The following is a 56,547-nucleotide window of genomic DNA, read 5'->3' as shown; positions in this document are numbered from 1 at the left end:
TCATGAAGCCGTCGACATAGAAGCTCTGGTCGCTCGTGCCGTTGACCGTGAAGCCCGTACCACCCGGCGCATAGAAGCGACGATTGGCGTAGCCGGCGCCGACGCCGAAGCTCAGCGGGCCGCGATGCGCGGAGATCACCCCATCGACGCCGCGCGCGCGATAGGCCGCGGTCGAGATCGACTGGAACACGCCGTTGAGGCAACCGCCCGGCGCGCTGCTCGATGCGCCATAAGTGCAGCCGCTGAATTGCTGGCCGAACGCATCGCGCTGCTCGATAAAGCTGGTCGGCAGGTTGGCGATGCCGTTCTCGAGCTGGTGTCCGAAGGTCTCGACGCTGTCATAGACGCCAATCTGCATGCCGACCGAATGGCTCGGCGCATAGCTGAACGAGCCGGTATAGGTCATGCCGCCATAACGTCGGCCGACCCGCGCCTGTAATGTGGTGCGCGGGCTCGGTCGCCAGATGACGCCGGCATCATAGATCAGCCCGTCGGTCTGATAGGCGATGCGGCGCGGCGACGCGGCATCGGTAACGAAGCGACCGCGCGCGTCGGTTACCGGGTTACCGGCAATGTCGAGCTTGGCATCACGCTGGCTGACCTCGATCTTTTCGTAACCGACCCCGCCGGTCAGTGCGATCGTCGGCGCAACCGGCAAGACGACGTCGCCACGGGCATATTTGCCGTCATAGCGCTGGTCGAGCTGGCTGGCGTCGTCGCGCTCCCACGCCGCGCTGGCGGTAACACCGACCGGCAGGACGGTGCCGGCTTTGACGCCGACCGTCGCCTGGGCGACCTGGCTATGCGAATTGTCGAAGCGATCGAGCCTGGGCGCGCCGGGCGCGACCCCCGTCGCTTTCGGTGCCTCGACCTTGGTATAACCGAAGCGATAGCTCGCCCCGATGCTGGCCGGGCCGGCATGGGTCGAGAGCGTCGGGCCGACATAGGCCGAATAGATCTGGCTGATATTGTCGACATTGCCTGCGAGCACCCCCGGTGCCGCGCCGCGAATGTCCGAGCGCGCGCGCGTGGCGAGCGCCCCGCCCTCGACGCTCAGCCCGGGCACGACCTTGACCGCCGCGCGGGCGAGGCCGCTGTGGATATCGTCATCCCCGACCTTCTTGTCCCACGAGATGCGCCGTTCGTAGCGATAGCTGACCTGCACCTGCGCGCGGCGCGTCTGCACCGTCGCATCGACGCCGGCGGCAACGGTCGAATAGGTCAGCACGTCGCTGCCGTTAAAGTCGAAGGTCGCGACCTGCCCGATCTCGATATAGGGCGTGATCGCCTTGTGGCGGTCTCCGGCGAATGCCGGACCCGCGATGAGCGTGGCGGCGACGCCGCCGGCAATGATCAGCGTACGCGTCATCTCGCGTCCTCCTGGCCGTAATAGCTGCCGAAGCGGCGCCCCCCTGGCGCGTATGAGACAGCGTTCAGAACGAGTTGAATGTGGTCGCAGCCATCGAGCATCGCGACGGCTTCGCGCAGGTCGCTGTCGCTGGTACGGTCGGCGCGCACGACGAGCATCACCTGCCCGGCATGGTTGGCGAGCACCGACGCCGGCGACGCGGCCAGCGCGGGCGGCGAATCGAACAGCAACAGGCGGCGCGGCGCTGCAGCGAGCAACGCTTCGATCAGTTTGCCGGTCCGACGGCTGGCGAGCAGCTCGGTATCGCCGGTCATCTTGCTGCCGGCAGGAAGCAGGCTGAGCTGCGGGATATCGGTCGGAATCACATAACGTTCGATCTCGGCAGCCGGATCGGCGAGCGCGTCGAGCAGCCCCGGTGCTTCGGGCACGCCGAGCCGCGACAGGATGTCGGGCTTGGCGAAATCGGCGTCGATCAACAGCACCTCGGTGTCACGCTCGGCGGCGAGCGAAATGGCCAGGTTGATCGCGCAATAGGTCTTGCCGTCATTGGGCTGCGCCGAACACACCAGCATCGTCCGCGCCTTCGCCGGCGCTGCGCGCTCGATCGTGGCGGCGGTGCCGATCAGGTGACGCTTGATGAGGCGGAATTCCTCGGCGAGCGGGCCGATCGGCGCGCCGGGCACGAGCAAGCCATTCTGGGCGAGCAAAGCCCGATCGATCGAGACGGCGCCTTCACGCACCGGCGCAGGCGCCGGCATTGCCGCCGGAACCGGCGGGGTGGACGCGCGCGGTGTGGCGAACGGCAAGTCCTCCGTAAAGGCAGCTCTTGCCGGCGCGGGTGCCGGATGAACGGCCGGCGTGAGCGCCGGGCCGGGCACCGGCGGCCGGCTTGTTACGGCCGGTTCTTCCGGCAAGCGCAGAAAGTGGTCGAGATCATAGGCTGCGGCAGCGCGCTCGACGAGCGACCCCTTGAGCTTGCGCGGCGTCATATCGTTCATGCCGCGAGCCCCCGCTGAACCATTTCGACCCCGATCAGCGCGACCCACGCCACGACCAGGCCCGCCGCGCCACCGCCGAAGAAGATCAGCTTGCGCCGACGCAGCGCGATCTGTGCCTGGGTGACCGCTTCGCCGATCGAGCCGATCACCGGCATGCCGGTAGCGCGCTCGAGCCGGCCGGCGGTCGGGAAGGTCGTCCTGACCTGGCCCATGGCGAACGCTGCGCCGACCCCCACCGCGAGCGCGGCGATCAATACGCCGCTGAGCAGCAGCGGGCGGTTGGGCGCGGTCGGCACACGCGGCGCGGTCGGCGGGTCGATCACGCTGAACTTGATCGCGTCGGTCTGGCTCTCGGCCTGCCCGCGCAGCTTGATCGCTTCGCGGTCGCCGAGCAGCTTGGCATACGCGTCCTTGAGCACCTGATAGTCGTTCTCGATCTGCGACTGCTCGGCCGCCACGGCCGGGTTGCCGGCAAGCTTCGAGGTGAGTTGGTCGAGATCGGACTGGAGCTGGTTCTTGCGCATCGTCAGCGACGCGACCTGGGACTGCTTCTCAGCCTGCATCGACTTGAGCGAGAGATACAGCGGGTTGGCCGAACCGCCACCGCCCGCGCCGAGCGGTTCGTTGCGCGCAGCCGCCTGCGCCGCCGCGAGTTGGCCGCGCAGCGCAACGACGTCGGGATGCCGGTCCGTCCAGCCCTTGGCCTGTGCCTCGGCGAGCTGACCCTGGATCGCCGCCAGGCGCGCCCGCGCAGGTCCCGCCGCACCCGCGGTGCCGGCGACACTGGCCGAGGTCCCGGCCATCTGGCCATTGACCGCCGCGACGCCCGATTGCGCGGCGGCGAGATCGTTCTCGACCTGCGCCATCTGGGTGCGCGCCGCGCTCATCCGGTCGTTGAGCGATCCGGTTCCCGGCAAGCTGCCGAGGTAGCGGTTCTGGAAATCGGCGCGCTTTGCCTCGGCGTCTGCGAGCTGCTTCTGGCGTTCGGCCAATTGCGCATCGAGGAATTTCAGCGTCGAGTTCGTTTCATCGCGGTCGCCGGCGAGATTTTGTTCGACGAAGATGTCGATCAGCTTCTGCACCACGGCGCGTGCCGTTTTGGGGCTGGCGCCGGTAACCGAGATTTCGAACAGATTGTCCTGCTGCGCGGTGATCTTGATCGCCTTTTGCAGCCCGGCGACGCGGTCCGCGATATCGCGGTCGCTCGATACGGTCGCCGCAAGATCGGTGCCGCGCACGACCTTTTCGAGGTTGACCGACGAGGTCAGCGTCTGGCGAACCGTGTCGAGATCCTTGGCCTGGTCGGCCGGCGTTATGCCGACCCTGCCGGGCAGGATGGTCTGCATCTGGACGAAAACGCGCGCATGCGATTCATAGCTGTTGGGAATCTGCGACACCAGCAGCCAGCCGAGCACGGCAACGCCCCATGCCGCCGCCAGCGCGATCCAGCGCCGCGTCCAGATCGCGTGCAGCGCGATCCTGATTTCATCGTAAAGGCCGTTCATTCGCCGATCCCGATCAGAACATGCTCTCGGGGATGATGATCACATCACCCGGCTCGAGACGGACATTGGCGGTGGAGTCGCCATTTTTGAGCAGGCTCGACAGCTTGAGCTGATACTCGACCTGCCGCCCCGTGGCGCGATCGTAGCGCACCAGCTTGGCACGGTTGCCTGCGGCATATTCGCTGAGGCCGCCGACCGCGATCATTGCGTCGAGCAGCGTCATGTTGGCGCGATAGGGAATCGACGCCGGCTTCCCGGTCGCGCCGACGATGCGCACCTGCTGGCTGAACGTGCCCGAGAAATTCTCGACGATGACCGAGACGATCGGATCCTTGATATATTCGCCCAGCGCGAGCTTCATGTCGTCGGCGAGCATCGCCGGGGTCTTGCCGACCGCCGGCATGTCGCTGATCAGCGGCGTGGTAATCCGGCCATCGGGCCGCACCTGGACCTTCGCCGACAGCTCCGGGTTGCGCCAGACGAAGATGTTGAGCTGATCGAGCGGCCCGATGACATATTCCTCGCCGGGCTGTTCCTGCGTCGCGACATAGGCCGCGGGCGGCAGTTCGGGTCGCCCACCACCGGCACAGCCACCCAGCGTCGTCGCGACGACGCCAACAGCGGCCAGTCCCTTGGAACCCATCGAAAAACGCATGACTCACCTCCGCGCGGTGGCGTTCGCGCACGGGACGTCTCCCGCACACGGCGCACTGCTGGCGTCAGGCTATCGGCCGAAGAGGTGAAGATAGCGTTAGGATTATCCCGCGAGACCCACGAGCAGCTCGCGCGCGGGCGGGTGGGCGAGGAACGCCGCCGGGCTCGCCGACGCGCCATAGGCACCGGCAATGAAGATGGCGATGACGTCACCGGGCTGCGCCACTGGCAGTGCGACCTTGTCGGCGAGCAGGTCGAGCGGCGTGCACAGGCAGCCGACCACAGTGACCGTCTCGGTCGGCGCGCCAGCCGCAGCCGTGGCCACGGCGAGGGGATAGTTGCGCCGCACCACGGTGCCGAAATTCCCCGACGCAGCGAGTTGATGATGCAGCCCGCCATCGACGACGAGGAAAGTCTCGCCACGACTGACCTTCCGGTCGACAACCCGCGTCAGATAGACACCGCATTCGCCGACCAACCACCGGCCCAGTTCGATCGCGAAGCGCGAGGCGCGCAGGATCGCCGGTCGATCGGCCAGCGCCCGTGTCAGTGCCGCGCCGACCGCCGTCACATCGAGCGGCTTGTCCGCCGGAAAATAGGGAATGCCAAAGCCGCCGCCGAGATTGACCAGCGGCGGCGCGGCTCCGGCCTCTTCGGACAGCCGCGCGGCCAGCGCAAGCGTCGCCGCCTGGGTCTCGATGATTGCCTGCGCATCGAGCGCCTGCGAGCCGGCAAAGATATGAAAACCCTGCCAATCCGCCCCGGCTTCGATCAACCGTTTCACCAATGTTGACGCGCGCTCGGCATCGACCCCAAAAGGCGATGCCCGCCCCCCCATGCGCAAGCCGGAACCGCGCAGCTCGATATCGGGATTGACGCGCACGGCAAGGCGCGGCGTGACGCCGAGGCGCCCGGCGATCACCAGGGCGCGCTCGGCCTCGCCTTCGGACTCGAGATTGATCGTCGCCCCGGCGCGGATCGCCAGGTCGAGCTCGTCATCGCGTTTACCCGGGCCGGCGAAGCTGATCGCGCTGGCGGCCTTGCCGCTGATCGCCATCACCAGATCGAGTTCGCCCTTCGACGCGACGTCCAGCCCATCGACCCACAGCCCGATCGCCGCGACCAGCGGGGCGAACGGGTTCGCTTTCACCGCATAATGCAGGTCGATCCCGGCCGGCATTACCTGACGGAAGAGCGCGATCCGGCGTCGCACCACGCCGGCATCGTAGACGAAGAGCGGCGTGTCACCCGCTTGAGCGATCCAGTCCTCGGCAGTGCGCCCGGCGATCAGCAACGGCGCCGATCCGGCAAAATCGGCGGGAATCGCACCCATTGGCTTCATGATGTCACCTCCGCGCGCAGACCGGCGCGATCGAACTTGCCATTGGCATTGCGCGGCAGGCTGGCGCGCCATTCGTAGCGCATGGGCTGCATGAAGCCGGGCAACTCACGCCGCAAGCGCTCGCGCAGCGCCGCCTCGTTGGCCGGATCGCCCGCCACGACGACGACGATCGCCTGACCGAGCCGTGCATCGGGAACGCCCAGCGCGACCGCCTCGCTGGCTTCGCCCCCCGCCAACACCGCCTCCTCGACCTCGGTCGGACTGATCCGGTTGCCGGCCGACTTGATCATCTCGTCGGCGCGCGCGACGAAGCGCAACAATCCGTCCGCGCCCTCGACCGCAATATCGCCCGAATAGACCGCCGTGCCGCCATGAGCCGAATGCGCCGGTGCGGGTCGAAAGCGCTCGGGCATACGCGCCGGGTCGCGCCAATAACCCTGTGAAACCAGCGGCCCGGCATGGACAAGCTCGCCCGGTTCGTCAGCCGCCGCGCGCGAACCGTCCGGCCGCACCACCATCACTTCGGCAAAGGGAATTGCCCGGCCGATCGATTCGGGATGCGAGTCGATCAGCGCGGGATCGAGATAGGTCGAGCGAAACGCCTCGGTGATGCCGTACATCGCGTAGAGGTCGGCGTGGGGGAACAGCGTGCGCAGAGCCCGGACCATCGGCGGGGTCAATGCGCCGCCAGAATTGGTCAGGCGCCGCAGCCGCGCCGCCGTCTCAGCCGGCCACGCCGCCTCGAGCAGCTGGATCCACAGCGGCGGGACACCTGCCAGCGTCGTCGCAGCGAAACGCTCCACGCCCTTGATGACGTCGCGCGGTGTCAGATAATCGAGCGGCGCCACACTGGCCCCCGCCGCCCAGGTCGAGAGCAGCTGGCTCTGCCCATAGTCGAAGCTCAGCGGCAGTACGGCGAGCACGCGATCCGCCGGTTCCAGCTTGAGATAGTGCGCGACCGAGATCGCGCCGAGCCACAGATTGGCATGGCTGAGCATCACGCCCTTCGGCCGCCCGGTCGAGCCCGAGGTGTAGAGGATCGCGGCGAGATCGTCGGGCGATGCACTTGATGGCGGCATGACGTCACCCGTCACGGGAACCAGCTCTTCCGCCACGATCCGGCAATCCTGCGGCACGTCGTCGGGTAGCAAGGTCCCTGCCCGCCCGGCCTGTGTCACGAGCAGCTGTGCGCCGCTATCGGCCAGGATATGCGCGACCTGCGCGCGTTTGAGCAGCGGGTTGATCGGCACGTGCACCAACCCGGCCCGCGCCGCCGCCAGCGGCATCACACAGGCCAGCCGCGTCTTGGGCAGCCACGTCGCCACGCGCGCGCCGGGCGGCATACCATGGCTGTGCAACCAGGCCGCTACGGCGCCGACTATATCCTCCAGGCCGGCATAATCGAGCGCGCCGGCGCGATCGATCAGCGCGACGTCATGCGGCCTTCCCCGCCCGGTAAGGGTATCGATCGGCCAGGGTGTGGGATCGAGCGCGATCATGCCCCTTGATAGCTGCCCCATTCGCGCTGCCAAGGCCGCACTTGGCATCGCCCCGCGCAGCCTCTATCGCGCTGCAACATGAACCGCGCGCATTCGGGGATCGCAGTGCAAGCCGATGACAACGACAAGGTCGACGCCACCGTGCGCGCCGTATTGCGAGACGTGCTGGGAATCGACGCCGCCCGCGTCGCCGCTTTTCGCAGCGACACGCCGCTGTTCGGCGCGCTGCCCGAACTCGATTCGATGGCCGTTGCCGGCTTGCTGACCGAGCTGGAAGACCGGCTCGGCGTGCTGATCGAGGATGACGAGGTCGATGGCGAGATGCTGGAGTCCTTCGGGTCGCTGGTCCGTTTCATGGCGGCAAAGGCGCTGACATGACGGCGCCGCGATGAGAGCGGTCGGTTGATAGACCACTATGATTGGGCCGGCGGGCGCGAGGCGATGCTGCGCTTCGGCCCTGCCAGCGGCCCGGTCGTGGTCGCGGCGGTGCCGCTGTTCGAAGAGGCCAACCGCACGCGCGCCTTCGGCTTGACCATCCTGCGGCTGCTCGCAGCGCGCGGTATCGCCGGCGCCGTGCCCGACCTGCCCGGCACCGGCGAAAGCGAGATCGAAACTGAACAAGCGTCGCTATCGCATTGGATAGAGGGCTTTGCGGCAGCGGCAGCTTCGCTCCGCTCGCGATATGCCGCGGTTCATGTCATGGCCCTGCGCGGCGGCGCGCTGGTCGATCGCGATGCCGTGGCCGATAGCCGCTGGCATTTCGCGCCACTCCCCGGCGCCGCTGTTGTACGCGACCTCGGCCGCATCGCGCTTGCCGCGGCGAAGGAAGCCGGCACCGCCTTCGATCCGACGACGCTCACCGAGCCCGGGCCGCCGATCGAGATCGCCGGCAACCGGATGAGTCGCACCTTGCTTGCCGAATTCGCTGCCGCCGAGCCGACCACATCGGGGCGCCTGCGGACAGTGCGCCTCGACAGCGACGCTATGGTCGCAGACCGCCATGTCGATGGCGCGCCTTTATGGCGTCGCAGCGAACCGGACAATGACATCGCGCTCGCCACCCTGCTTGCCGACGATATCGCCGGCTGGATCGCGACATGCGGCGGCTGATCGAGTTTCCCTGCGCGGGCGACACGCTGGTCGGCTCGCTCGACGGGGCCAATGGCAAGACCGGGTTGCTGATCGTCTCGGGCGGCAACGAGATCCGTGCCGGCGCGCATCGTGGCATGGCGTCGCTCGCCGCCAGGCTGGCGGCGGCCGGCACCCCGGTATTCCGCTTCGATCGCCGCGGCGTGGGTGATTCGACCGGCGAGAATCGCGGCTACGCCAGTTCCGCCCCCGACATCGCGGCTGCGGCAGCGACCTTTTGCGCGGAGACGGGCGTGAAGCGGCTCGTCGGCTTCGGGAATTGCGATGCGGCGACCGCGCTGGCGATGTTCCATCAGGCTTCGGGTATCGACGCACTGATCCTCGCCAATCCTTGGGTGATCGAGCAAAAGGACGACCTTCCGCCGGCCAGCGCCATTCGGGCGCGGTACGCCGAGCGCTTGCGCGACCCGCGCGAATGGCTGCGGTTATTCCGTGGAGGCGTCAATATCGGCAATGTTGCCCGTGGCTTGAAGAAGATTTCTCACGCAAACAGCGAGCAAATCAACGCTCTGGCCGAGCGCTTCTTCGCCGCGCTGGCGATCGATCCTGTACCGGCCACCATCCTGCTGGCGACCCGCGACAGCACTGCGATCGCCTTTCGTTCGGCATGGGACGCGGCTGGTGGCGCGACCATCAACGATAACGTCCGTCTGGAAATGCGCGACAGCGCCAGCCACAGTTTCGCGAGTGCCGAGGACAAGGCCTGGCTTTTCGACCAGATCAGCACCGCCCTCGCGCGAGCGCCCCAATGACGACGACGCAGCAGCCTCGGCGTGAAAACTATTGAGATTAAGCGTTATTCAGCCGCGACAGCGGTGTGCGCGCTCTCGAAATCGACCTCCGCGAGGAAGCGCTCGGCATCGAGCGCCGCCATGCAACCCGTGCCTGCCGCAGTAACGGCCTGGCGATAGACCTTGTCCATCACGTCGCCGCAGGCAAACACGCCGGGGACGCTGGTGCGCGTCGTGCCCGTCTCCACCTTGATATAATGGTCGCTGTCGAGTTCCAGATGCCCGCGGAACAGCTCGGTCGCCGGATGGTGGCCGATCGCGACGAAGCCGCCGTCGACATCGAGCCGCGAATGCTCGCCGGTCACCGTGTCTTCGAGATCCAGCGCGACGAGGCCCGCCATGCCGCCGCCGTCGACGAAACCGCGCACTTCCTTGTTCCAGATCACGGTAATGCGCTCATTGGCGAACAGCCGCTCCTGCAGGATCTTCTCCGCGCGCAGCGTGTCGCGGCGATGGATCAAGGTCACGTCGGGCGAATGGTTGGTGAGGTACAGCGCCTCCTCGACCGCGGTGTTGCCGCCACCGATCACCGCGACCTTCTTGCCGCGATAGAAGAAGCCGTCGCAGGTCGCGCAGGCACTGACGCCCTTGCCCTTCAAGGCATCCTCACTGTCGAGCCCAAGCCATTTGGCCTGCGCGCCGGTCGCGATGACCAGCACTTCGCCTTCATAGACGTCGCCGCCATCGCCGATCAGCCGGAACGGGCGCCGCGTCAGGTCGACCTCGACGATGGTGTCGTACATCAGCCGCGTGCCGACATGCTCGGCCTGCTTCTGCATCTGCTCCATCAGCCACGGGCCCTGGATGACGTCGGCGAAGCCGGGATAATTCTCGACATCGGTGGTCGTCATCAGCTGCCCGCCGGGCTGGATGCCCTGGACGAGCACAGGTTTCATCCCCGCCCGCGCGCCATAGATGGCGGCCGAAAGGCCGGCCGGGCCAGAACCGAGAATGAGCATGCGCGAGGTGTGGGTGGTCATCGATCAATCCGTATCAGCGAGCATCGGCATCTAGGGCGTGCGCGCGGTGGTCGCAACGGGTGGTTGAAGCGACCACCGCGTTACTCTCCCCTAACTTCCCCGGCAAAGGCCGGCGCCCGGTTGGGAAGGCAGCGGTAATGAAGCCCGGCAATCACCAGCACCGTTCCGCAGCTGGATCCCGGCCTTCGCCGGGAAAGGTAGAGAAGCTGCCGGCGTCGCCTAACCCTTAAGCCGAGCGGCATGCCAGGCGATGTGGTCGGCCATGAAGGTAGAGATGAAATAATAGCTGTGGTCATAGCCCGGCTGCATCCGCAGCGTCAGCGCAATGCCGGCATCGTCACAGGCTTGCCGCAACAGCTCGGGCTTGAGCTGCTCTGCGAGGAACTGGTCGGCATCACCTTGATCGACCAGGATTTCCGGCACGCGCGCACCATCAGCAATCAGCGCGCAGGCATCATGGGCGCGCCACGCCCCCTTGTCGGCACCGATATAACCGCCAAGCGCCTTCTCGCCCCAGGGGCAATGCAGCGGCGACACGATCGGTGCGAAGGCCGAAACGCTGCGGAAACGATCGGGGTTGCGCATCGCGATGGTCAGCGAGCCGTGCCCGCCCATCGAATGCCCCGTGATCCCCTGCCGCGACAGATCCGCTGCCGGGAACTCGGCTGCGATCAGCGCGGGCAGTTCGTCCTCGACATAAGACTTCATGCGGAAATTGGCCGACCATGGCTCTTCGGTCGCGTCGACATAGAAGCCGGCGCCCTGCCCGAAATCATAACCATCGGCATCGGGCACGCCGTCGCCGCGCGGGCTGGTGTCGGGCGCGATGAAGATCACGCCATGTTCGGCGCAGGCCGCGCGGTACTCGCCCTTGTCGGTGACGTTGGCGTGCGTGCAGGTCAGCCCCGACAGATACCACAGCACCGGCAGGCGCGTTCCCGCCGGCGCGTCGGGCACGAAGACCGAGAAGGTCATCGGCGTGCCCGTCACGGCGGAGTCATGGCGATAGACGCCCTGCGTGCCACCATGCGCGCGATTGGTGCTGATCGTCTCCATCAATAGACCACGACGCTGCGGATGCTCTCGCCGGCGTGCATCAGGTCGAAGCCCTTGTTGATCTCGTCGAGGCTGAGGACGTGCGTAATCATCGGGTCGATCTGGATCTTGCCGTCCATGTACCAGTCGACGATCTTGGGTACGTCGGTGCGCCCGCGCGCGCCGCCGAACGCGGTGCCGCGCCAGTTGCGCCCGGTGACGAGCTGGAACGGCCGCGTGCTGATTTCCTTGCCCGCCTCGGCCACGCCGATGATGATCGAGGTGCCCCAGCCGCGATGGCACGCCTCGAGCGCCTGGCGCATCACCGTCGTGTTGCCGGTGCAATCGAAGGTATAGTCGGCGCCACCGTCGGTCAGCGCGACGAGATAGGCGACGATATCGCCATCGACGTCCTTCGGGTTGACGAAGTGCGTCATGCCGAATTTGCGGCCCCATTCCTCGCGGTCGGGGTTGATGTCGACGCCGACGATCAGGTTCGCGCCGGCCATCTTGGCGCCCTGCAGCACATTGAGGCCGATCCCGCCAAGGCCGAAGACGATGACATTGTCGCCCGGGCGCACCTTGGCGGTGTTGACCACCGCGCCGACGCCCGTCGTGACGCCGCAACCGATATAGCAACTGGTTTTGAACGGCGCATCGTCGCGGATCTTGGCGACCGCGATCTCGGGCAGGACGGTGAAGTTCGAGAAGGTCGAGCAGCCCATATAATGAAAGACTGTCTGGCCCTTGTAGCTGAAGCGGCTGGTGCCATCGGGCATCAGCCCCTTGCCCTGCGTCGCGCGGATCGCGGTGCACAAATTGGTCTTGCCGCTGAGGCACGACTTACACTGGCGGCACTCCGGCGTGTAGAGCGGGATGACATGGTCGCCCGGCTTGACCGATGTCACGCCCGGCCCGACCTCGCGCACAATGCCGGCGCCCTCATGGCCCAGGATCGACGGGAAGATACCCTCGCTGTCCAACCCGTCGAGCGTATAGGCGTCGGTATGACAGATGCCCGTCGCCATGATTTCGACCAGCACTTCGCCGGCCTTCGGCCCCTCCAGGTCGAGCTCGACGATCTCGAGGGGCTTCTTGGCTTCGAACGCAACGGCGGCGCGAGTCTTCATGGCAGGGAATCTCCGACAGTTTTGCCGCGTCTTTGCCCGAAATGCGCGGCGCGCCAAGCACGGAAATGGCGTGGCGCGATGCCGATAAGGTATCTGGCCGCCAGACCGTTCAACTTCTCCGGGTCAGGGAGGCTTGCCCGCCATCTACCCCTTGACCACGTAGCCATCCCCCGCCATAGGCCCGCTTCCACGGCGGTGTAGCTCAGCTGGTTAGAGCGCAGCACTCATAATGCTGAGGTCGCTGGTTCAAGTCCAGCCACCGCTACCAACACATGATTAGCGATCCCGTGGTTCCCCGGCTGCTTGCGCTTATGTCATGGTCGTTGAGCGTGACGAGAGAACCCCAGCCCCGATTTTATCCGAAGACGCGCCAACCCTTGCGGTCAGGCGAACATGTGCCGCGACAGTGGTTCCCAGGGCCCACCGCGATACCACCATGAAGCGAGGCCGGCGATCGCGAGACGGCGCGGCGTAAAATCGGCTTCCAGCGCGCGCAGCAACGCGCGCGCCACGTCCGGCCTGACCTTGTTCTGGACCGTCACATGCGGACGCCAGCCAGCCTGGTCCTGCGGCGTCAACATCCCGGTGAAGTGATCGGCCAGCCGACCGCGAATCGCCCGTAGGTCGTCGCTGTCGATGCGATAAGCGACCCCCGCTCCCAGCGAGACCAGCCCGGCGATCTGCGCATGCGGCGCCGCCACGCCGCGCGTCGCGCTCGCGAGCTGGCGCTTGATCTCGCCCGCCAGCGAAGGAGGGAGATGGTGGAACATCGTCAGGTGCGCCGCGAGATGATTGCGCTCCGGCGGGAAATGCTGGCGCCGCAGCCGGTCGAACCACGCCGCGTCCGCCGCCCCGAACAGCGCCGTGACGATGATCGGCGCCGGAGCCGGCACCGCCGGCGCGCTCAAATCTCGACCTGGCTGCCCAGTTCGACCACGCGGTTGGTCGGCAGGCGGAAGAACTCCATCGCGCTTTCGGCGTTGCGCAACATCCAGGCGAACAGCTTCTCGCGCCAGATCATCATGCCCGGCTTGTCCGACGGCAGCAGCGTCTGCCGCGCGAGGAAGAAGCTGGTGTCCATCATGCGGAACGCCGCGCCGCAACGATCGACATTGGCCAGCGCCGCGGGGACGTCGGGTTCCTCCATGAAGCCGTATTTGAGAATCAGCCGGTGGAAGCCCTCGCCGAGATCGTCGAGATGGCACCGTTCGAGCTCGGGCCAATAAGGCTGGTCCATGATCTTGACGGTGAGCAGGATGACGCGCTCGTGCAGGATCTTGTTGTGCTTGAGGTTGTGCAGCAGCGCGTGCGGCACGCCGTCGGGCGACGAGGTCATGAACACCGCCGTCCCCGGCACGCGCGCCGCCGAACTTGCGGCGGAATGGATGAAGACCTTGATCGGCATCGCGCCCTCGCGCATCCGCTCGATCATCAGCTGGCGCCCCTTCGACCAGGTTGTCAGGAAGGTGAAGACGATCAACCCGATCAGCAGCGGGAACCAGCCGCCCGAGGGAATCTTGGTCAGGTTCGCGGTCAGATAGATGCCGTCGACGAGAAACAGCACCGTGAGCAGCGGAATCGAGTAATAACGCGGCCAATGCCACAGTCGCGACAGCACGACCGCCAGCAGGCAGGTATCGATCGTCATCGCCCCGGTCACCGCGATGCCATAGGCCGAGGTCAGGTTAGACGAGGTGCGGAAGAAGATGATCAGGATCAGCACCATCGCCAGCAACAGCCAGTTGATCAGCGGCACGTAGATCTGCCCTGCGGTCGAGGCGCTGGTATGCTCGATCCGCAGCCGCGGTATGAAGCCGAGCTGGATCGCCTGCTGCGTCACCGAAAAGGCGCCGGAGATCACCGCCTGGCTGGCGATGACCGCCGCAGCGGTGGCGAGAATCACCAGCGGGAAGCGCAGCGCCTCTGGCGCGAGCAGGTAGAACGGGCTTTCCAGCGCAGGCGCGCCGACCCGCGCGAGCAAAGCGGCCTGGCCCATATAGTTCATCATCAGCGCCGGCAGCACGAAGAACAGCCACGACACGCGAATCGGATTGCGCCCGAAATGCCCCATATCGGCGTAGAGCGCCTCAGCACCCGTCACGGCCAGCACGACCGAACCGAGCGCCAGAAACGCGCGGACCGGATCGAGCAGGAAGAACTCGACCGCATAATGCGGCGAGAACGCCCACAACACGGTCGGCGTCTGCATGATGCTCATCACGCCGAGCGTCGCGATCACCGCGAAATAGAGCAGCATCACCGGGCCGAACAGCAGGCCGATGCGCGAGGTGCCGTTGCGCTGGATCAGGAACAGCCCGATCAGGATCACCGCCGAGATCGGGATGATCAGCGAAACCAGCCCCGGTTCGGCCACCGCAAGCCCCTCGACCGCGCCGAGCACGGTGACCGCGGGGGTGATCATGCTGTCGCCGTAGAACAGTGCCGTCGCGAACACGCCGAGCAGGATGATGCCGTTCGACCAGCGCCGCGTCTTGGTGCGCCCCGAGACGAGCGCAAGCAGCGCCAGGCTGCCGCCCTCGCCCTTGTTGTCGGCGCGCATGATGATCGTGACATATTTCAGGCTGACGACGATCATCATCGACCAGAACATCAGGCTGGTGACGCCCATGATATGGGCCAGGTCGAGCGCGAGCTTGTGATGCCCGGCAAATGTTTCGCGAAAGGCGTAGAGCGGACTGGTGCCGATGTCGCCGAACACCACGCCGATCGCACCGACGGCGAGCTTGATCAGCCCGTCCTGCGTGTGAGCGTGAGCCTGCGGCATCGCGGCGGGTTCGACGCCGGCACCGGCGCCAGAAACGGCGTCACTCACCGCGAAAGGTTTCTGTCGAAAGACTGCATCTGGTGCATAACGATCTACTGCGCTCAAGGCCCCCGAAGCGAGCGGTGCGGCGCCCTATCACGCGGCATTACCCCCTGCAACAGCGCCGCCGAACAGCGCCTCTGCCTCGCCGCGCGTCGGCACGGCGCGAAGCACGAAGCTGCTGCTGATCGTGTTGACGCCGGGCAACCGGCCGAGATGCTCGCGGTGCATGCGCTCATAATCGTCGAGGTCGCGACAGACGATCTTGAGCCGATAATCCTGCGCGCCCGATACCAGTGCGCACTCGACGATACCATCGATCTCGGCGACCGCGCGCTCGAACTGCGCGAGATCCTCGCCGACCTGCGTACCCAGCGTGATATCGACCAGCGCGGTGACATGAAAGCCGAGCCGGCGATGGCCGAGTCGCGCGCCGTAACCGGTAATATGTTCCGACGCTTCGAGCGCCTGGATCCGGCGCGTGCAGGCCGATTGCGACAGCCCGACCTTGTTCGCGATCTGGCTCACTGAAGCCCGCGCATCGAGCGCGACGAGCTTGAGGATCGCGGCGTCGATTCGATCAAGTTGCATGTTTTCACGGCCGATCCTGACGTGCGCGCGGGACTTATGCATTCCTCCCCCGCCAAACAATGGCCTTTGCAGGGATTTCCGGCTCCATCTCCTTTATAGCGGGGCAACAGCCCCCCAAGGTGATGGAGAGAGTCATGCGCGTCGGTGTGCCGAGAGAAATCAAGAATCACGAATATCGCGTCGGGCTCACCCCGCCCTCGGTGTCGGAACTGACCGCCGCCGGCCATGAGGTGATCGTCCAGACCGGCGCCGGCATGGGCATCGATTTCGAGGACAGCGACTATGTCGCGGCCGGCGCGCGCATCGTCGGCGATGCGCAGACCGTCTTCGCCGACAGCGACATGATCGTGAAGGTCAAGGAGCCGCAGCCGCAGGAAGTCGCGATGCTCCAGCCGCACCATGTGCTGTTCACCTATCTCCACCTCGCCGCCGACAAGCCGCAGGCCGAAGGACTGATCAAGTCGGGCGCGACCTGCATCGCCTATGAGACGGTGACCGCCAACGATCGCTCGCTGCCACTGCTCAAGCCGATGAGCGAAGTCGCCGGCCGCATGTCGATCCAGGTCGGCGCGCACTATCTCGAAAAGGAACAGGGCGGCCGCGGTGTGCTGCTGGGCGGCGTCCCCGGCGTGGCCCCCGCCCGCGTCGCGATCCTCGGCGGCGGGGTGTCGGGCGTCAACGCCGCGCAGATGGCGGTCGGCATGCGCGCCGACGTGACGATCTACGACATCTCGAACGCACGGCTCGCCGAACTCGACATGTTCTTCTCGAGCCAGATCAAGACCGCCTATGCCTCCAAGGCGGCGATCGCCTCGGCGGTGAGGAACGCGCATCTTGTCATCGGCGCGGTGCTCGTCCCCGGCGCGGCGGCGCCCAAGCTCGTCACGCGCGAGATGCTCAAGACGATGAAACGCGGCTCGGTGCTCGTCGACATCGCGATCGACCAGGGCGGCTGCTTCGAGACCAGCCATGCCACGACGCACGACAATCCCGTGTTCGAGGTCGACGGCGTGATCCACTATTGCGTCGCCAACATGCCGGGCGCGGTCGCGCGCACCTCGACCTTCGCGCTCAACAATGCGACGCTGCCCTTCGCGCTGCGCCTCGCCAATCTCGGTGCCGAAGCGGCGATGAAGGCCGATCACCACCTCGCCGCCGGCCTCAACGTCTCGGGCGGCAAGATCCGCCACCAGGCCGTCGCCGAAGCACTCGACCTGCCGTTCGAGGCGTGGTCCGCCTAAGGCGCGGGCGCGCCCGGCGCGCCGGCATTCTCGGCGAGGAACCGGTCGAGCAGCGCGAGCCGCTCGGCCAGTTCGTCATGATAGTCGGCGGTCGGCGGTGTCAGCTGCAGCGCGCGTGCCCAGGCGGCGCGCGCCGCCGGCAATTGCTGGGCGCGCACAAAGGCGACACCGAGGAAGAAGGGCGGCCCGGGATGCTCGGGCGCCAGTGCGACGGCGCGGCGGAAGGCGAGCAGCGCCGCCGGCGACATGGTGTCGCCGTCATGCTGCGCCAGCACCGTGCCGAGCCCGGTCCACAGCATCGCGCTGCGCGGCGACTGGCGGATGCCGGAAAGGATCAGCGAACTGGCGCTGCGCAGGTCGCCACCGCGGATCAGCGCGTCGGCCGTACCCATGAACGCCCACTCACCCGTCGCGATGCCGAACATCTTGCCACGCAGCGCGACCAGCCCCGAATCGACCTCGATCGGCGTGGTGTTGGCGGTGACGGGGTGCGCCGGCACCGACGGGCTGCCCTGCAGCGCATAACCCGTCGCACCGAGCATCAGCGCGGCACCGACGAACCAGAACATTTCGCGGCCGACGCCGATCAGCCGCAGCGCGCCCGCCGCGGCGATCCCGATCAGGGCGAGTGCCAGCCAACCCATCAGCGCTTCTTCCGTTTGAAACTGCCGCGCGCGAGGAACGCACCGATGGCGAGCATGACGATCGGCGCGAGCCACAAGGGCGCGGTGACCCAGCTGAACGGCGGATCATAGGTGACATAGTCGCCATAGCGCGCGATCAGCCAGCGTCGCACGCTGTCGGGGCTCTCGCCCGCCGCGATCCGCTGGCGCACCAGCGCGCGCATGTCGCCGGCCATCTCGGCATCGCTGTCGGCGATCGACTGGCCCTGGCAGACGAGGCAGCGCAGCGTGTACATCAGTTCGCGCGCCTTTGCCTCCTTGGCCGGGTCCTTTAGCTGGGTATTGGCCATCGCCGCCGGCGGCAGGTTGCTGTCGGCCAGCGCGGGCGCGGCGAGCAGGACGAGCAGCGGTAGGAGCGCGCGCCTCACTGTGCCGCCCGCAACTTGGCAAGGATGTCGGGAACCTCTTCGGCGCGGATGTCGCCGATATGCTGTTCGATGATCTTGCCCTTCGCGTCGATCAGGAAGGTTTCCGGGACCCCTGACGAGCCGATCGACAGCTGGACGCTGCTTTCCTTGTCGTCACCGATCCGCGCATAGGGGTCGCCGTTGCGGGCGAGGAAGTTCTGCAAGGCCGGCGTGGTATCGCGCACTGCGACGCCATCGATCTCGACCCCGGCCTGTTTGAGCGCCATCAGTTGCGGCGCCTCGGCGATGCACGGCAGGCACCAGCTGGCGAAGACGTTGAGCAGCCTTGGCTTGCCCCCGACGATATCCTTGCTCGCCAGGCCAGCCTTGCCCGGCACGATCGGCGGCAGCGCGAACACCGGCAAGGTCTGGCCGACCATCGCCGACTTGATCGTGCGCTCCGCGGGCTTCTTCAGGCCGAAGGTAATCACCGCGAACAGCAGGATGAAGCCGAGGAACGGCAACCAGAGCAGCCAGCGCTTCATGCCAGCGGCTCCTCGTCGCGCTTCCACGTCCGTCGCTCGCGCCACAGCCGGCCGAGCAGCGACAACACGCCCCCAAGCGCGATCAGCGCGCCGCCGAGCCAGATGAAGGTCACGAACGGCTTCCACCACAGTCGCAGCTGCCAGCGCCCCTGCTCGTCCTGCTGGCCGAGAACCGTATAGAGTTGCCCGTCGAGCTTGGTCGCGATCGCGCTCTCGCTCGTCACCGTCGCCGGCGTGGCGAAGAAGCGTGACTGCGGCTTGAGCGTGAACCCGGCGCCATTGCCGCGCCGCGCGGTCAGCGTCGCCTCGAGCGCGGAATAGTTCGGCCCGACCACCGGCGCGATCGAGTCGAGCGTGATCGTGAAGGGCCCGACATGCTGCGGCTCGCCGAGTTTCGTCGCGATCAGCACCTGCTGGGTGAAGGCGCTGTCGGACGCCATCCCGGCCAGGCTCACCGCAATGCCGAGATGCGCGATCACCATGCCCCAGGTGAACAGCGGCGTGCGCCGCAGGTTGCGCTTCCACAGCGGCGCAACGCTGGCAGCGGCAAGACCGGCGGCAAGCGTCAGGCCCAGCAGCGGCAGGATGGCGACACCGCCGCCAAAGACGAGAAACAGCACCAGTGTCACCGCGGATAGCGCGATCGGTACGACCATCCGCCCCAGCACCGCGCGCGCGCCATCGCGGCGCCAGCGCATCAGCGGCCCCGCCCCCATGATCGCGACGAGAATCAGCGCGATCGGCCCGGCGGTCTTGTCGAAAAAGGGCGGGCCGATCGACAGCTGCACGCCGAACGCCGCCGCGACGATCGGATAGAGCGTGCCGATCAGCACGATGCCGAGCACGACGCTGAGCAGCAGGTTGTTCGCGACCAGTGCCCCCTCGCGGCTCACCGCCTCGAAGGTGTTGCCGGCGCGTACCGTGCCGACGCGCGCCGCAAACAGCACCAGCGCCCCGCCGATATAGATGGCGAGCAGCGCGAGGATGAAGGCGCCGCGCTTGGGATCGACGGCAAAGGCATGGACACTGGTCAGGATGCCCGAGCGGACGAGGAAGGTGCCGATCATCGACATCGAGAAAGCGACCACCGCGAGCATCACCGTCCAGGCGCGCAGGCCGTCGCGCGTCGCCAGCACGGTCACCGAATGGAGCAAGGCGGTGGCGGCGAGCCACGGCATCAGCGAGGCGTTCTCGACCGGATCCCAGAACCACCAGCCGCCCCAGCCGAGCTCATAATAGGCCCAGTAGCTGCCGGCGGTAATGCCGAGCGTCAGGAAGATCCACGCGCCGAGCACCCAGGGCCGCATCGCGCGAGCAAAAGCCGGCCCGACGTCGCGTGTCACCAGCGCGCCGACCGCGAAGGAGAAGGCGACCGAAACGCCGACATAACCGATGTAGAGCGTCGGCGGATGGAAGGCGAGGCCGGGGTCCTGCAGCAGCGGGTTGAGCCCGTTGCCGTCGGCGGGCGCCGGATTGAGCCGCGCGAACGGGTTCGAGGAGAAGAGCAGGAAAGCGTAGAAGCCCAGCGCGATCGCGGCCTGCGCGCCGAGCGTCGCGATCAACGTGCGCTCATCGATCCGGCGTTCGAGCAAGGCCACCGCCCCGCCCGCGACGCCGAGGATCGTGACCCACAGCAGCATCGAGCCCTCATGGTTCCCCCAGGCGCCGGCGAACTTGTAGAGCAGCGGCTTGTCCGAATGGCTGTTCTCGGCAACGAGCAGCACCGACATGTCGCTCTGCATGAAGACGGTGATGAGCAGCGACATCGCCAGCACCGCGAGCAGCCCCTGCACCACGGCGATGGGCCGGACGGCGGCCATCGCGTCGGTGTTTGCCTTGCCGATGCCGATCGCCGCGAGGATCAGCTGGAGGGCAGCGAGTGCGCCCGCGAGCCACAGCGCCGCAAGGCCGGCTTCGGCGATCATCGCTTAACCCCCACCCCGGCGGAGGCCGGGGCCCAGATGGAAAGGTCATGGTTGGTGAGCGATCGACCTCGCCTTAACCGTCCCCCACCTGGGCCCCGGCCTCCGCCGGGGTGGTTAAGAAGCAGGGAGACAGTGGCCACTACGACAGCGTTGGCGGTACGCGACATAATATGGATCCCGGAACCACTCCGGCGTGAGGGAGGCAATGTGCTGCTCACTGCGCCAGCGTCTTGGTTTCGTGCATCTTGCCAGCCATTTCGGGCGGCATGTATTTCTCGTCATGCTTGGCAAGCAGGTTGCTGGCCGTAAAGCTGCCGTCGGCGTTGAACTGCCCCTCGGCGACCACGCCCGACTTCTCGCGGAACAGGTCGGGGGTAATGCCGCGGAAGGTCACCGGCACCGTCGCCACGCCATCGGTCACGACGAAGTCGATCGTCACGCCGTCGGGCATCTTCCTGATCGACCCGCCTTGCACCATCCCGCCGAGCCGCACGGCATGGCCGAGCGGAAGGCCGGTCTTCTTCACGTCGCCCGGGGCGTAAAAGAACGCCGCCTGGTCCTTGAGCGCGGAGAGCGCGAGGCCGCTCGCGCCGGCGATCGCCAGCACGGCGAGGCCCGCGAGGATCAGTCGCTGTTGCTTGGCTTTCATTTCTTTTCGGCGTCCCGCATGCGCAACCACGCCCATAAAGACAGCCCCGCCGTGGCGGCGAAGGTCAGCCCATAGGCGGCAATGATGAAGGGCCAGTGGTCAAGATGGGTCATGCCGTCGCCATCCGCCGCATCCGCGCCTCGGCCTTGGCGGCACCGAGCAGCGCGCGCATCCGCATCAGCACGATACCGGCGAAGATCAGCGTGAAGCCGATCAGCGTGAACGGCAGCGGCCAGAGCAGCGAACCGGCGATGCTCGACTTGGTCAGCCCGATGCTCTGTCCCTGGTGCAGTGTGTTCCACCACACCACCGAATAGCGGATGATCGGCAGCAGCACCGAACCGGCGACACCGTAGATCGCCGGAATACGGCCGTCGCCGCCGCGATCGGCATCGGCTCGGTTGAGCGCCATAAATCCGAGATAGACGAAGAACAGCAGCAGCATTGAGGTCAGCCGTCCGTCCCATTGCCACCATGTGCCCCAGGTCGGTCGGCCCCAGATCGATCCGGTGATCAGGCACAAAGCCGCGAACAGCGCGCCGGGCAGCGCGATCGCGCGCGCCGCGACCATCGCCAGCGGGTGGCGCCAGATGAGATAGGCGATCGACGAGATCGCAATCCCGCTCCACCCGCCCATGCCGAGCCACGCGGTCGGCACATGGATGTAGAGGATGCGGACGCTGTCACCCTGCAGATAATCGGGCGGGGTCAGCGTCAGCCCGGCCCATGCGCCGAACAGCGCCAGCACGACGCCGCTCCAGAACAGCACCGGCGTCAACGGACGGGCGATCTTGAGGAAGCGAGCGGGATTGGCGAGGGCGTGAATGCTGGACACTATGCGCCCGACGCTAGGGGTTTTGCGGGCTGAAATCCAGCCTCGATCAAGGCGGAGCACCCGGTCCCATTCGGGCAGTCGCGGCGACGGTGCGTTACGTGTCAGCCGCGCCCGATCAGACGCTTGGCGAGCATGTCGGCGACATCGGCGGCCGGTGCGCCGCTGCGGTCGCTCTCGTCCCACACCTCGATCAAGCGATCCGGAATACGCGCGATTCGCTCCTCGACCTCGGCACGGTCGCCCTGGCCGAGATATTCGAGACCGACATTGATGATGCCGCCGGCGTTGATGACATAATCGGGAGCATAGAGAATGCCGCAGGCGTGGAGCCGCGCGCCCTCCTGCCCGGTTGCCAGCTGGTTATTGGCGCCGCCGGCGACGACCGTGGTGCGCAGCGCCTCGATCGAGCGTTCGGTGAGGATCGCGCCAAGCGCATTGGGGCTGATCACATCGGCATCGATCGCGAGGATCTTCTCGGCCGATTCGGTCGCAGCGCCGAGTTCCCCGGCGAGCGCCGTCGCCCTCGCGACATCGACGTCGGCCAGCGTAAGCCGCGCACCGTCTTTGGCGAGCAGCCGCGCGAGACCGCCGCCAACGCTGCCGACGCCCTGGATCGCGACATGGACGTCCTTCATCGACTCGGCCCCGAGCTTGCGCCGCGCTGCCGCCCTGACGCCGAGATACACCCCCATGGCGGTAAACGGCCCGGGATCGCCGCCGGCGCTGCCCGCCGCGACGGGCAGGCCCGAGACATGCCGCGTGCGCGTCGCAATGACCTTCATCCGCGCTTCAGACATGCCGACATCCTCGGCGGTGACATATTGCCCGCCAAGCGATTCGACGGCGTTGCCAAAGGCTTCGAGCTGCGCGGTGGTGATCTCGGCGCCGCGCTCGGGTGCCAGTACGACGCCCTTGCCGCCGCCCATCGGCAGCCCGGCCATCGCATTCTTGAAGCTCATACCGCGCGACAGGCGCAGCGCGTCGGTGATCGCGTCGTCGCTGGTGGGATAGTGCCAGAAGCGAACTCCGCCGGCGGCCGGACCGAGCGCGGAGGAGTGGACGGCGATGATCGCCTGGAGCCCGGACTCGCGATCGGTGAACAGGTGGACGGCCTCATGGTCGTCGAAATCGGGGAAACCCCAGCCGCTGGACACGTTCGATATCCTGGGAAAAATGATGGGGCGACCGACGGGACTTGAACCCGCAACTTCCGGCATCACAAGCCGGTGCTCTAACCAATTGAACTACGATCGCCGCAGAGCCGCCGCCCCTAGCGGGCCGGGCATGGCACCGTCAAGGCTGTCAGAAGCGGCCTTCGGCGGAAAGCGTATAACCCCGGGGGCCGGCCTGGAAGCCGGCGAGCTGCAATCGCGTGATCGTCGCGGCGTCGCTGGCGGGCAGGATCAGGTCGGCGTGGAAACGGCCATTGCCCGGCAGCCGCAGATCGATCGCGGCACCACCCGCGGCGCTGCGCAGCGGCAATATCAGCGCACCGCCCTCGCACCGCGCCGCGCCCGACATGCTGCCGCCAAGGTCGACGCTGGCGATCGTGCCGGTGACCGTGGCACGCACGGTGCCCTGCGCCCGCGCGCACCGCCCATCGTCGAATCGCACGCTCGCTGCGCTGAGATCGAGTTGGCTGATCGGCAACGGCGCGAACACCGCCCCGGTCGGAAGGCTGGCCGAGACATCGTCGATGCCGCTGCTGTGGCGGCTGACCGTCACCGCGCCCTGCGCCGTCGGGCCCGCGCCGCGCCCCTGCACCGCGACCCGTGCGCGCCCGAGCAACAAATTGAACGGCGAGAGCCGTGCGCGCAGATCGCCGAGCGCGACGCCGCCAAACGCCGCCTCGTCCATCGTGCCGAACCACACGCTGCCATGAACCGCACGCGCCGACAGCCCCGCATCGCCCAGCCCGGCCCAGCCGGCGACGAGTCGCAGCGGCAGCAGCAACAGCAGCGCGGCGGCGAACATCGCACCAAACAGGACGGCGGGGCGGGTCTGTAGGCGGAGTTTCATGCGCATTGCTCCGCGTTTGAAGGCCGCGGTGTTCCTGCGCACGCAGGAACCCAGAGCCACAAGCGCAGCGCCAGATACCCTGGGCTCCTGCGTGCGCAGGAGCACGAGGCAATGAAAGCCACGCTCACGACCCGCGCACCCGCAAAGAGATCTGTGCCGCCACGGTCTTGTCGCCGTTATCCGTCAGCGTCAGCGTGTCGATCAGGATGCCGTCATCCTCCAGCCCCGCGATCCACGCCATCAACGCGCCCGGCCGGGCCGAAGCGATACCGATCTGCACGCCGTCGTCACCGACCCGGCTGACATTGGCGAGCGCGAAGCCCGCGGCGTTGGCGCGATCGCGAATGATCGTGTCGAGTGGCGCGCCGAGCGGCGCCGGGCGGCTGCGTTCCAGCGCCTTGATGTCGTGGACGCGTCCCTCCGTCTCAGCCAGCAACACGACGGCCGCGTCGTGGCGGGTGCGGGCGGTCGACAGACCATCGGTAACCGGCAGGATGATCGCGGCCCACAGCACCGTCAACGCAAGAAGGGCCAGCATCACCAGCACCAGCCGCTGTTCGCGCAGCGAGCGCGACGTGAACCAGGTCTTAGCTGCGTCGATCATGCTGCGCTCACCGTCAGGTCGATGCTGAAAACGCCGCCGATATTCTGCGCGGTGCTCGGCGCGACTGTGAAGCCCTGGCGCCGCAGGCGCGTGATGATATCGGTGATCATCCCTTCATTCTGCACCGCGACCGTCGCGCGCAATTTGCCGGTACCGTCGAATGCCAGCGCGCGCAGTTCGGCGCCGGGTGCCGCCCCGACTGCGGCGAACACCGAAGCAGCAGTGCCGCTGAAGCCGAGCCCCGCGCCGCGCATTCGCACCAGCCGCTCGCCAAGCTGGCGATCGGCATTGTTGACCGTCTCGCCGCGCGGCAGCGCGGTCCGGGCCAGCACATCGGCGCGCGTTTCCATCGCCGAGGCCGCCCTGTTGAGCTTCACGATCTCGACGAGGCTGATCAGCAGCGTGACCGTCAGGATGGCGACACCGAGCCATACCAGCCGCCGTACCAGCGCCCAGTCGATCGCGGCGCGCGTCCGCCGCGCGAATTCGCCCTGGCGCAGGTCGAGCGTCGGCGACGCCACCGCTCCGACGATCGCCGCCTCGAGTTCCTCGCGTCCCAGCACGGTCGGTGCGACGCCGCCGGTCACCAGTTCGGTCAGTCGCGCCTCGTCGGCAAATCCGCTGGTGGTGCCGCGCACCACGCCCTCGCCGCCGAGATCGGCGCGGACATAACCCTGGTCGGGACGCGGCAGCAGCATCGGCGCGGGAATCACCGCGTCGGGGTCGATCCCTTCTGCGGCGAGCGCCGCCAGCGCGCCGTGCATCCACTGCGACGACACGACGCCGATCGGGCGCTCGATCCCCTCGGCCTCGCGCCCGACCGCGACATGCAGTTCGCCGAGCGGGGTGATGCTGGCATCGCCGGCGAGCAGCCGCGCTGCTGCCACCGACTGCGCGGTCGAGCGATCGGGCAGATCGGCCCAGTGCAGCGTCACCGCCTCGGCCGGCGCGACCGCCACGGCGTTCTCGCGCCGTTCGGGATCGAAGCCCGGCACGCCCTCGCCCCGCGCGGAGATGCGGTCGCCCACGATGCGCAGCCAGCGCCACGGCGATTGCCCGCTGGGCAAGAAAAGGACCAAGGTATCGCTCATGACGGTTCCCCCCATTGCCGCGTTGCGAGCCGCGCGGGAAGCTTTGTCGCATCGATCAGGCCATGATCTTCGAGATCGGCATCGCCCAGCGTCACATCGACGCGCAGCGCGAACCATTTCGTCGTCACCGCGGTCTGCGCCTCGGCGTCCGGCCCGGCGGTGATCGCCGACAGCGCGGGCAGTTTCCAGAATTCAGACGTGCTGGCAAAGCCCTGAGGCGGCCGCTTGAGCAGCATCTGGCGCGCGCCCTCGACCGACAGGGTATCGGGCAGCAGCATGGCGAACAACGCGGCCTGTTCGGGCAACAGCGTGTTGACGTTGATCTTCGACGGCTCAGCCTTGGGCAAGGTACACACCCATGGCCGGAGCTTGGCATAGACCGCCGCCGTTACCCCGGCGACGGCGCGCAGCTCGCTCGGATCGGCCATCAGCGTATCGGCGGGACGATAGCCGGTATAGCTGGCATCTTCGGAGCCCTGCTCGACCGGAGCATTGTCGCTGTCGATCCAGTCGGCGGTCGCTGCCGCGATGCCGTCGGGCGACGAAGTCGGGGCGCCGACCAGCCGGATCAACCGCGCGAACTGCCGCCGCGTCGGGCTATAGGCGGCATAGATTCCCGGCCCGGTCTCGACGACAAGGCTGTTGAGGTTGAAGCAATTGCCGCCGTCGCGAACCCGCGCCGTGGCGATGCCGCCGGGGATCGGCAGCGGAAAGGGCTTGTCACTCCACCCGCCGGCCAGCGTGACGCGGTTGGGATCGCGCGCCAGCAGGTCGCTGACCTTGGCGACGGCTAGGATCTCCGCCGCCTGGGCGAAGGCGCGCGCCTGATCGAGCGCGACGGCGTTGCCGCCAATCCTGGTCGACAGCCGCAACTTCTCCAGCGCGGTCCCCGCCAGCACGGCAATGACGGCGACGAGCAGCAGCACCGTGAGCAGCGCCGCGCCACGCTCGGAGTGTTTTTGAAAACCCGCGAAAACGCGCGTTTCAACGCGGGGGCGATCAACTGGTCGCATGGTTCACCTGATCGGCACCGACGAGGAACAGCGCGCGGAACTCGCTGCCATTGTCACGCACGAGCCGCATCTCCATCGCCTGCGGCATGACCGCGATCGAGCCTCCGTCCCAATGGTCGCTCCACGCGCCATTGTAGCGATAGCGAAAGGTCACGCCGCGCACATGAGTCAGCATCGGGGAGGAAGGCTGTGCCTTGGCGCCATCGAGCATCGGGTAGGAGACGCGCGCGATGCCGCCATCGAGAAAGAGGTAATCGACCTTCTGCACGCTGGCGCGCGGCGCCTCGTCGAGATTGCTCCACCCGCCGCGTACCAGCCGCAACATCGGCGCGGTGCCCGACCCCGCCGCGCCGAAAAAGGCCGGCTGGCTCTCACCCCCCTCGCCGCGCGTTCGCCGCGGCAACGCCTGGGCGAGATCGGCGGACAGTGACGAAGTGAGCCGGTTGAACGCCGCGATATCGTCGAGCCTGGCCGCGGTCGCGGTCTGTGCGCGGACGCTGAAGCTCAGCAAACCAACCGCCGCCCCGGCGAGCAGGCCGAAGATCAGCAGCGAGATCATCACCTCGACGAGGGTGAAGCCGGCTTCGCCCGTTCGCGGTGTTCTCCCGCGAAAGCGGGAGTCCAGGGTTACGAGGCGAGACACGCTTGGCCCTGGACCCCGGCGTTCGCCGGGGATCGGCGTGGACGGGTTTTGCGTCACGAACCAGTCCGGGTGGGTGTCGGCGCAGGTTCCGGCACGGTCGCGCGCACCATCGTGATATGCCCCTGCCGCGCCCCGGCAGCGTCCGCCACCGTCACGTCGATGCGCATGATGCGCGTGTCCCCGGTCGGCTCGACATGCCGCGTCCACTGCCAAGCCCGCCCGCCATTGCTCTCGGTACCCGTCGTACCGCCAATCACGGGCGGCCGCGCATCGGTAACCGCCTCGATCGCGACGTTGCGCGCGACCATCTGTGCGGTCAGCGTCGAATCGAGGATGCTCGCGCCACGGATCGTCGCGCCTTCCAGTCGGATCAGCGCCAGTGCGGCAAGGCTGAACACAGCGAGCGCGACCATCATCTCGATCAACGTGAAGCCACGTTCGTTTTGGCCTGAGTCCGGCCGACAAGCTGTCTCGTGCTCCTGCGCACGCAGGAGCCCAGAGCCACAAGCGCTGCGCCCCGAACTCTGGGCTCCTGCGTGCGCAGGAGCACGGTGTGTACTGGGGAAGGCGCGCATCACTCGCCGACCTTCACGCTGCCATCGCCGCTGATCGTCACAGCGCCGGTCGCGGCACCGCGCTCCAGCCGCACCGAAAGACCGTGATCGACCAGCCCGGTCGGATTGAAGATCACCCGCTCTCGTACCCCGGCGACCTGCGCGCGTGTGCCCTCGCTCCACTGTGCGACGCGCAGCGGCTTGTCGCCGATCGCCACCCAGGCGCCGCCGCGCCGCTCGTCGAAGCCATAGCCGGTCGCGGTGACCCACAAGCTGACCGGTCGCGAACCGGCGATGGCGAGATCGTGCGCCGCCTTGGCGCGACCGGCGAAGTGCTCCGCCTCGTCCGCCAGCCGGCCGCGCGGGTCGGGCAGCGCCCACACGACCGCCGCCGACGCCACCCCGATCAGGACGATGACGACCATCATCTCAACCAGCGTGAAGCCGTGTTCGGCGGAACGCCAAGCAAGGGTGAATCCCCCCTCGCCCAGGCGCTTATTCCCAGCTGCCGATATCGGCATTGGCACCCTCGCCGCCTTCGCGGTTGTCCGCGCCGAGCGTCCAGACATCCTCCTCGCCATGCTGGCCCGGCGAGGCATAGAGATAGGGGCGGTTCCACGGATCGACCGGGAGCTTGCCCTTGAGATAGCCGCCGGCCTGGTATTTCGCGGCATCGCCCCCGGCCGGCGCCGCGACCAGCGCCTCCAGCCCCTGGGCGGTGGTCGGATAGGCACCGTTCTGCAGCTTGTAGAGATCGAGCGCACCCTGGATCGCCGAGATATCCGCCTTGGCCTTGGCGATCCGGCCCTTGTCGCCGAGCGGCAGGACGTTGATCACCACGATCGCCGAGAGCAGGCCGATGATCACGATCACCACCATCAGTTCGACCAGCGTAAAGCCGTCTTCGCGCTTGCGCTTCTTCCTGCGCTGTTCGTCGACCTCGTTACGCACACTCGCTTCCATAACCATCCTCATTGTCCCGCCAGCGTGTTGAGCTGCAGGATCGGCAGTAGAATCGATAGCACGATCGTCGCGACGATGCCGCCCATCGCGATGATGATCAGCGGCTCAAGCAGCGCCAGTGCGGTCGCGGTGAAACGGTCGAACTCGCGCTCGAGATAGTCGGCGGCGCGTTCGAGCATGCTGTCGAGCTGCCCCGCCGCCTCGCCCGAGGCGGCAAGATAGACCAGCAAGGGCGGGAACACCCCGGCGCGGCGCATCGCCGCCGACAGGCTGCCGCCGCCGCGGATCGATTCGACGATCTCGTCCGAGGCGAGCCGGAGCCGGCGGTTGTGGATCGTGCCCGCAGTCAGCGCGAGGCCTTCGAGCAGCGGCAGGCGGCTGGCGACCATCGTCGACAGCGTGCGCGCCATCCGCGCCGCGTGGAGATCGCGCAACAGCCGCCCGAGCAGCGGCAGCTTGAGCAACCGCGTGTCGACGGCCAGCCGGATCGCCGGCTCGCGCAGCGCACGCCATGCCAGCAGGCCGAGCGCGACGATAGCGATCAGCAGCGCCCACCACCAGCCGACGAGAAACGCCGACAGGCTCATTACCATCCGCGTCAGCAGCGGCAGTTGCTGCCCGACGGTGTCGAACTGCGCGACGACCTGCGGCACGACGAACATCATCAGCGCGGTGACGACGAACACCGCCACCAGCGCGAGCATCGCGGGATAGGCCAACGTCGTGATGATCTTGCCGCGAATCTCGGCCTGGCGCTCGAGCAGCACCGAGAGCCGGTCGAGGATCGTCGGCAGCGAACCCGAACTCTCGCCGGCCGAGACCATCGCGCGGTAGAGCGGCGGAAAACTCTTCGGCTCGCGCCCCATCGCCTCGGCGAGGCGCCGGCCTTCGACGACGCCGGCATGGACCGATTCGATGATCTCGCGGACCTGCGGTTGCTCGGTCTGGCGCGTGATCGTGCGCAGCGACTCCTCGAGCGGCGAGACGCGGTTGAGCGTCGCCAGCTGGCGCGTGAACAGGGTAAGCTGCTTGCCGCTCATCTTGCGCCGGCCGAAGCGGAGGTCCGCCAGCAACGGCGTGCCGCGCCTGGGCGTGCCCGAGCCGGCCTCGACCTTGACGACGAACAGCCGCTTGCGATCGAGCAATTCGCGCGCGTCGTCGATCGACGGCGCGCTGACATGACCACGCGTCTCGCGCCCGCGCGTGTCGATCGCGAGATAATCGAACTCAGCCATCGGCGGGGACCAGCGGTTCGGGCTCGGTGGCGTCGCGGCGCGACACGCGCACCGCTTCCTCGGGCGTCGTCTCGCCGCTTGCGACCAGTGCACGCGCCGCCGTGCCCAGATCGTCCGCATGCGCGAAGGCGTGGCGGGCGAGCAGCGTCTCGTCGCTGCCGTCGTTGATCATGCGGCGCAGCGGCTCGTCGATGCGCACCGCCTCGAACACGCCGATCCGGCCCTTGAAGCCGCTGCCCTGGCAATGCTCGCAGCCGACCGCTTCGTACACGACCGTGCCCTTGGGCAGGCCGAGCATCTTCCTGACCGAGGGCGGCGCCGGGATCGGGCGGCGGCAATGTTCGCACAGGCGCCGCACCAGCCGCTGCGCGATGACCGCGCGCAGCGTCGAGGCGAGCAGGAAGGGCTCGACCTTCATGTCGCGCATCCGCGTGATCGCGCCGATCGCGTCGTTGGTGTGGACGGTCGACAGCACGAGGTGGCCGGTGAGCGAGGCCTGTACCGCGATCTCGGCGGTCTCGCGGTCGCGGATCTCGCCGACCATCACGACATCGGGATCCTGCCGCAGGATCGCGCGCAGGCCGGCGGCGAAGGTCAGCCCGACCTTGGGGTTGACCTGGGTCTGGCCGACGCCGTCGATGGCATATTCGACCGGGTCCTCGACCGTCAGGATGTTGCGGCTGCCGTCATTGAGCAGCCGCAGCGCGGCGTAGAGCGAGGTGGTCTTGCCCGAACCGGTCGGGCCGGTGACGAGGATGATGCCGTTCGGCTCGGTCAGCGCGGTGGTCAGCATCGCCAGCGTCGCGGGCTTCATGCCGAGCATCGTCAGGTCGATGCCAGCATTCTCCTTGTCGAGGATACGCAGCACGACACGCTCGCCGGCCCGGCTCGGCAGCGTCGAGACGCGCACGTCGAGCAGCTTGCCGCCGAGCGTAAGGCCGATGCGGCCATCCTGCGGCACGCGACGCTCGGCGATGTCGAGCCGCGCCATCACCTTGATGCGGCTGACCACCACCGGCGCGACGTGCGGCGGCATGCGCAGCGTTTCGCGCAGCACGCCGTCGATGCGCATCCGCACGACAAGGCCGGTTTCGTACGGCTCGACATGGATGTCCGACACGCCGTTGCGCGCGGCGTCGGCGATGATGCCGTTGATCAGGCGGATCGCCGGCGCGTCGTCGGCGGTGTCGAGCAGATCGTCGGCGGTTGGCAAATGGTCGGCCAGCAGGTCGAGCTCGTCGCCGAGCCCGAGCGAACCCGCCGCCATCGCCGCCGCTTGGCCGTCCATCGCGTAGCGCTCGGACAAGAGCTTATCGAACGCCTCCACCGAGACGAAGCCGACATCGAACGGTCGGGCGAGATGGCGACGCAGTTCGAGCAGCACCTTGGGATCGCTGCCCTCGCGCATCGCGATGGCGGCCTCACCGGCCGCGTCCTCGCCCAGCACAACGCCGAAGCGCCGCGCAAAGGCATAGGGGATCGTCGCCGCCGGAACCGCGCCGAACCCGGCGGTGCTGTCACTGATGTCGGCGACGCTCGCCATCAGTGCCGTCTCTTGCGCCGGATCGCGGCACCGGTGGCGGGCTGGGTCGGGACGGCGATCCGCGGGTCCTCGATGCTGCCCGGCATGCCGGCCGGCGGCAGCGGCGCCGCCGCGGCGAGATAGTCGCGCACCAGCTGGTCGATGCTCGGCTCCTCGTCGGGGCGCTGGCCGGCCTGTTGCACGCGCAGATAGCCATAACGCTGCTCGGTCACGCGGCGCGTGTCCTCGGCAGTGCGCAGGATGGTCGGGCGGATGAAGATCATCAGGTTTGTCTTGGTCCGGGTCTTGGCCTTGGAACGGAACAACGCGCCGATCCCGGGAAGGTCGCCGAGCAGCGGGATCTTCTCGACCGTGCGCCGCTCGTTATCGTCGAGCAGACCGCCGATCACCGCGATCTGTCCGTCATCGACGGTCAGCGTCGTCTCGACCTCGCGCTTGTTGAGGATCAGGTCGCTATTGTCGCTCGACACCGGCCCGGCGATCGAGCTGACCTGCTGGTGGAGGAACAGCTTGATTGCGCCCGAGGCGTTGATCTGCGGCCGTACCTCGAGCTCGATCCCGACATTCTCGCGCTGCACGGTGCGGAAGGCATTGTCGAAGTTGGTCGACAGCGCCTGGCCGGTGGTGATCGGGATTTCCTGCCCGACAAGAATCCGCGCCGGCTGGTTGTCGAGCGTGATGACGTGCGGGCTCTGCAGCAGGTTCGAGGTGGTGTCGGACTTCACCGCGTTGATGATGGTGCCGAAGATCGCGTCCTTGCCGATGTTGAACGCGCCGCCGCCGAAACCGCCGGTCGCGCCGAGGATCGAGCTGATCGCCGACTGGGCGAGCGTGTCGCTGGTCGTGCTGCCGGTGGTGGTGGTGGTGGTATTGCCGTTCACCGTCGTCGTCGTGGTGTTGAGCGAGCGCGCACCGATCGCGCCGGCGATGGTCAGCAGGTTGGGCGCCGAGTTGCTGTAGGTCGTGGCGAAGGACGGGATGCCGCTGCCCGGCAGGCCCGCGAGCAGGAACTGGACGCCGAGCTTGTCGGCAGTCGTATCCGACACCTCGGCGACGATCGCCTCGACCAATACCTGTTCACGCCGCGTATCGAGCTGATGCACCACCTCGCCGAGCTGGCGCTGCACCTCGGCCGGTGCGGCGATGACGATCGCGTTGGCACCAGCGAAGCGCGTGACGACCGACGCGGTCCGTCCGCCCTCGGCGGAGACTGCCGCCTGCCCTCCGGTCGCGCCGCCGGACTGGCTTTGCGTCGCCTGGTTCTGCGGCGGGACGATATTGCCGCTGGTGCCGCCGCCATTGCGACTCGCGACGCTCATGCTGGTCTGCGACAGCTGCGTTTGCGCCGGCTGCGTCGCCGGCTGACCGACAAGCTGCTGGAGCACGGGAAGCAGCTGCTCGGCATCGGCATTTTCGAGGAAGATGACCTTGATCTCGGTGCCGTTCTTGGCGCGACGGTCGAGATCCTCGGCAACACCGGCGAGCCGTGACACCGTCGCGGGGTCGCCGCGCAACGCGATCGAGTTCGAGCTGACGATCGCCACGACGCTGGCACTCGGCCCGGTCCCGGCGCCGCCACCCTGCCCGCTTGTCCCGATCAACGTCTGCAGCGCCGTGGCGATCTCGCGCGCGCCGGCGTTCTTGAGCGCGACGACGCGGGTCGCGGCATTGTCGGTATCGATCCGCGCCAGCACCTGGCGGACGCGGCGGACATTGTCGGCGAAGTCGACGATGACGATCGAATTGCCGCCGCGATTGGCGGTGACTGAGCCTTGCGGGCTGACCAGAGTACGCACGGTATCGACCGCCGAAGCGGCATCGATCGAGCGCAGCCGCACCACTTCGGTGACGAAGGCATTGCGCCCGGCGCTGCCCGCCCCGACCCGGCTGGGCTGCGATGAGGCATTGTCGAGCGGCTGGATGCGGAACGCGCCGTTCGAGGTCGGCACCGCGACGAGGCCGTTGGCGCGCAGCGTCGAGAGGAATATCTCGAAATATTCCGATTTCGACAACGGCCGTTCCGACACCACGGTGACCTTGCCGTTAACGCGCGCGTCGATGATGAAGATCCGCCCGGTCACCCGCGCGGCATCGGCGATGAAGGCGCGGATGTCGGCATCGTGGACGTTGATCGTCGTCTGCGCGACGAGTGGCCCGGCAAGCGCCAGCGCGAGCATGGGGGCCAGCAGGGAACCTCGGATCAGCTTTTTCATGGGCTCGCGATCGTGATGACGATGGGGACGGTCTGGTTGCCGCGCTCTACGGTGATCGGCAGATTGCCGCCATGCGGATATTGCTGGGCGAGCCGGTCGAGGTCGCCGGGGCCGCTGACCGCACGGCCGCCGATCGCGGTGACGACGTCGCCGTCCTGCAAGCCGAGCTGGCGAAAGGCCATGCCCGCGCCTTGAGGCCGCACGACGAGCCCGCTGATCCGGCCGCCATCGACGCGCGGGATGAAGCCGATATCGGCGCGAAGTTGCGCGACGCTTAGACCGGCTGGGGCGCCAGGCGGCGCCGCACCGACCGGTATGCCACCCGGCGGCGGCGGCGGCGGCGCGCTGGTCGTCTGCGAAGCAGGGACGCTGTCCTGCGGCAGGAACAGGTCCTCGGCCGCCCCGCCGCGATCGATCGTCACATGGTCGAAGGCTACCGCCTTGAGCTTGACGCCGGGCATGATCTCCTGACCGACAAGGATGCTGCGCTGGACATTGTCGGGGCCGGCGATGATCGCCGAACCGCCGCCCATCGCCTCGTCGACGCGGGTGCCGAACAACGTCAGTTGCAGCGAGGTGACCACCGACGGCTTGTCGTCGCCACCCCCCAACCGGAAGAACGGATCGTAATCGCGCAGCATCGCGGTCGGCGATCCGGCGAAACCCGCCGCCGTCGGGCGCCACTCACCGAGCGGGCCGGTCGGCGTCACGATCGTCCACACCAGCCGCGCGCATTGCACCGCGAGCACCGCCAGCAGCAGGATCTCGGCGAGCGAATAGACGCTGGCGCGCGGGAACCGCCGCAACCAGGCGCGTGCTCGTGGATCCAGTACCAAACGCATGCGAAAGTCCCGATCGCGAGCTGCCGAACGTCCGCTGTTACAGGGGAGCGACGGCGATGTGAACCGCAAGCGCTACAGACTGATTGTTTCAGCGGATTGCAACAGGGTGGAAAATCGCTCGAACCGCTGGCAATTATGACGGATGTCCCACGCCTCCGATCCGCTGCCCGGCCGTTTCGGCTCGGGCCTTCCCGCCGACGCAATGGTCGCAGCACTTTCCGCCATGCCCGGCGTCCAGCGCGTGCCGAGCCCCAAGCTGACGCTGTTCCTGCGCAAGAACTTCCTCGATCAAGCGACCTGTACCGCGCTGATCGCGCGGATCGACGCTACCCGCCGGCCATCGACGATCTCGGACGCGAACGGCGACGCTGCCTTTCGCACCAGCGAGACCTGCGACCTCGACCGGCACGACCCGCTGGTCGCCGAACTCGATGCGCGAATCTGCACCTTCACCGGGCTCGACCCACAGTTCGGCGAGCCGATGCAGGGCCAACGCTATGCCGTCGGGCAGGAGTTCAAGCAGCATACCGACTATTTCGAACCGCTCGGTGTCGATTACGAGCGCTTCTGCAGCGTTGCCGGCCAGCGCACCTGGACGGTGATGCTCTACCTCAACGAACCCGATGCCGGCGGCGCGACGCGCTTCAAGGTGATCGACAAGATCGTCCAGCCCGAAACCGGCAAGCTGCTCGCCTGGAACAACCGCCGCGCTGACAGCACGCCCAATCCGGCGACGTTGCACCACGGCATGAAGGTTCGTGCCGGAGTGAAATATGTCATCACCAAATGGTTTCGCGAGCGCCCCTGGGGCTGGTGATCGCCGTCGATGCGCCGGTCGGGGCACTACGACATTCCAACGATCCGTCCTGTTTCTTCCGTTCTTGCAGTCAAATTATTTTCAGGTGCGAACGGGCCCGCCAACGCGCCCGATTCTCACGCCTGTTCAGCTAGTTGCGAAGCATCTCCCTGTTCCTGGATAACAAGCGCGGAACAAGAGCAAGGCAGACCCCGTTCGCCGCGGAACAGGGCGAACAACATCCAACATCGACGATGAGAAAGACCGCGTCGCGATCGTGCGGGCACGATTGCGGCGCTGCCTGTTACCCAGGATGCGACGGCGGTTGAATCGCTCAGACGTCGGCCATCGCCGGCGTCGCGTTTTCGATCGACCCCGTCCGCGGCGAGTCCCTGCCGGGGCCGTCGGCGTCAGTCAGGTGCGGCGGGAAACAATATCCGCGCGAGCAATGCCCCCGCCAGAGCGCCGACGAGTTGCGCGACAATGAACATCGGCACGTCAGACGGCGCGATTCCGGCGAAGCTGTCGGAGAGGCTGCGGGCAACGGTGATCGCCGGATTGGCGAAGCTCGTTGACGAGGTGAACCAATAGGCCGCGACAATATAGAGCGCCACGCTGACCGGCACCCATTGTGGGCGGTGGCGGACCGTGCCGAGAATGGTCAGGATCAGCCCGAAGGTCGCGACCGCTTCGCCGGTCCATTGCCCGACACCGGTTCGCGCATGGTGCGAGATCTGGACGATCGGCACGTCGAACATGAGGTGCGCGATCAGCACGCCGGCAATGCCGCCGGCAAGCTGCGCGACCCCGTAAAAAGCGCCATCGCCCCAGCGCACATCGCCCCGCATCGCCGCGACCAGCGTTACCGCCGGGTTGAAATGTGCGCCCGAGATCGGCGCCAGCATTGCGATGAGCACGAAGAGGATCGCGCCCGTCGCCAGGGTGTTGCCGAGCAGCGCGATGGCGACGTTTTCGCCCGCCAGTCGCTGCGCCATGATCCCCGATCCGATGACGGTCGCGAACAGGAACGCCGAACCGACCCCTTCGGCGAGCAAGCGGCGGGCAAGCGGCGCGGTCACGATGCCCGCTCTCGCGGTTGCGCGATGGCCGCGAGATGATCGGCGCCGGCCGGTGGCCGTCCCGCACCGCGCCGCTCGGAATAGCGGTCGGTAAGGTACGCGCTGCTGCCGCGCGTCAGGAGGGTGAACTTGACCAGCTCCTCCATGACATCGACGACGCGATCGTAGAGCGGCCCCGGCTTCATGCGCCCGGCGTCGTCGAATTCGGTGTAGGCTTTCGGCACGCTCGACTGATTCGGAATCGTGATCATCCGCATCCATCGCCCCAAGAGGCGCAGCGTGTTGACGGCATTGAACGACTGGCTGCCCCCCGAGACCTGCATCACGGCAAGCGTGCGGCCCTGGGTGGGGCGGACCCCGCCTTCCTCGAGCGGCAACCAGTCGATCTGGGTCTTAATGATGCCGCTGATCGCGCCGTGCCGCTCGGGCGAGCACCACACCTGCCCCTCGGACCAGAGCGATGCGGCGCGGAGCTCGGCGACCTTGGGATGGTCCGCCGGCACGCTGTCGGGCAGCGGCAGCCCCGCAGGGTCGAACAGTCGGGTCTCGCAACCGAACGACCGCAACAGGCGCTCGGCCTCGAGCGTCAAGAGCTTGCTGTACGAGCGCTCCCTGAGCGAGCCGTAGAGCAGCAGGATGCGCGGCGGGTGGCCGAACATTGCCGGAGCGCGCAATTTTTCGGCGATGCCCCGGTCGAGAAAGGCCGGATCGACATTCGGAAGATCTGTCACGGCAGCGGCTTCTCGTCATCTTCGCTGGTCGAGCCGATCGGCGCCGGGGCGGATTCCGTATCGGCCAGATCGTCATGAATCGCCTGGATGCGTTGGCGCAGCACAGACGCCTGGTCTTCGCACGGTAGCGCAACCAACTTTGCGACCCGCCGTGACAGTGCAGCATGGGCCGCCTCGAACGCGGTATCGATCGCTGCGTCGTCGCCCTCGACCGCGGCAGGATCGGCCAGCCCCCAATGGACCTTGACCGGATGGCCCGGCCAGATCGGGCAGACTTCTCCCGCCGCATTGTCGCAGACGGTGATCACCAGGTCGATCGGTGGTGCGCCCGGCGCGGCGAATTCATCCCAGCTTTTCGAGCGCAGACCATCGGTTGGGTAGCCGTGGCGTGCGAGCAGGCGGAGCGCCCCGGGATGGACGGCGCCCTTCGGGAACGAGCCGGCGGAAAAGGCACGAAATCGCCCCTCGCCCAGCCGGTTGATGATCGCCTCACCGAGGATCGAGCGCGCGCTGTTGCCGGTACACAGCAGCAGAATGTTCATGGTCCCGACTGTCATGCGGTCCCCGTGGCGTCGCATCGGCTGCGCAGCGCGACATCGGCGAGCGACGCACAAATTTCCGGCGATCCGCCACAGCAATCCTGCATGAGATACTCCAGCAGTGCCGTCATGTGCGCATAAATGGCGGTGTAGATGATCGACCTGCCCTCACGCCGGCTATCGACCAGGCCGGCATTGGCCAGGATGGTCAGATTGGCGGACAGAGTATTGGGCGGCACCCCCATCCGGCGCGCAATCTCACCGGCCGGAAGGCCATCGCGGCCGGCCTGAACCAACATGCGGAAAACGGATAAGCGCCCCTGATGGGCCAGGGCCGACAGGGCGTTAACGGCAGTCTTCATTTCCATTACTCATCTGTAGCGGAAATGACGATACCGGCAATGCGATCTTGCCTTGTCCGCACCATTTCTCACCACGTTTTTGCGGTCGTTCTGGGACGCGCCATTCATCGGATAGCGCGCGTTGCCGCTATCGCCTCGTCCCGGCGCTGAGCTCGAACGAGCCCGCCCTACCTTTCGCGAAGCTTTGCTCACAGGCGCCGGTTTCGGCGACCTTGAACGGGCACTTCAGCGCCGGAGCCGATATCGAAACGATCAAAGGTGCCCTGTTGGCATTCTTCACGTCGCATGACGCCCGCAACAGATTTGCATCGCTGTAATGGTCGTGACCGGCATCGAGGATACGGTTGAGCGATTCGCCGCCAGGCCTGACGATGTGGCAGATTATTTCCCAATTTCCCTGACCGGTTGCCGAGAGCGTGTTCACCGCCGCCGGGGCGTCCGCTGCATCGGCCGGGGCCGCCGACACGACCGCCGCCAGAATGATCGTCCACATCTTCATAGCATCCTCCCTCATATTCATTGCTTCTATATTTCCACGATATCAGAATCAATGAACATAAGATAGGGAAGTTTTGGGCCTGAACCTCCCGCCGCGACGCCGGCTGACGCGCCGATCGAATGTCCCGACAAAGCAAAAAGGCTCCGGCGCGATCGCGCCGAAGCCCTTGCTCTACGTTGGCAATAGCCCGCGTTCCTCAGGTCAAAGACCCCGGCACCGAAGCGCCGGGGTCCCTTTCCCCCTTTTAACCGATCAGAACTTCGCGGCGACCTCGAGACCCCAGGTCCGCGGCGCGTTGAAGTTGGCATAGTCGCCGAGGATACCGCCATAGTTGGTCGATACCAGCGTCGCGCCGTTATAGTTCAACACCGGCGAAGAGTTCGCCGACGAGCGACGGTAGATATAGGTCCGGTCGAGCAGGTTGCGCGCCCACACCGAGAGGGTGACCTTGTTATGATCGTTAACCGCGATATCGGCCAGTGCCAGGCGGCCATTCACGACGAAGCTCGAGTCGGTCTTGGTCGATTCGAGCTGGAAGCTGTACTGGCTGCTCGCATAGTTGGCATCGAGATGAAGGCGAACCTTCGTCCCTGCATCGCCGACCGGGATGCTGTAATCGATCGAGCCCGAAGCAGCGTGGTTCGGCGTGTAGACGATGTAGAGCTGCTGCGGCAGACCACCGGTGATCGAGTTCACCGCCGATGGAGCCTTCCAGTAGGTATAGGCATAGGAGGCGGTCAGCGTCAGGTCCTGCATCGGCTTGACCGTCAGGTCAGCTTCGATGCCGCGAATCTTGCTGGTGCCGGCGTTCTGGGTCTGCTCGATGTGCGAACCGGCCGTCGGGCTGCCGCCCGTGGTGTCGAACAGATCGAAGTCGAACTGGGTGTTGCTACGGTCCATGATGTAGCCGGCGATGTTCAGGCGGGCCTTGTGCTCCCAGAAGTCCATCTTGGCGCCGATTTCGTACGACTTCACCGACTCAGGGCCGAAGGCGTTGAAAGTCAGCGAGCGGTCATTCGCACCGCCGGCGCGGAAGCCGGTGGCATATTTGGCGTAGAGATGGATGTCGGGCGTGGCGTCGAACGCGATGTTGAACATCGGGTCGAAGCGGCTGACGCTGTTCTCAAAGGCGAACGGCTGCAACGCGTTGTTGACGACCAACAACCGACCATGGCGCTTGTCCTTGGTCCAGCGGCCGCCGGCGGTGATGTGAACGCTGTCGAGACCATCCGGCGTGTAGGTCACATTGCCGAACAGCGAGTAATTGTGGTCGGAAGCCTCGCTGTCACGGGTGATGAACTGGCAGCTGTTCGGGAACAGCGTGGTCAGGGCATTGATGCAGGCCGGGTCGGTCTGCTGATAACCCGAGTTGTTCCCGGAGTTGACGTTACCGGCGAAGATCGGGCTGCGGATGGTGTAGGCGGTGCCGTTGATGTTCCACTGGTTGGTCAGCGGGGTCGCGGCATATTCCGTCGCATGCTCGGTGAAATAATAGGCACCGATGACATAGTCGAACTGCGGAATGCTGCCGACCGCCTGGAATTCTTGGCTGAACTGATGCTGGCGCAGGAACGAGAGGCTGTAGCGGCTAAAGAAGCCGTTCGCGCCCGTCGTGTTCGGCGAGAAGGAGCTGCGCTCCGGACCGCCGGAGTTGTCCCACTGGTCCGTCTTGACGCCGCGCCAGGCGGTGATCGAGCGAAGCTCGAGCCACGGCGCTACCTTGTAGCGTATATTGGCCGAGAAACCGTGGGTGATGTCGACGCTGGGCTGCTGCGGCACACCGACGTCGGCAACATATTGGCGCTCGGGATGAACGCCGACGATCGGTGCCTTGGGCGCGATGCAGATGGGCGTCGCGGCGCCGGCGGCAATGGTGCCGCCGCAGGCCGTACCCGCGATGCCGGCAGGCGTGCCCGGAAGGAAGAGCTGCGTGCCAACGGCGCCGGTCAACGGGTTGGTGAAGGTGCCGACCGTATAACCGTTCGGATTATAGCTGACGAGCTGGCTGTAGTTGGGCGAGTTTTCGTCCTTCGCATAATCATAGCCGAAGTCGGCAGTGAGACCTTCGACCGGCTTCCAGCGCGCCGCGACACGGCCGCCCTTGCGATCGTAGAAGTTCCAGCCGGTCGAACCCGAGAGCGGGTTCTTCACCGTCGGATCCTGATGCTGATACACACCGTCGAACTTCAGCGCGATATTGGCGTAAGCCGGCAGGTCGAGGTGCAACTCGCCATTGCGGCTGCCGTAATTCCCGACACCGGCCACGACGCGCCCACCGAACTCGCCGGACGGCGCCTTGGTGACCAGCGACAGCGCGCCGCCTTCGGTGTTACGACCGAACAGCGTGCCCTGCGGGCCCTTCAGCACTTCGATACGCTCGATATCGAACAGCGCCGAGTTGAGACCCTGGGTTTTGCCGAGGGCGATGCCGTCGATATAGACGCTGACGCCACCGTCACGCGCGGTCTGGTTCTGGTCGTACGGGACGATGCCGCGAATACCGATCGTCAGCGCGGACTGGCGCGCCTCGAAGGTTGCGATGCGCAGCGACGGAACCGAGCCGTCGGCGAGGTTGAACAGGCTGAGAACGTGGCGATCCTGGATCGCTTCGCTGCTAAGCACGCTGATCGAGATCGGCGTCTTTTGCAGGTTGGTTTCGCGACGAGTCGCGGTCACGACGATGTCGCCGATCTGGCTCGCGTCGGGCGCATCGGCCGCAGGCTGCGCGGGCTCGGCAGCGGCGGGAGCCGGCGCCGGCGCTTCCTTGGCGAACGCCGCCGTCGCAGTGGTGGCCAGCAAGGCGCCGCCCAGCATCAGGTGCAGGCGAAAACGGTGAGAGCGCATTTTGAAGATCCCCTTCGGTCAGGACTCGATGTCCTGCTACAAGGGGGCCGCTAGAGCCGCTTTGGGTCACTAATGTTACGTTCAGCGACACGTAACTGTCACATTCACTGCGCCCCTCTGCAATATGATGACTGGCGAAGAAAAAAGGGTTCTCCGGTGTGGCCAAAAGCCCACAACCGAACCGCGGTTACATCAAATCACCGTCAAAACGCGCCAGGAATTTCGCTGGCAGTAGGCTCGATTCTGCGTCGTAACGATCTTGCAGGGTCGGCCCGAGTCGTAACGACCCGCCGATCGGCGATGGTGGGCGCGACAGGGATTGAACCTGTGACCCCACCCGTGTGAAGGGTGTGCTCTACCGCTGAGCTACGCGCCCATCGCTCCGATGCGCCGTCTGTGGCGCATGCCGCGATGTTGTTGCGGGCTTTCCACCAACGCAACGGGGCGACGTCGCCGCCGCCCCTTGTTCAGTCGCCTTAGGACAGGCGGCGAAGACTTGTCCAGCCCCGTCGCCGCCGATCGACGCGAAATCAGTTGACCGCGTCCTTCAGGCCCTTGCCGGCCTTGAACTTCGGCTGCGTCGAGGCCTTGATCGTCATCGGCTCGCCGGTACGCGGATTGCGCCCGGTCGAAGCCTTGCGCTTCGACACCGAAAAGGTGCCGAACCCGACGAGGCGAACCTCGTCACCCTTTTTCAGCGCCGCCGAGATCACATCGAAGACCGCCTCGACTGCCTTGCTGGTGTCACCCTTGCCCAGCCCGGATACGTCCGCGACCGATGCGATCAATTCCTGTTTGTTCATGCCTTCAGACCCCCGTGTAACGAAACTGCTCGAATGAGTCGCGGCGCAAGGCCGAACCTCCAATAAGGCCGGTCAATAACCCGCTGTCAAAGAAAAATGTCCTGATTCGAGCCGTTCGCTACACGAAAAGAACGTTGATCAAAGCTTGATCAATGATGAACGCCGCCGCCGATCGGCGCGACCCCGACGGGCGGCTGCGCCGCGAGATCGTCCGCCTCGCTCCAGTCGATCGCCTCGAGCGGTGCGGTCAGCGCCAGGCGCAGCACCTCATCGACATGGCTTACCGGGATGATCGTGAGGCCCTCGCGAATGTTCGCGGGGATCTCGGCGAGGTCCTTTTCGTTCTCCGCCGGGATCAACACGGTCTTGATGCCACCGCGCAGCGCGGCGAGCAGCTTCTCCTTGAGGCCGCCGATCGGCAGCACGCGCCCGCGCAACGTCACCTCGCCGGTCATCGCCACGTCGCGGCGCACCGAAATACCCGTCAGCGTCGACACGATCGACGTGACGATGCCGATTCCGGCCGAGGGACCGTCCTTGGGCACCGCGCCTTCGGGCAGATGGATGTGGATGTCCTTGCGGTTGAAGATGCTCGGCTTGATCCCGTAGGTCGGGCTGCGCGCCTTGATGTAGCTGAACGCGGTCTCGATCGATTCCTTCATCACGTCGCCGAGCTTGCCGGTGACCTTGGCGGCGCCCTTGCCGGGCACGGTGACGCTCTCGATCGTCAGCAATTCGCCGCCGACCTCGGTCCAGGCGAGACCCGTGACCGCGCCGATCTGATCGTCTTCCTCGGACAAGCCATGGCGGAACTTCTTCACGCCGGCATAGTCGGCAAGATTGTCGGGCGTGATGACCACGCTCTCCATCTTGTTCTCAAGGATGCGGCGCAGCGCCTTGCGCGCCAGCCGGGCGATCTCGCGCTCGAGCGTGCGCACGCCGGCTTCCCGCGTATAGCCCTGGATCAACGCGCGCAGGCCCTCGGTCGTCAGGACGAATTCGCCCTCCTTCAGGCCATGCGCCTCGATCTGCTTGGCGATCAGGTGGCGCTGCGCGATCTCGACCTTCTCGTCCTCGGTATAGCCTTCGAGCCGGATGATCTCCATCCGGTCGAGCAGCGCCTGGGGCAGGTTGAGCGTGTTCGCGGTGGTGACGAACATGATGTCCGACAGATCGATGTCGATCTCGAGATAGTGATCCTGGAACTTGCCGTTCTGCTCCGGGTCGAGCACCTCGAGCAGCGCCGAGGCCGGATCGCCACGGAAATCCTGGCCGAGCTTGTCGATCTCGTCGAGCAGGAACAGCGGGTTGGACGTGCCGGCCTTTTTGAGATTGGTGACGATCTTGCCCGGCAGCGAGCCGATATAGGTGCGGCGGTGGCCGCGAATCTCGGCCTCGTCGCGCACGCCGCCGAGCGACTGACGCACGAACTCGCGCCCGGTCGCCTTGGCGATCGACTTGCCAAGGCTGGTCTTGCCGACGCCCGGTGGGCCGACGAGGCACAGGATCGGCCCCTTCAGCTTGTTGGTGCGGGCCTGCACCGCGAGATATTCGATGATCCGGTCCTTGACCTTCTCGAGCGCGTAATGGTCCTCATCGAGCACCGCCTGTGCCGCGACGATATCCTTTTTCAGCTTGGACTTCTTGCCCCAGGGCAGGCCGAGCAGCACGTCGAGATAATTGCGCACGACGGTCGCCTCGGCGGACATCGGCGCCATCGTCTTGAGCTTCTTGAGCTCCGCCGTGGCCTTGGTGCGGGCTTCCTTCGACAGCTTGAGCGTGGCGATCTTCTGGGTCAGCTCGGCGACTTCGTCGGCCTCGCCTTCCTCGCCATCATTGCCCAGTTCGCGCTGGATCGCCTTGAGCTGCTCGTTGAGATAATATTCGCGCTGCGTCTTCTCCATCTGGCGCTTGACGCGGCTCTTGATCTTCTTCTCGACCTGCAACACGCCAAGCTCGCCTTCCATAAAGGCGAAGACCATCTCCAGCCGCTTGGCCGGATCGCGCTCGACCAGCAGCGACTGCTTGTCGGCGACCTTGATCGCGATGTTGCCGGCGACCGCGTCGGCGAGTCGCGACGGATCCTCGATCTCGCCGAGCTGCACCGCGGTCTCGGCGGGCAGCTTGCGGTTGAGCTTGGCGTAATTTTCGAACTGGTCGATCACCGAGCGCATCAGCGCGGCGATCTCATGGCTGGCCGTTGCCAGTTCTTCCTCGCCCTCGCCGCCCTCGAGCATCGTCACGTCGGCGACGAGATAGCCATCCTTGGGCGCGACGGCTTCGAGCTGCGCGCGCAGCTTGCCTTCGACGAGCACACGCACGGTGCCGTCGGGCAGCTTGAGAAGCTGAAGCACCGAAGCGGTGACGCCAATGTCGTAGAGATCGTCGCGATCGGGATCGTCTTCGGCCGGGTCGAGCTGGGCGACGAGGAAAATTTCCTTGTCGGCGGCCATCGCCGCTTCCAGTGCCGCGACCGACTTGTCGCGACCGACGAACAGCGGCACGATCATATGCGGGAAGACGACGATGTCGCGCAACGGCAGGACGGGGTAGGTGTTGGTCATGAATGCTCCGGAGGCGCCTGAACGCAGCGCCGATCTTTCCTTATATGGTGACGGAAACGCTTCCATCAATCGTCGTGCGTTGATCTGGGCGGCAACGGCGTTTTTGGCAATCCCCGCGCATGCCCGCAATGCGCGCGCGCCGACCGCCGATCCGGTCGCGCGCGCCCGCGCGGCGATGGGCGGCGCGGCGCTGCTGACGCGTGTCAGGGCGATCGGCTGGAGCGGCACGGCTCGGGTGATGACTGCCGGGCGTCCGCTCGCGCTCGGTGTGGAAACGCGGATCGAGCCGTTCGTCCGGGCCCGCACCGACAGCTGGCTGATCGAGGAGGGGCGCGTGGAAAAGCGCACGCTGATGATCGAGGGGCAGCAGGGCTTCGTCGTCTTCAAGGGACGACAGGTCGCGCTTGCGCCGGCCGAGGCCGAGCATGAACGCCAGCAATTCGGCATTTACGGCCATATGCTGCTCGCCGGCACGGCGATGCCGCGCGGCGCCGCGATCATGTCGGTGCGTGCCGGTTACCCCGATGCGTTGCTTGCGCCGGGTCGCGACGGCATGCCGTCGGTTGCGGCCTATGTCATCGAGTCCCCCGACTCGACCGGCACGCTGCGTGAGCGCTTCACCTTTTCGGGCAGCGTCACCGACCAGGGTCTGCACTGGCCGCAGCGCATCGCGATGACGCGCAACGGCGCGGCCTTTTCCACGCTGACCATCGACGAGCTGAGCGTGGAGTTATCCGGCACATGATGCGCCGCCTGCTGGCCACCGCCTTGCTGTTGCTGACCGCCGCTTCGCTGCCCGGCAAGGGCGAACCGCCGCTCACCGAACAGACCCGCCGCTCGGGCGGGGCGATCGACCCCGACCAGGCGAGGCTGCGCTTCGACGCCGCCGATCTGCGCTTCGAGGTGCTGCCCGAGACTGAATCGATCGATGCGACCGCGACCCTCCGCTTCACCGCGCGCGCACCGCTCGACCGGCTGGTGATCGATCTCGACCGCAATCTCGGGCCACGCACGGTGGCGATCGACGGGGTGCCGCTGCCCGCCTCCGCTTTTGCCAACCCGGAAGGGCGGCTGACCATCACCCTGCCCCACCGCATTGCCGCGGGCGGCACGGTGACGGCGACGATCGGCTATGGCGGCACCCCGCACATCGCGGTGCGCGCGCCGTGGGACGATGGCATGGTCTGGTCGAAGACGCCCGACGGCCGCCCCTGGATTGCCAGCACGACCGAAGGATCGGGCTGCGACCTGCTCTGGCCGTGCCTCGATTTTCCGACCGGCGAGCCCGAGGTCGTCACGCTGCACATCACCGTGCCCGAGGGTCTGAAGGCGCCCTCCAACGGGGTGCTGCTCGGGGTCGACACGCTCGCCGATGGGCGCACCACTTGGCATTGGCGGGTGAAGCATCCCAACACCTATGCCATCGCGCTCAACATCGCGCCCTATGAGGTGATCTCGGGCGGCTACAAGAGCCGCTACGGCAACAGCATCCCGCTCTATTACTGGTACCTGCCCGGCGAGGAGATCAAGGCGAAAGCGCTGTTCGCCGAGTTCGCCCCGACGCTTGATTTCTACGAGGCCAATGTCGGCCCCTATCCATGGGGCGACGAGAAGGTCGGCGTGGTCGAGACGCCGCATCTCGGCATGGAGCACCAGACGATCAACGCCTATGGCAATGGCTATCGCAAGGCGCCCGAGGGGTTCGACTGGCTGTTCCAGCACGAATTCGGCCATGAATGGTTCGGCAACCAGCTCACCGCCGCCGACTGGGACGATTACTGGCTGCACGAGGGTTATGCCGAATATATGCAGCCGCTCTACGGCCGCTGGCGCGAGGGCGAGGCGCGCTATGCCACGATGCTCGACGCGCAGCGCAACCAGATCCTCGATCTGCGCCCGATCGTCTCGGGGCAGCCGCGCACCCAGGACGATGTTTATCAGCTCGAGCGCGGCGGGCCCGGTGCCGACATCTATTACAAGGGCGCGTGGATGCTCCACACGCTCCGCAACCTGATCGGCGACCGCGCCTTTCGCGACGTGACGCGGCTCGCGGTATATGGCCGGCTCGATCCCCGCCCGGGCAATTTTCGCCCGCGTTACGGCACCACGGCGGAATATGAGCGCAACGTGCGCCGCGTCACGGGCAAGGATTTCGGCTGGTTCTTCGACGTCTATCTGCGCCAGGCGGCCTTGCCCGAACTGATCGAGACGCGGCAGGGCGACCGGCTCGCGCTGCGCTGGCAAGCGCCAGGCGGTCACCCCTTCCCGATGCCGGTCGAGGTGCAGGTCGACGGCCGTATCGTCCGTGTGGCGATGGCCGGGGGCACGGGGAGCCTGGTCGTCCCGCGACACGCGCATATCGTCACCGACCCGTTCAGCCGCATCCTCAAGCGCTCGCGCGCAATTGAAGACTTTCAGGCGTGGAAGGACAGCGAGGCGCGCAAGACGCAGACGAAGTAACCGTATTGTATATATAACACACTGTTGATATGCGGAGCATGATGAGCATGCTTTTCCATCACGACCCGATCGGCTGGCCCAGCCTCGCGGCGTTCGCCCTGGGGGTATTGATCGGGATCACGGCCGTGTTGCTGGCGCGATTCCGCGCGCAAAAGGCACCCAAGGTTGCCGAGAGCGGGCGCGCCACGATCAGCTGGCTGTGGATCGGCGTGCAGGGCCTTGCCCTTGGGCTGACCGGATTTGGCGCGATCGACGTCGTTCCCGGGGCACCCACGCCGGCGATGCTCGCCCGCGCCGCGCTCGTCCTCGCCCTGGTGCTCACCGCGATCTGGCTGTTCGATTCGGCGTCGCGCACGATGGGCAAAACGTGGAGCCTGGTGGCACGGACCCGCAGCGACCATCATCTCGTCCAGACCGGCCCGTTCGCGCTGGTGCGCCATCCCATCTATGTCGCGCTGTTCCTGTTCATGCTGGCGATGGCGATCGCCTATGGCCACACCGCCATGCTGATCCTCGCAATCCCGATCTATGCGCTCGGCACATGGCTCCGCGTCCGCCAGGAAGAGCGGTTGCTGCGTACGATGTTCGGCGGCGAATATGACGCCTATGCCGCGCGGGTTAAACGCTTCGTGCTAGGGATATTCTGACCCCTAAGGTTGCCGCTGCGCCTCGCGCCACATCGACCAGAAGGGTGGCCCGTCCGTGCCGACGCGCCACTCGCCCGTCAGGTCGAAGCCGATCGCGCGATAAAAGCCGATATTGCGTTCGAGCGGCGTCTCCAGATAGGTCGGCAAGCCCGACCCGGCGACGCGATCGAGACCCGCGCGCACCGCGGCGCCGCCAAAACCCTTGCCCTGCGCGGCAGGATCGCAACCGGCGATGTGCAGATACCAATAATCACCGCGCGGTAGATGCCGGTCGATGGCGTCCGACACCGCCAGCGCGCGCGGCAGCGCGGTGCCGAAGATGCCGAGCATCGGCAACGCCTGTTTCAGCATCGCCCAGTGGCTGGTGCGCGATTGCCCCGGCCCACGCCACATGGTCGCTGCCTCGCCCCCGCCGGTAATGAGGCGCATGCCCACGGCGTCCTCGTCGAACAGCAACGCGAAAAGGCGCGGTAGCTTGCGCGCCCGCACCACGGGATCGGGAAAGATGTAGCTGATCGCCGGATCGTCGGCGAAGGCGCTGGCAAGCAACGCCGCGACCCGCGCACGATCGGCATTGCCGGCGACGCGGGTCGGGACGGTGTCGGTCACGAGTCGGCTTTATGCCGCGCCGGTGCCGGTCTTTTCCTTCTTGCCATAGACGCGGATCGGCTCCTTGCGGCCCTCGATCACGTCCTTGTCGATCATCACCTCGTCGACCGAGTCCATCCCCGGCAGATCGAACATCGTGTCGAGCAGGATGCTTTCGAGGATCGAACGCAACCCGCGCGCGCCGGTCTTGCGATCGATCGCCTTTTTGGCGACCTGGACCAGTGCCTCGTCGGTGAAGCCGAGCTTGACCGACTCCATGTCGAACAGCTTCTGATACTGCTTGACCAGCGCGTTCTTGGGCTCGGTCAGGATCGTCACCAGCGCCGGCACGTCGAGATCCTCGAGCGTGGCGATCACCGGCAGGCGACCGACGAATTCCGGAATCAGGCCGAACTTGAGCAAATCCTCGGGTTCTACCGACTTGAGCGTCTCGCCGGTGCGGCGTTCCTCGGGCGCGGCGACATAGGCGCCGAAACCGATCGACTTGCCCTGCAGGCGGTCGCCGATGATCTTTTCGAGGCCGCTGAACGCACCACCACAGATGAACAGGATGTTGGTGGTGTCGACCTGCAGGAACTCCTGCTGCGGATGCTTGCGCCCGCCCTGTGGCGGCACCGAGGCGGTGGTGCCCTCCATCAGCTTGAGCAGCGCCTGCTGCACGCCCTCGCCCGACACGTCGCGTGTGATCGAGGGATTCTCGGCCTTGCGGCTGATCTTGTCGATCTCGTCGATATAGACGATGCCGCGCTGCGCCCGCTCGACATTATAGTCGGAGGCCTGGAGCAGCTTGAGGATGATGTTCTCGACATCCTCGCCGACATAGCCGGCTTCGGTCAGCGTCGTCGCATCGGCCATGGTGAAGGGCACGTCGAGGATGCGTGCCAGCGTCTGGGCGAGCAGCGTCTTGCCGCAGCCAGTCGGCCCGACGAGCAGGATGTTCGACTTGGCGAGCTCGACATCCGCGCCCTTCTGGCCGTGGTTGAGGCGCTTGTAATGGTTGTGGACGGCCACCGACAGCACGCGCTTGGCGCGCTTCTGCCCGATGACATAGTCGTCGAGCACGTCGCAGATTTCCTGCGGCGTCGGCACGCCACCATCCTTTTTGGAGACCAACGCCGATTTGGTCTCCTCGCGGATGATGTCGTTGCACAGCTCGACGCACTCGTCGCAGATGAAGACCGTCGGTCCGGCGATCAGCTTGCGCACCTCATGCTGCGACTTGCCGCAGAAAGAGCAATAGAGCGTGCTCTTGGAGTCGCCGCCGGTGAGCTTCGTCATTCAAACCATCCTTCGCCCGCCCGGGAAAGGCGCGCTGTTACAGGGGCGTATCCTAGACCGCCCAGCTTACATCCGACAATCAACAAATTCACCTAGCGATGACAGCCTCAATATCGGGTTTACGAACTCGGCAAAATCGGCGGAACGGGATCTTCCGACAGTGCCGGGCGCTTGTCGAACACCTCGTCGATCAGGCCGAACTCCTTGGCCTCGTGCGACGACAGGAACTTGTCGCGGTCCATGGCATGCTCGATCTCGCCGATCGGCTTGCCGGTATATTCGGCATAAAGCTCGTTCATGCGATGCCGGATGCGCAGGATTTCGCGCGCCTGGATCTCGATGTCGGATGCCATGCCCTGCGCCCCGCCCGACGGCTGGTGGATCATGATCCGGGCATTGGTCAGCGCGACGCGCATGCCGCGCTCGCCGGCGCAGAGCAGGAAACTGCCCATCGACGCGGCCTGGCCGATGCACACCGTGCCGACGCGCGGACGGATGTAATTCATCGTGTCGTGGATCGCCATGCCCGCCGTGACGACACCGCCCGGCGAGTTGATGTACATGTAGATGTCCTTCTTCGGGTTCTCGGACTCGAGGAAGAGCAGCTGGGCGGTGATGACCGAGGCCATATGGTCCTCGACGCCGCCGGTGATGAAGATGATGCGCTCGCGCAACAGCCGCGAATAGATGTCGAAGCTGCGCTCGCCGCGGTTCGATTGCTCGATCACGATGGGCACCAGGCCCGCGCTGGTCTGCTGCAGACCGAGCCCGGCCTGCATCAGGGGGCTGGAGAAGTCGCCGGTCTCGAACGGATTGTGCATGTTAAATTCTGGTCCTTATGCCCCGTGGATACGCCCTACATCGGCGCTGGCGGAAGCGAGTTCAAGCCCCGCGCTGCGGTGCCCTATGTGCTAGATAGGCGAGCCGACGCACTTCGCGGCGTCCGCGCACCACCGTATCGAGGATCAATCCGGTAAATGCGTTGAGCGCGGCGAGGATGACAAGTCCCGTAACGAGGATCGCCGTCGGCTGGCGCGGCACGAGGCCGGTGTGGAGATAGGTCAGGACCAGCGGCACCGCAAGGAGCAGCGCGACGAGCCCCAGCACCACGCCGACCGCCCCGAAGAACAGCAGCGGGCGCTCCAGCCGGTAGAGCTGGACGATCGTGTTGAGGATACGCAGGCCGTCGCCATAAGTGCTGAGTTTCGACTCCGAGCCTTCCGGCCGCGCGAAATAGGGCGTCTCGACTTCCGCCACGGGCATTTTCAGCTCGAGCGCATGGACGCTGATCTCGGTTTCGATCTCGAAACCCGCCGACAGGACCGGAAAGCTCTTCACGAAGCGGCGCGAGAACACCCGGTAACCCGATAGGATATCAGTGAAACTCCGCCCAAAAAGGCGCGCGAGCATGCCCGTCAACACGGCATTGCCGAAGCGGTGGCCACGGCGATAGGCCGCATCGGCCTGGGTCACGCGCGACCCGACGACCATGTCGAGATGCTCGTCGAGCAACCGCGCGACGAGCGCCGGCGCCGAGGCCGCGTCATAGGTCGCGTCGCCATCGGCCATGACGTAGATATCGGCATCGACATCGGCGAACATCCGCCGCACGACATTGCCCTTGCCCTGCATCCGCTCGCTGCGCACCACGGCGCCGGCCGCTCGCGCCGCCGCGATCGTGCCATCGCGACTGTTGTTGTCATAGACGTAGATCGTCGCACCCGGCAACGCGGCGCGAAAGCCGGCCACGGTCTGCGCTATCGCCGCTTCTTCGTTATAGCAGGGCAGCAGGACGGCGATGCGGGAGGTCATCGACCTGCCTTAGGCAGGAATCAGCGCCGGTTCGACCCCTTTTGTGGCTTTTCCGCCGACTGAATCAAAACGACGTCGCGGCCCGGGGCAGCGACGTCGCGTTTGATTGCCGAAAAACCAGCGAAATCAGTCCTTCTTCGCTGCGGCCTTCTTAGCGGCAGGCTTCTTGGCCGGTGCCTCATCTGCCTCAACAGCTTCCGCCTTGGGCTTGGCCGCCTTCTTGGCGACAGGCTTCGCCTCGACGGGCTTGTCCTCGGCCGGCGCTGCCACGACGTCCGCTTCTTCAGCATCGGCCTTCTTGGCGGCCGGCTTCTTGGCGGCGGCCTTCTTGGCCTTGGGCTTGTGGTTCTCGTGGTCGTGGCTGTGCGTGCCGGTCGAGAAGCCTTCCTCGCTCTCGATCGCCGCTTCGAGTTCGGCGCGCGTCACTTCGCGATCGGTGATCTCGGCCTTGTCGAACAGCCAGTCGACGACCTTGTCCTCGTACAGCGGCGCACGCAGCTGGGCAGCGGCCATCGGCTCGGACTGGACATACTGGATGAAGCGCTGGCGATCTTCCGGGCCGTACTGCTGCGCGGCCTGCGCGATCAGGCGGTTCATCTCCTGCTGGGTGACCTCGACGCCATTGGCCTGGCCGATCTCGCTCAGCAACAGGCCGAGGCGCACGCGACGCTCGGCGATCGACTTATAATCGTCGCGCTCGGCTTCCATTTCCTTGAGCGCAGCCTCGGGATCGGGCTCGTGCGTCGCTTCATGCTCGAGCTGCTGCCAGATCTGGTCGAATTCGGCGGCGACCATCGAGGGCGGGACCGGGAAATCATGACCCTCGGCGAGCTGATCGAGCAGCTTGCGCTTCATGTGCGTGCGAGTCAGGCCGTTGAGCTCCTGCTCGACCTGGCCCTTGAGCAGGCCCTTGAGCTGCTCGAGATCGGTCAGGCCCAGCGAGGTCGCCAGTTCGTCGTCGATCTTGCTCTCGGCGGCAGTCTTCACCGCGGTGATGACGAGGTCGAAGGTCGCCGCCTTGCCGGCGAGTTCCTTGGCCTGATAGTCTTCCGGGAAGGTCACGTTGATCTGGCGCTCTTCGCCGGTCTTCACGCCGATCACCTGGTCTTCGAAGCCGGGGATCAGGCGACCGGTGCCGATCTCGACCGACATGTCGGTGCCCGTGCCGCCATCGAACGCCACGCCATCGACCTTGCCGGTGAAGTCCATGACGACGAGGTCGCCGGTCTTGGCCTTGTAGGTCGGCTTGGCATCGTCCCAGCGCTTCTGCTGGTCGGCGAACTTCTGCAACTGCTCGGTCACCGCGCTGTCATCCGCCGGCACCGACAGGCGCTCGAGCTTGAGCGCGTCGATTGCGGGGGTCGGCACGTCGGGCAGCACTTCGAGCTCGACCTTGACCTCGGCGTCCTGACCGAGCTCGTAACCGTCATCGAGGCTGACCGATGGCTGGATCGCGGGACGAATCCGCTGGTCGGCGATCAACTGCTGGATGCCTTCCTGGATCGAGCTGTTGAGCGCGTCCTGCATCAGCGAGGGCCCGTGCATCTTGCGCACGAGATTCGCCGGCACCTTGCCGGGGCGGAAACCGGGCATGCGGACCTGCGGCGCGACCTTCTTCAGCTCGGCATCGACACGCTTGTCGATGTCCTTGGCGGTGATCGTCAGGGTGTAGGCACGCTTCAGGCCTTCGTTCAACGTCTCGACAGTCTGCATGATCTCGCTCGAAGCCTTGAATAGAATGGAGTTGCCATGTCCCGTCATGCGCGACGGGACTGGTGCGGGCGAAGGGACTCGAACCCCCACATCTTGCGATACTTGGACCTAAACCAAGCGCGTCTACCAGTTCCGCCACGCCCGCATGGGACACCGCCGGTGGCGGCGCTCTATAGCAGTGATGCGCGCGGGGGCAAGCGCGGCGATCATTTCGTCGCACCGCCCCCCCCCGCGTCATGCTGATAACCTCAGCTCCGGGGGGCCTTTCCCATCACGGCGCTTGCCTGGACCGCACGCGCCGCCGCGATGTCGGCGTCGAAATAATGGATCACGGGTGCCTCGAACGTGATCAAATAGAGCTTGCCGTCGATCACCGCGCCCGTCGCCTCACCCTTGCGGCGGACCTCTTCGCCCTGCACGACGAAACTGTAGGTGAAATGAAATCCGGGCTTGCCGGCGAAAGTTTGCGGCTCGATCGAGTCGATCGCCATCAGCGACGTCCCGACCGACACACGGTAGCTGCTCTCGAACAGCTGCGCGATGTCCGGGATCAGCATCGTCGCGGAGAATTTCGGCAGCGGGTCGGTCTTCTTGCGCGCGTCGCGAAACAACGTCGCGCCATCGGCGATTCCGCCGTAAAAGGTCAGGTCATTGAGCGGCAAGCCGTCGAGCGTCCAGCTCTCCGCATTGCGACCGGGCCGTCCGCTGAGTCGATTCCAGTCCATGCCCGGCGTTACCGTCAGCCCCGATTTGGCGACGGTGACGGCAGTGCCCTTCGGCATGATCTTGTTGGCGATGGCCGGCGTGGCGCCGCCCGCGAGCACCAGAGCCCCCGCGAGCATCAAGCGAGTGAAGCGCTGCATCGATTATCCTCCTGCCATCATGGCGATCAACGCCTTGTCCGAAGCGTCTGGTTTGCGCGTGAGATAGATTTTGAGTGCAGCCTGACCGTCAGCCTGCGCGCCGGAGCGCAGCAGCGACAGGCCGAGGCCACGCCAGCATTCGACCGGCGCATCCGGCGCGGCGCTGGCGCTGCGATAGAAACCGACCGCCGCCGTGAGATCCTCCGGGCGACCACGCGAGCGATAGAGTTCGCCGCGCGCATAGTTCAGGCTTGGCGTCCAGCCTTCCGACGCGAGATTGCCGATCAGATATTCGGTCCCGCCGAAATCGTTGAGCTTTACCTGGTCGTCGATCAGGCTTGCCCACCACCGGCCGAGTGCGGCCTGATATTCGCTCCGTCCGATGCTTGCCGTCGGCGGCACCGTCATTTTGGCGGCCAGGGCGTTCAGCGAGGCTACGCGCTCGGCGCTTGGCGGATGGGTCGCGAACATCCCCCGATCCTTGTCCTTGCGGCTCTTCACCTTGCGCGCCTCGGCCGTTGCATCGGCCTCGGCACGAAACTGTTCCCAGATCCGTCCTGCTTCACGCGGATCATAGCCGGCCTTCGCCATCAACCCCAGCGAGCCCGTATCTGCTTCGGATTCCTGGTCGCGCGAAAACTTGTAGAGCGCGCCGATCTCACCCAGCGCAAAGAGTCCGAGACCGAACACGCTCATCCAGGCGACGGTCGAAGACTTTGATTTCGCCTGGCGGAAAAGGGCCAGCGAGTGGCGATCCTGGTAATGAATGAACTCGTGCGCCAGGACCGCGGAAAGCTGGGCCTCGTTGCGGACACGCAGCAACAGACCAGACCATATCTGCATCATGCCATTGGGCGCTGTCGTCGCGTTGAAATAGGGCGTCCGCATCAAGTAGATGCGAATCTCGCTACAGCGCGGCCCGACCGTCCGGCAGAACACGTCATGCACATAGGCATTGATCGCAGGATCGTGAATGACGAAATTCGAGGTCCTGACCTGTCGCTCGGACTCTTCCATCTCCATCCAGAGACCGCGTTCATCCTTGTCCTGCGGTTGATAGGCACCCTGCGCATCGGCGGGTTGTACCGACGCCTGCGGCGCGGGAAGCGGAAGTTGCTGCGCCGGGGCAACAGAACTCGTTACCAGCGCCGCGATCGCGCAGCCGAGCGCGCACCGACGAACGATCATTTCGTCGCAGCGGCGGCCGGCGTTGCGACCGGAGCGACCATGCCGGGGAACCCGTTGAGCAGTTGGCGGACGCGCTTATCGGCCCCTTCGGCGGTCCGTACGTCGCCGCCCATCTGCGGGTCCGCGTTGAGCCAGATCACATCGCCGGTTTTCAGGTCGACAAGGCCGGCATAACCGATATGCACACCCGGCGCGATCGAAACACCCATCAGCGCGCCAAATATTTGCGCTGCCTTGCGGCCGCTCGAGCCATAGGCATCGTAGGTGAAAACGAACAGGGCATAGTCCGCTCCCGTCATCTTTGCGATCCGCGACACCCCGTCACCCAGGGTATAATCGAAAACCTCGCCCTTCTTGGTCGGCAAGCGATTGCCCGGAAACAGCTTATATGTCTGGATCGAGTTTGCGACTGCGGTGAACAGGGATTTATATTCGGCAAGATAAGCGCCGTCATCGCCTTGCGGGTCTGCCGGGAACTCGATTTTTGCGCCAGATACGGAATTGTTCCGGCGCAGCGACTCCTCGATCAACTGGCGCGCAGCGGCGGTCCAATCCGCGTTCGGCTCGTCGATGCTACCCGTGGTCAGCGTACCGACATGCACGTCGGGACGGAATACCACCACGGTCGCCGGGTGGTCGGTCGGGAAAACGAAGCCCGGCTTGATCGCGAAGCGTTCCTGGGCTGAAGCACCCGCCGGAAGCAGGCACAGCAATGCCGCCAACGCCGCCAAAAACCGAATATGCATGCGACCCCCGATAGCATGGGGGACCCCCTCCCCCTTTCGATCCATCTTGCCCGCGCCGCCGCCAGTTGCAAGAGGGATTTTCAAGGTAATACCAGCGGGCGAAAGGACTGACTCTGCGGGGATTCCCAAGAGGTTGATTTTCTGATTCGATGCGGAAGTGTTGGATTGGAGGCGGAGATGTCTGGGATCACGATTACGCGAC

Annotated in this window: 56 protein-coding genes and 4 tRNA genes (1 of these 60 only partly in view); 9 read left to right on the top strand and 51 right to left on the bottom strand. The window is 66.2% G+C overall.

The features are described 5' to 3' along the window. From U1839_RS15565 to U1839_RS15540, 6 genes are all read right to left on the bottom strand, one after another. Positions 1–1,369 carry the 5' portion of a hypothetical protein gene (locus U1839_RS15565; RefSeq protein WP_332804521.1) on the bottom strand. 233 nt of this gene lie to the left of the window's left edge, so only the first 1,369 of its 1,602 coding nucleotides appear in the window; the start codon lies at positions 1,367–1,369; its stop codon lies beyond the left edge, outside the window. Then, the gene (locus tag U1839_RS15560; protein ID WP_332804520.1) at positions 1,366–2,367 is read right to left on the bottom strand and encodes a P-loop NTPase family protein; all 1,002 of its coding nucleotides are present in this window, start codon (positions 2,365–2,367) and stop codon (positions 1,366–1,368) included. The genes U1839_RS15565 and U1839_RS15560 overlap by 4 nt, the downstream gene beginning before the upstream one ends. Beyond that, a complete protein-coding gene (locus tag U1839_RS15555; RefSeq protein WP_332804519.1) occupies positions 2,364–3,872 on the bottom strand; it encodes an XrtA system polysaccharide chain length determinant in 1,509 nt (502 codons plus the stop codon). The genes U1839_RS15560 and U1839_RS15555 overlap by 4 nt, the downstream gene beginning before the upstream one ends. A gap of 13 nt (positions 3,873–3,885) precedes the next feature. Continuing rightward, entirely contained in the window at positions 3,886–4,527 is a 642-nt protein-coding gene (locus U1839_RS15550; RefSeq protein ID WP_332804518.1) for an XrtA/PEP-CTERM system exopolysaccharide export protein, read from the bottom strand. Between the two features lie 102 nt (positions 4,528–4,629). Next, positions 4,630–5,868 (bottom strand): pyridoxal-dependent decarboxylase, exosortase A system-associated, encoded by a 1,239-nt coding sequence (locus tag U1839_RS15545; RefSeq protein ID WP_332804517.1) that lies wholly within the window; start codon positions 5,866–5,868, stop codon positions 4,630–4,632. After that, the gene (locus tag U1839_RS15540) at positions 5,865–7,367 is read right to left on the bottom strand and encodes an acyl-CoA ligase (AMP-forming), exosortase A system-associated (protein WP_332804516.1); all 1,503 of its coding nucleotides are present in this window, start codon (positions 7,365–7,367) and stop codon (positions 5,865–5,867) included. The genes U1839_RS15545 and U1839_RS15540 overlap by 4 nt, the downstream gene beginning before the upstream one ends. A gap of 78 nt (positions 7,368–7,445) precedes the next feature. Here U1839_RS15540 and U1839_RS15535 point away from each other — a divergent pair, with 78 nt between their 5' ends. Genes U1839_RS15535 through U1839_RS15525 form a run of 3 tightly spaced genes read left to right on the top strand, consistent with a single transcriptional unit; the run spans position 7,446 to position 9,268 of the window. Then, the gene (locus U1839_RS15535; RefSeq protein ID WP_332804515.1) at positions 7,446–7,745 is read left to right on the top strand and encodes an acyl carrier protein; all 300 of its coding nucleotides are present in this window, start codon (positions 7,446–7,448) and stop codon (positions 7,743–7,745) included. A 24-nt stretch (positions 7,746–7,769) separates the two neighbouring features. Continuing rightward, on the top strand, positions 7,770–8,477 hold the full coding sequence (locus U1839_RS15530) for an alpha/beta hydrolase family protein (protein WP_332804514.1): 708 nt from the start codon (positions 7,770–7,772) through the stop codon (positions 8,475–8,477). Beyond that, positions 8,465–9,268 carry a hydrolase 1, exosortase A system-associated gene (locus U1839_RS15525; RefSeq protein WP_332804513.1) on the top strand — a complete coding sequence of 268 codons (804 nt, stop codon included), beginning with the start codon at positions 8,465–8,467 and terminating at the stop codon, positions 9,266–9,268. The genes U1839_RS15530 and U1839_RS15525 overlap by 13 nt, the downstream gene beginning before the upstream one ends. 44 nt (positions 9,269–9,312) lie before the next feature. Here U1839_RS15525 and trxB read toward each other — a convergent pair whose 3' ends face one another. From trxB to U1839_RS15510, 3 genes are all read right to left on the bottom strand, one after another. Next, positions 9,313–10,287, bottom strand: coding sequence for a thioredoxin-disulfide reductase (trxB, locus tag U1839_RS15520; RefSeq protein ID WP_332804512.1), 975 nt, complete (start codon positions 10,285–10,287; stop codon positions 9,313–9,315). Between the two features lie 219 nt (positions 10,288–10,506). After that, on the bottom strand, positions 10,507–11,343 hold the full coding sequence (gene fghA / locus U1839_RS15515; protein ID WP_332804511.1) for an S-formylglutathione hydrolase: 837 nt from the start codon (positions 11,341–11,343) through the stop codon (positions 10,507–10,509). Then, positions 11,343–12,452 (bottom strand): S-(hydroxymethyl)glutathione dehydrogenase/class III alcohol dehydrogenase, encoded by a 1,110-nt coding sequence (locus U1839_RS15510; protein ID WP_332804510.1) that lies wholly within the window; start codon positions 12,450–12,452, stop codon positions 11,343–11,345. The genes fghA and U1839_RS15510 overlap by 1 nt, the downstream gene beginning before the upstream one ends. A 191-nt stretch (positions 12,453–12,643) precedes the next feature. Here U1839_RS15510 and U1839_RS15505 point away from each other — a divergent pair. After that, positions 12,644–12,720: transfer RNA gene (locus tag U1839_RS15505), tRNA-Met, on the top strand. 115 nt (positions 12,721–12,835) lie between these two features. Here U1839_RS15505 and U1839_RS15500 read toward each other — a convergent pair. The 3 genes from U1839_RS15500 to U1839_RS15490 all read right to left on the bottom strand — a co-directional run bounded on the left by U1839_RS15500 (position 12,836) and on the right by U1839_RS15490 (position 15,867). Then, on the bottom strand, positions 12,836–13,360 hold the full coding sequence (locus U1839_RS15500) for a 2'-5' RNA ligase family protein (protein WP_332804509.1): 525 nt from the start codon (positions 13,358–13,360) through the stop codon (positions 12,836–12,838). Further along, complete coding sequence (locus U1839_RS15495; protein WP_332804576.1) at positions 13,357–15,237, bottom strand: potassium transporter Kup; 1,881 nt, start codon at positions 15,235–15,237, stop codon at positions 13,357–13,359. The genes U1839_RS15500 and U1839_RS15495 overlap by 4 nt, the downstream gene beginning before the upstream one ends. 135 nt (positions 15,238–15,372) lie before the next feature. Beyond that, positions 15,373–15,867 carry an Lrp/AsnC family transcriptional regulator gene (locus U1839_RS15490; protein ID WP_281126283.1) on the bottom strand — a complete coding sequence of 165 codons (495 nt, stop codon included), beginning with the start codon at positions 15,865–15,867 and terminating at the stop codon, positions 15,373–15,375. Between the two features lie 134 nt (positions 15,868–16,001). Between U1839_RS15490 and ald the strand changes: the two genes are divergently transcribed. Beyond that, positions 16,002–17,108 (top strand): alanine dehydrogenase, encoded by a 1,107-nt coding sequence (gene ald / locus U1839_RS15485; RefSeq protein ID WP_332804508.1) that lies wholly within the window; start codon positions 16,002–16,004, stop codon positions 17,106–17,108. Here ald and U1839_RS15480 read toward each other — a convergent pair. The 21 genes from U1839_RS15480 to U1839_RS15380 all read right to left on the bottom strand — a co-directional run bounded on the left by U1839_RS15480 (position 17,105) and on the right by U1839_RS15380 (position 34,812). Then, on the bottom strand, positions 17,105–17,752 hold the full coding sequence (locus U1839_RS15480; protein ID WP_332804507.1) for a tetratricopeptide repeat protein: 648 nt from the start codon (positions 17,750–17,752) through the stop codon (positions 17,105–17,107). The genes ald and U1839_RS15480 overlap by 4 nt on opposite strands. After that, the gene (locus tag U1839_RS15475; protein WP_332804506.1) at positions 17,752–18,159 is read right to left on the bottom strand and encodes a cytochrome c-type biogenesis protein; all 408 of its coding nucleotides are present in this window, start codon (positions 18,157–18,159) and stop codon (positions 17,752–17,754) included. The genes U1839_RS15480 and U1839_RS15475 overlap by 1 nt, the downstream gene beginning before the upstream one ends. After that, positions 18,156–18,683 carry a redoxin family protein gene (locus U1839_RS15470; RefSeq protein ID WP_332804505.1) on the bottom strand — a complete coding sequence of 176 codons (528 nt, stop codon included), beginning with the start codon at positions 18,681–18,683 and terminating at the stop codon, positions 18,156–18,158. The genes U1839_RS15475 and U1839_RS15470 overlap by 4 nt, the downstream gene beginning before the upstream one ends. Next, on the bottom strand, positions 18,680–20,608 hold the full coding sequence (locus tag U1839_RS15465) for a heme lyase CcmF/NrfE family subunit (protein ID WP_332804504.1): 1,929 nt from the start codon (positions 20,606–20,608) through the stop codon (positions 18,680–18,682). Before U1839_RS15465 ends, U1839_RS15470 begins: the two co-directional genes overlap by 4 nt. 214 nt (positions 20,609–20,822) lie before the next feature. After that, on the bottom strand, positions 20,823–21,257 hold the full coding sequence (gene ccmE / locus U1839_RS15460) for a cytochrome c maturation protein CcmE (RefSeq protein ID WP_332804503.1): 435 nt from the start codon (positions 21,255–21,257) through the stop codon (positions 20,823–20,825). Further along, positions 21,254–21,370 carry a heme exporter protein CcmD gene (locus U1839_RS15455; protein ID WP_332804502.1) on the bottom strand — a complete coding sequence of 39 codons (117 nt, stop codon included), beginning with the start codon at positions 21,368–21,370 and terminating at the stop codon, positions 21,254–21,256. The genes ccmE and U1839_RS15455 overlap by 4 nt, the downstream gene beginning before the upstream one ends. Then, on the bottom strand, positions 21,367–22,092 hold the full coding sequence (gene ccmC, locus U1839_RS15450) for a heme ABC transporter permease CcmC (protein WP_332804501.1): 726 nt from the start codon (positions 22,090–22,092) through the stop codon (positions 21,367–21,369). The genes U1839_RS15455 and ccmC overlap by 4 nt, the downstream gene beginning before the upstream one ends. Positions 22,093–22,193: 101 nt before the next feature. Beyond that, positions 22,194–23,246, bottom strand: a complete 1,053-nt coding sequence (locus tag U1839_RS15445; protein ID WP_332804500.1) for a Glu/Leu/Phe/Val family dehydrogenase — start codon at positions 23,244–23,246, stop codon at positions 22,194–22,196. Between the two features lie 23 nt (positions 23,247–23,269). After that, positions 23,270–23,346: transfer RNA gene (locus U1839_RS15440), tRNA-His, on the bottom strand. Between the two features lie 48 nt (positions 23,347–23,394). Then, the gene (gspN, locus tag U1839_RS15435; protein ID WP_332804499.1) at positions 23,395–24,111 is read right to left on the bottom strand and encodes a type II secretion system protein N; all 717 of its coding nucleotides are present in this window, start codon (positions 24,109–24,111) and stop codon (positions 23,395–23,397) included. 124 nt (positions 24,112–24,235) lie between these two features. Further along, positions 24,236–24,715 (bottom strand): type II secretion system protein M, encoded by a 480-nt coding sequence (locus U1839_RS15430; protein ID WP_332804498.1) that lies wholly within the window; start codon positions 24,713–24,715, stop codon positions 24,236–24,238. Continuing rightward, on the bottom strand, positions 24,712–25,806 hold the full coding sequence (gene gspL / locus U1839_RS15425; RefSeq protein ID WP_332804497.1) for a type II secretion system protein GspL: 1,095 nt from the start codon (positions 25,804–25,806) through the stop codon (positions 24,712–24,714). The genes U1839_RS15430 and gspL overlap by 4 nt, the downstream gene beginning before the upstream one ends. Continuing rightward, complete coding sequence (gene gspK, locus U1839_RS15420) at positions 25,803–26,819, bottom strand: type II secretion system minor pseudopilin GspK (protein ID WP_332804496.1); 1,017 nt, start codon at positions 26,817–26,819, stop codon at positions 25,803–25,805. Before gspK ends, gspL begins: the two co-directional genes overlap by 4 nt. Next, a complete protein-coding gene (gspJ, locus tag U1839_RS15415) occupies positions 26,806–27,462 on the bottom strand; it encodes a type II secretion system minor pseudopilin GspJ (RefSeq protein ID WP_332804495.1) in 657 nt (218 codons plus the stop codon). Before gspJ ends, gspK begins: the two co-directional genes overlap by 14 nt. A 53-nt stretch (positions 27,463–27,515) precedes the next feature. Further along, the gene (gene gspI, locus U1839_RS15410; protein WP_332804575.1) at positions 27,516–27,953 is read right to left on the bottom strand and encodes a type II secretion system minor pseudopilin GspI; all 438 of its coding nucleotides are present in this window, start codon (positions 27,951–27,953) and stop codon (positions 27,516–27,518) included. Positions 27,954–28,036: 83 nt separating this feature from the next. After that, the gene (locus U1839_RS15405) at positions 28,037–28,537 is read right to left on the bottom strand and encodes a GspH/FimT family pseudopilin (RefSeq protein WP_332804494.1); all 501 of its coding nucleotides are present in this window, start codon (positions 28,535–28,537) and stop codon (positions 28,037–28,039) included. After that, entirely contained in the window at positions 28,512–28,979 is a 468-nt protein-coding gene (gspG, locus tag U1839_RS15400) for a type II secretion system major pseudopilin GspG (RefSeq protein WP_443030625.1), read from the bottom strand. The genes U1839_RS15405 and gspG overlap by 26 nt, the downstream gene beginning before the upstream one ends. An 8-nt stretch (positions 28,980–28,987) precedes the next feature. Beyond that, entirely contained in the window at positions 28,988–30,214 is a 1,227-nt protein-coding gene (gene gspF / locus U1839_RS15395; protein ID WP_332804492.1) for a type II secretion system inner membrane protein GspF, read from the bottom strand. Then, the gene (locus U1839_RS15390) at positions 30,207–31,757 is read right to left on the bottom strand and encodes a GspE/PulE family protein (protein WP_332804491.1); all 1,551 of its coding nucleotides are present in this window, start codon (positions 31,755–31,757) and stop codon (positions 30,207–30,209) included. Before U1839_RS15390 ends, gspF begins: the two co-directional genes overlap by 8 nt. Next, entirely contained in the window at positions 31,757–33,970 is a 2,214-nt protein-coding gene (gene gspD, locus U1839_RS15385; protein WP_332804490.1) for a type II secretion system secretin GspD, read from the bottom strand. The genes U1839_RS15390 and gspD overlap by 1 nt, the downstream gene beginning before the upstream one ends. After that, a complete protein-coding gene (locus U1839_RS15380; protein WP_332804489.1) occupies positions 33,967–34,812 on the bottom strand; it encodes a type II secretion system protein N in 846 nt (281 codons plus the stop codon). The genes gspD and U1839_RS15380 overlap by 4 nt, the downstream gene beginning before the upstream one ends. A 142-nt stretch (positions 34,813–34,954) precedes the next feature. Here U1839_RS15380 and U1839_RS15375 point away from each other — a divergent pair, with 142 nt between their 5' ends. After that, positions 34,955–35,629: a prolyl hydroxylase family protein gene (locus U1839_RS15375; RefSeq protein WP_332804488.1), complete on the top strand. Its 675-nt coding sequence runs from the start codon at positions 34,955–34,957 to the stop codon at positions 35,627–35,629. Between the two features lie 389 nt (positions 35,630–36,018). Here the strand turns inward: U1839_RS15375 and U1839_RS15370 are convergent, their stop codons facing one another. From U1839_RS15370 to lon, 9 genes are all read right to left on the bottom strand, one after another. Continuing rightward, complete coding sequence (locus U1839_RS15370) at positions 36,019–36,687, bottom strand: aquaporin (RefSeq protein WP_332804487.1); 669 nt, start codon at positions 36,685–36,687, stop codon at positions 36,019–36,021. Continuing rightward, on the bottom strand, positions 36,684–37,418 hold the full coding sequence (arsH, locus tag U1839_RS15365; protein ID WP_332804486.1) for an arsenical resistance protein ArsH: 735 nt from the start codon (positions 37,416–37,418) through the stop codon (positions 36,684–36,686). The genes U1839_RS15370 and arsH overlap by 4 nt, the downstream gene beginning before the upstream one ends. Further along, positions 37,415–37,960 (bottom strand): arsenate reductase ArsC, encoded by a 546-nt coding sequence (locus U1839_RS15360; protein ID WP_332804485.1) that lies wholly within the window; start codon positions 37,958–37,960, stop codon positions 37,415–37,417. The genes arsH and U1839_RS15360 overlap by 4 nt, the downstream gene beginning before the upstream one ends. An 11-nt stretch (positions 37,961–37,971) precedes the next feature. Further along, entirely contained in the window at positions 37,972–38,325 is a 354-nt protein-coding gene (locus tag U1839_RS15355) for an ArsR/SmtB family transcription factor (protein ID WP_332804484.1), read from the bottom strand. A gap of 121 nt (positions 38,326–38,446) precedes the next feature. Continuing rightward, on the bottom strand, positions 38,447–38,818 hold the full coding sequence (locus U1839_RS15350; RefSeq protein ID WP_332804483.1) for a hypothetical protein: 372 nt from the start codon (positions 38,816–38,818) through the stop codon (positions 38,447–38,449). Positions 38,819–39,070: 252 nt separating this feature from the next. After that, on the bottom strand, positions 39,071–41,662 hold the full coding sequence (locus U1839_RS15345; protein WP_332804482.1) for a TonB-dependent receptor: 2,592 nt from the start codon (positions 41,660–41,662) through the stop codon (positions 39,071–39,073). Positions 41,663–41,963: 301 nt separating this feature from the next. After that, a tRNA-Val gene (locus U1839_RS15340) sits at positions 41,964–42,038 on the bottom strand. Positions 42,039–42,192: 154 nt separating this feature from the next. Then, positions 42,193–42,465, bottom strand: coding sequence for an HU family DNA-binding protein (locus tag U1839_RS15335; protein WP_281126308.1), 273 nt, complete (start codon positions 42,463–42,465; stop codon positions 42,193–42,195). Between the two features lie 149 nt (positions 42,466–42,614). Beyond that, positions 42,615–45,029 carry an endopeptidase La gene (gene lon, locus U1839_RS15330; protein WP_281126309.1) on the bottom strand — a complete coding sequence of 805 codons (2,415 nt, stop codon included), beginning with the start codon at positions 45,027–45,029 and terminating at the stop codon, positions 42,615–42,617. A gap of 103 nt (positions 45,030–45,132) precedes the next feature. On the opposite strand from lon, the gene U1839_RS15325 reads away from it, so the two are divergent. The 3 genes from U1839_RS15325 to U1839_RS15315 are packed head-to-tail and all read left to right on the top strand — an operon-like array spanning position 45,133 to position 48,136. Further along, positions 45,133–45,774 (top strand): hypothetical protein, encoded by a 642-nt coding sequence (locus tag U1839_RS15325; protein ID WP_332804481.1) that lies wholly within the window; start codon positions 45,133–45,135, stop codon positions 45,772–45,774. Next, positions 45,771–47,489 carry a M1 family metallopeptidase gene (locus tag U1839_RS15320; RefSeq protein ID WP_332804480.1) on the top strand — a complete coding sequence of 573 codons (1,719 nt, stop codon included), beginning with the start codon at positions 45,771–45,773 and terminating at the stop codon, positions 47,487–47,489. Before U1839_RS15325 ends, U1839_RS15320 begins: the two co-directional genes overlap by 4 nt. A 41-nt stretch (positions 47,490–47,530) precedes the next feature. After that, positions 47,531–48,136 carry a methyltransferase family protein gene (locus U1839_RS15315; protein ID WP_332804479.1) on the top strand — a complete coding sequence of 202 codons (606 nt, stop codon included), beginning with the start codon at positions 47,531–47,533 and terminating at the stop codon, positions 48,134–48,136. Positions 48,137–48,139: 3 nt separating this feature from the next. Here the strand turns inward: U1839_RS15315 and U1839_RS15310 are convergent, their stop codons facing one another. From U1839_RS15310 to U1839_RS15270, 9 genes are all read right to left on the bottom strand, one after another. Continuing rightward, positions 48,140–48,745: a GNAT family N-acetyltransferase gene (locus U1839_RS15310; protein ID WP_332804478.1), complete on the bottom strand. Its 606-nt coding sequence runs from the start codon at positions 48,743–48,745 to the stop codon at positions 48,140–48,142. 9 nt (positions 48,746–48,754) lie between these two features. After that, positions 48,755–50,023, bottom strand: coding sequence for an ATP-dependent Clp protease ATP-binding subunit ClpX (gene clpX / locus U1839_RS15305; protein WP_281126316.1), 1,269 nt, complete (start codon positions 50,021–50,023; stop codon positions 48,755–48,757). 119 nt (positions 50,024–50,142) lie between these two features. Continuing rightward, positions 50,143–50,844, bottom strand: coding sequence for an ATP-dependent Clp endopeptidase proteolytic subunit ClpP (gene clpP, locus U1839_RS15300; RefSeq protein WP_332804477.1), 702 nt, complete (start codon positions 50,842–50,844; stop codon positions 50,143–50,145). Between the two features lie 61 nt (positions 50,845–50,905). Then, the gene (locus U1839_RS15295) at positions 50,906–51,835 is read right to left on the bottom strand and encodes a glycosyltransferase family 2 protein (RefSeq protein WP_332804476.1); all 930 of its coding nucleotides are present in this window, start codon (positions 51,833–51,835) and stop codon (positions 50,906–50,908) included. Positions 51,836–51,961: 126 nt separating this feature from the next. Further along, positions 51,962–53,548 (bottom strand): trigger factor, encoded by a 1,587-nt coding sequence (gene tig, locus U1839_RS15290; RefSeq protein ID WP_332804475.1) that lies wholly within the window; start codon positions 53,546–53,548, stop codon positions 51,962–51,964. 60 nt (positions 53,549–53,608) lie between these two features. After that, positions 53,609–53,693 (bottom strand) — tRNA-Leu (locus tag U1839_RS15285). A 103-nt stretch (positions 53,694–53,796) separates the two neighbouring features. After that, complete coding sequence (locus U1839_RS15280; RefSeq protein WP_332804474.1) at positions 53,797–54,411, bottom strand: hypothetical protein; 615 nt, start codon at positions 54,409–54,411, stop codon at positions 53,797–53,799. Positions 54,412–54,414: 3 nt separating this feature from the next. Beyond that, positions 54,415–55,599, bottom strand: coding sequence for a M48 family metallopeptidase (locus tag U1839_RS15275; RefSeq protein ID WP_332804473.1), 1,185 nt, complete (start codon positions 55,597–55,599; stop codon positions 54,415–54,417). Then, positions 55,596–56,547: hypothetical protein (locus tag U1839_RS15270; RefSeq protein ID WP_332804472.1), on the bottom strand; the 952-nt coding region annotated here is incomplete at its 5' end. The genes U1839_RS15275 and U1839_RS15270, both read right to left, overlap by 4 nt.

Source organism: Parasphingomonas halimpatiens (genome assembly GCF_036663795.1).
Classification (GTDB): domain Bacteria; phylum Pseudomonadota; class Alphaproteobacteria; order Sphingomonadales; family Sphingomonadaceae; genus Sphingomonas.
This window is presented reverse-complemented; position numbering and strand designations above follow the sequence as displayed.

Bases quoted from the DNA above. Each gene is read 5' to 3' on its own strand.
- U1839_RS15560 (WP_332804520.1), bottom strand. From the start codon at position 2,367: ATGAACGATATGACGCCGCGCAAGCTCAAGGGGTCGCTCGTCGAGCGC.
- U1839_RS15555 (WP_332804519.1), bottom strand. From the start codon at position 3,872: ATGAACGGCCTTTACGATGAAATCAGGATCGCGCTGCACGCGATCTGG.
- U1839_RS15550 (WP_332804518.1), bottom strand. From the start codon at position 4,527: ATGCGTTTTTCGATGGGTTCCAAGGGACTGGCCGCTGTTGGCGTCGTC.
- U1839_RS15545 (WP_332804517.1), bottom strand. From the start codon at position 5,868: ATGAAGCCAATGGGTGCGATTCCCGCCGATTTTGCCGGATCGGCGCCG.
- U1839_RS15540 (WP_332804516.1), bottom strand. From the start codon at position 7,367: ATGATCGCGCTCGATCCCACACCCTGGCCGATCGATACCCTTACCGGG.
- U1839_RS15535 (WP_332804515.1), top strand. From the start codon at position 7,446: ATGAACCGCGCGCATTCGGGGATCGCAGTGCAAGCCGATGACAACGAC.
- U1839_RS15525 (WP_332804513.1), top strand. From the start codon at position 8,465: ATGCGGCGGCTGATCGAGTTTCCCTGCGCGGGCGACACGCTGGTCGGC.
- trxB (WP_332804512.1), bottom strand. From the start codon at position 10,287: ATGACCACCCACACCTCGCGCATGCTCATTCTCGGTTCTGGCCCGGCC.
- fghA (WP_332804511.1), bottom strand. From the start codon at position 11,343: ATGGAGACGATCAGCACCAATCGCGCGCATGGTGGCACGCAGGGCGTC.
- U1839_RS15510 (WP_332804510.1), bottom strand. From the start codon at position 12,452: ATGAAGACTCGCGCCGCCGTTGCGTTCGAAGCCAAGAAGCCCCTCGAG.
- U1839_RS15495 (WP_332804576.1), bottom strand. From the start codon at position 15,237: ATGCCGCAGGCTCACGCTCACACGCAGGACGGGCTGATCAAGCTCGCC.
- U1839_RS15490 (WP_281126283.1), bottom strand. From the start codon at position 15,867: ATGCAACTTGATCGAATCGACGCCGCGATCCTCAAGCTCGTCGCGCTC.
- ald (WP_332804508.1), top strand. From the start codon at position 16,002: ATGCGCGTCGGTGTGCCGAGAGAAATCAAGAATCACGAATATCGCGTC.
- U1839_RS15480 (WP_332804507.1), bottom strand. From the start codon at position 17,752: ATGGGTTGGCTGGCACTCGCCCTGATCGGGATCGCCGCGGCGGGCGCG.
- U1839_RS15470 (WP_332804505.1), bottom strand. From the start codon at position 18,683: ATGAAGCGCTGGCTGCTCTGGTTGCCGTTCCTCGGCTTCATCCTGCTG.
- U1839_RS15465 (WP_332804504.1), bottom strand. From the start codon at position 20,608: ATGATCGCCGAAGCCGGCCTTGCGGCGCTGTGGCTCGCGGGCGCACTC.
- ccmE (WP_332804503.1), bottom strand. From the start codon at position 21,257: ATGAAAGCCAAGCAACAGCGACTGATCCTCGCGGGCCTCGCCGTGCTG.
- U1839_RS15455 (WP_332804502.1), bottom strand. From the start codon at position 21,370: ATGACCCATCTTGACCACTGGCCCTTCATCATTGCCGCCTATGGGCTG.
- gspN (WP_332804499.1), bottom strand. From the start codon at position 24,111: ATGAAACTCCGCCTACAGACCCGCCCCGCCGTCCTGTTTGGTGCGATG.
- U1839_RS15430 (WP_332804498.1), bottom strand. From the start codon at position 24,715: ATGATCGACGCAGCTAAGACCTGGTTCACGTCGCGCTCGCTGCGCGAA.
- gspL (WP_332804497.1), bottom strand. From the start codon at position 25,806: ATGAGCGATACCTTGGTCCTTTTCTTGCCCAGCGGGCAATCGCCGTGG.
- gspK (WP_332804496.1), bottom strand. From the start codon at position 26,819: ATGCGACCAGTTGATCGCCCCCGCGTTGAAACGCGCGTTTTCGCGGGT.
- U1839_RS15405 (WP_332804494.1), bottom strand. From the start codon at position 28,537: ATGCCGATATCGGCAGCTGGGAATAAGCGCCTGGGCGAGGGGGGATTC.
- gspG (WP_443030625.1), bottom strand. From the start codon at position 28,979: ATGGAAGCGAGTGTGCGTAACGAGGTCGACGAACAGCGCAGGAAGAAG.
- gspF (WP_332804492.1), bottom strand. From the start codon at position 30,214: ATGGCTGAGTTCGATTATCTCGCGATCGACACGCGCGGGCGCGAGACG.
- U1839_RS15390 (WP_332804491.1), bottom strand. From the start codon at position 31,757: ATGGCGAGCGTCGCCGACATCAGTGACAGCACCGCCGGGTTCGGCGCG.
- gspD (WP_332804490.1), bottom strand. From the start codon at position 33,970: ATGAAAAAGCTGATCCGAGGTTCCCTGCTGGCCCCCATGCTCGCGCTG.
- U1839_RS15380 (WP_332804489.1), bottom strand. From the start codon at position 34,812: ATGCGTTTGGTACTGGATCCACGAGCACGCGCCTGGTTGCGGCGGTTC.
- U1839_RS15375 (WP_332804488.1), top strand. From the start codon at position 34,955: ATGTCCCACGCCTCCGATCCGCTGCCCGGCCGTTTCGGCTCGGGCCTT.
- U1839_RS15360 (WP_332804485.1), bottom strand. From the start codon at position 37,960: ATGAACATTCTGCTGCTGTGTACCGGCAACAGCGCGCGCTCGATCCTC.
- U1839_RS15355 (WP_332804484.1), bottom strand. From the start codon at position 38,325: ATGGAAATGAAGACTGCCGTTAACGCCCTGTCGGCCCTGGCCCATCAG.
- U1839_RS15350 (WP_332804483.1), bottom strand. From the start codon at position 38,818: ATGAAGATGTGGACGATCATTCTGGCGGCGGTCGTGTCGGCGGCCCCG.
- U1839_RS15345 (WP_332804482.1), bottom strand. From the start codon at position 41,662: ATGCGCTCTCACCGTTTTCGCCTGCACCTGATGCTGGGCGGCGCCTTG.
- U1839_RS15335 (WP_281126308.1), bottom strand. From the start codon at position 42,465: ATGAACAAACAGGAATTGATCGCATCGGTCGCGGACGTATCCGGGCTG.
- lon (WP_281126309.1), bottom strand. From the start codon at position 45,029: ATGACCAACACCTACCCCGTCCTGCCGTTGCGCGACATCGTCGTCTTC.
- U1839_RS15320 (WP_332804480.1), top strand. From the start codon at position 45,771: ATGATGCGCCGCCTGCTGGCCACCGCCTTGCTGTTGCTGACCGCCGCT.
- U1839_RS15315 (WP_332804479.1), top strand. From the start codon at position 47,531: ATGAGCATGCTTTTCCATCACGACCCGATCGGCTGGCCCAGCCTCGCG.
- clpX (WP_281126316.1), bottom strand. From the start codon at position 50,023: ATGACGAAGCTCACCGGCGGCGACTCCAAGAGCACGCTCTATTGCTCT.
- clpP (WP_332804477.1), bottom strand. From the start codon at position 50,844: ATGCACAATCCGTTCGAGACCGGCGACTTCTCCAGCCCCCTGATGCAG.
- U1839_RS15295 (WP_332804476.1), bottom strand. From the start codon at position 51,835: ATGACCTCCCGCATCGCCGTCCTGCTGCCCTGCTATAACGAAGAAGCG.
- tig (WP_332804475.1), bottom strand. From the start codon at position 53,548: ATGCAGACTGTCGAGACGTTGAACGAAGGCCTGAAGCGTGCCTACACC.
- U1839_RS15280 (WP_332804474.1), bottom strand. From the start codon at position 54,411: ATGCAGCGCTTCACTCGCTTGATGCTCGCGGGGGCTCTGGTGCTCGCG.
- U1839_RS15275 (WP_332804473.1), bottom strand. From the start codon at position 55,599: ATGATCGTTCGTCGGTGCGCGCTCGGCTGCGCGATCGCGGCGCTGGTA.